Origin of the sequence: Duganella rivi, from assembly GCF_009857435.1 — a bacterium.
Taxonomy (GTDB): Bacteria; Pseudomonadota; Gammaproteobacteria; order Burkholderiales; family Burkholderiaceae_D; genus Rugamonas; species Rugamonas rivi.
On sequence record NZ_WWCK01000005.1, the window covers coordinates 342,253 to 399,923 of the forward strand.

Genomic DNA, 57,671 nt, shown 5'->3' on the forward strand with positions numbered 1-57,671 from the left:
CCGCTGTACCAGCTGCTGATTGATGGCCTGATCGTGTTTGTGATTTTGTGGCTGTACGCGCGCAAGGAGCGTCCACGTTTGGCGGTCGGTGCGTTCTACACCCTGCTGTATGGCTGCGCGCGATTCTTCACTGAATACTTCCGCACGCCGGATTGGGAAACGACGGTGCTGGGTATGCCGATCACCTCCGGCCAGGTGCTGTCGCTGCCGATGGTCATCGCCGCCATCATCATGCTGGTATGGTCGTACAAGGCGCGCCAGCAAGGCCGCGCCCCAATACGGGGTTGACGTTGCCGTTGATCTTGCCTTGCCGCTGACGGCACTAACCCAACCCGCACACCGCTGCGGCCAGGGTCTGACCCCGTACGGGGTCAGACCCTTTCGTTAGGGGGGGCTTTTCACGATAGCTGTTGAACGCCAACGGGTATTCGCTTGGCTAACCCATCACACTAAATTTCATGGAGAGGCATCATGCACACGAATGGCTTACTCAATGATTTTTCCCTCCGCTCGTTCCGAGAAATAGCTGACTGCGACTACATGCAGCCCGCCTCTCTTCACGCGCAGGTCTAGTTCCCCAGTTTCTTTGGCAAAGTCTACAAGCAATCGAAAAGTACCTGAAATGTATCTTAGTGCTAAATCGCATCAAGGCACCAAAAAGCCACGACATATTTCAGCTACTGAAGTCATTCGAAGAGTCCAATAAATTTGAAGTGCGTCTTTCTAAGCAGACTCGCACTTGGTGTAATGCACAGACGGCGCATGGCGAGTGGGAATTCTCCTTTATCACTTCACCCAGAAATGCTCGACGAAGTGCTAAAGTACGTTTACTTACCCAAGCATGTTATCGCAGCATTCAGAATGCCATCAGACTGCAGCAGATCGTTAAGACGATCAACAACGCGGATAACCTCTTACTTCAAAAGCTTGACGATGGCTTTCCATTGCGCCGGCGTGACCGGCGTGATGGACAGGCGGCTGCCTTTTTGCAGCACTACCATATCTTCCAGCGTGGGGATCGTCCGCATCTCCGCCAGCGACAGCAAGCGCGTTTTCTGCGTGCCTTGCACATCAATCGAAATCCAGCGCGGCTGCTCTTGCGTGGCCTTGGGATCGTAGTATTTGCTCTTGGCGTCGAACTGCGAAGCGTCTGGATAAGGAGTGCTCACTATCTCGGCCAGGCCTGCAATGCCGGGCTCCGGGCAGCTGGAGTGATAGAACAAGACGCCATCGCCAACCTGCATCTGGTCGCGCATGAAATTACGCGCTTGATAATTGCGCACGCCGAACCACGCGGTGGTCTGCTTGGGCGACGCCATGACATCGTCAATACTTACCTCATCCGGCTCGGACTTCATCAACCAGTATTGCATAGCAATTCTCCAGACGAAAAAAAGCGGCTGCGCATTCACATGCTAACAACCGCTTCTTTAAATATAAGGCCCCGCCTGTGCCGTCTTGCCGGCATCCCGAACCTAAAAGGCTCAGGTGGTCACGGTTAGTTCAATTTCGGGTTCATCGGACTAGCGACGCTCTCGCCCATCGAACAAATTTCCACGACCGGTGCAAACAAATGGTTCAAGGAATATATGACAAGTCTCGAACACCGCAGGGTGAAACAGAGTTTACTCTTTTGTGCGCTGCAAAGGAAGGCTGATTTACAAATTAAAACAGCGCTTCTTGCGGCGTGAGTGCGGCATCTAACACCTTGTGCATCGCCGCCATCTTGGTCTGTACTTCCAACATTGACATGTCAGACAACGGCCCTTGCGGCGCTTTCACCGAGAGGAATTCGCCGGCCATGCTCAGTGCGGCCATCACCGCGATGCGGTCGGTGCCCTTGATCTTGCCAGCGTCGCGAATCGCGCTCATTTTACGGTCGACAAAAGCGGCCGCTTTACGCAGCGCCGCTTCTTCGTCTTCCTTGCACGCCAGCTTGTACGGCTGGCCCATAATGGTCACATCCACTTGGATCATCGTGCGTCCTCGTTTTCAGGCAGCGTATCTTCGGTTTCGGCGCTATCGAGGCCCGGGATGGAACCCAGCAAAGCCTCGAGGCGGCCGGAGGCTTCGCCCAGCCGGCGCTGATAGCCCATGTTTTCCGCCACAAGAGCGGCATTGGCCTGGCGCAGTTGTGCATTTTCCCGGCGCAGCGCGGCGGTCATCTCGGCCAACTGGTCGATTTTGTCAGAGAGGTCTTGGAATTCGGAAATCATCCCGCCACTATAGGGAGCGCGCGGGATGCCGTCAACCGAATCACGTGATTGCAACTAACAAGCACACGATTTATTTACTGCTTACCAACAATCCGGGCTCGATCGTCACATGGCCCTCGATGCCGCTGCCCTGTCCCGGCTCGGCTTCGATCAGCACATTGATCTCGCGCTTGCCGGCGCCGGCCGGCAGCGTGACGTCCAGCGGCTCGGCCGCATAGCTGTCCTTCTTGCCGATCAGCTGGCCATTGAGCCAGATCTCTGCCTTGCCCTTGATCGAGGCGAAGCGAATCCGTCCCGTGCCGGTCGCCAGATTTTTACGCGGCGTGAAGCTGGCGCGGTACAGGTGGTACTTGCTGCCCGCAGCGGCGCGCATCGGCGGCGAACCCCAGCCCCAGGTATTCATGTCGAAGCTGGCCAGTTTCTGGTTCGGATCTGGACGCGCATCGCCGTCCGGCGCGATGCGCCAGCTGCGCACAAAGGTCAGCGGCGCGTCGGCGCTTGCCACGTACGGAATCGCTGCGACCTGCTGCACCGGTATCGTCACGCTGGCGGCCTGCAGGCCGGCGGCGCTGGCGTTGATGGTGATCGCGTCCTTGCTGTCGTAGTTGGTCTGCACGATCAACTGTGCGAGGCCGTTGAACAGGCGGCGCGTTGCGCCCTTCTCGTCTTCGTGCGAATTAGGATCGCCGTTGCCATGACCGATGGAGCGCCCGCCACCACTGACGGCAAAGGTCACCTCGTTATCAGCCAGCGGCACCGCGCGGCCCTGCGCATCGAGCGCGCGCACGGTGATCGGCATGGCGTCATGGCCGTCGCCCGCCAGCTTCGCGCGATCCGGGATCAGCTCCAGCTTTACTGGCGCGCCGGTGGTTTCCACCGAGGTGCGCACTACTTCCTTGCCGCCCTTGTAGCCGATGGCTTCCAGCTTGCCCGGCTCGAAAGCGACGTTGAAGTTATTCATGCGGTACGGGTCGACCTTCTGCTCGCCCAGCGCGCGGCCATTCAGCAGCAGCTTGATGGTTTCGACGTTCGCCATCACCATCACGCGCACGTTCTCGCCCTGCTTCCAGTTCCAGTGCGGCGCGATGTGGATCAGCGGCTTGTCCTTGATCCACTGTACCTGGTGGATGTAGTACGCGGTCTTGGCAAAGCCGTTCAAGTCCATGATGCCGAATACCGAGCTAACCGAAGGCCACTCGTTCGGCGTAGGCTCGCCGCGATAATCGAAGCCAGTCCAGACGAAACCACCCGCCACGTAAGGACGCGTATCGATGGCTTCCCATGCATCGCGGTGCGTGTTGCCCCATTGCGCGGCATCGTCGTCGTAGCTGGCAATCAGATTTTTCTCTTTCACCGTCTTATACTCGCCGCGCGTCATGAAGGCAGAGGTGTCCTCGGAACTGGTGAACGGCTTGTTCGGATAGGCCTTGTGATACTTGTCGTAGTCCGGCACCTGGTAATTGGCACCTACCACGTCCACCGCGTGGGACACGTTCAACTCAGTGAGGAAGCCGCCGTTCATGGCGGCGGTGACCGGACGCGTATCATCCAGCGCTTTCACCGCAGCCGACATGCGTCGCACCATCTCGTAACCGACTTCGGTCGCCTGCACCGGTTCTTCATTAAAGACAGACCACAGCACCACACCCGGATGATGGCGGTCGCGCTTGACCATCCACTCCAGCTGCTTCATATAATCCGGCGACGGATTGAAATTGCGGTTCTCGTCCATCACCACGAAGCCCAGGCGATCCACCAGATCCAGCACTTCCGCCGCAGGCGCATTGTGCGAGAATCGAATCGCGTTCACGCCCAGCTCCTTCAAGCGACGCAGACGATACTCCCACACCGAATCAGGCACCGCCACGCCAACACCGGCATGATCTTGGTGGATGCACACGCCTTGCAGCTTGACGTGCACGCCGTTCAGGAAGAAGCCTTGCGCGGCGTCGAAGCGGATGGTGCGGAAACCGGTATGCAGCGAGGTTTCATCCACCGCCTTGCCAGCTTGCAGAACGCGCGTGGTCACGCGATACAGATTGGTTTTCTCAATCGACCACAGGGCGGGATTATTGATCGTTACCGGCAGTTGCACAGCGCTGGTGCCCAGCACACTCACGCGCGCAGGCGCGGTACGCTGCGCGACCTGCTTGCCGGCTGGGTCGTAGACGGTCACTTCCACAATCACATCGCCGGCCGTCTTGCCGCTGTTATTCAGCGTGACTTCGACCGGAATGCTCCACTGTTTATCTTTCACAAGGCGCGGCGTGGCGTGCACGCCGTCCGTCACCACGTGCAGCGGGCTGCGTTTCACCAGCCAGCTATGGCGGTAGATGCCTGCGCCCTCGTACCACCAGCCCTCCATCGCTTCAGCATCAACGCGAATGGCGATGGTGTTCAGCGCATCGCCGTAGCGCAAGTACGGCGTGATGTCAATGTAGCTGGCGTTATAGCCCGACCAATTGCGGTTGACCACATTACCGTTCACCCAAACCGTGGCGTGGGTGGCGATGGCGTCGAACTGCAATTCAAAATGCTTGCCGCGATCCGCAGGATCGACTTTCAGGTAGCGGCGATACCAGCCGATGCCGCGCGGACGATAGCCTTGCGAGACATTCGCTTTCGGATCGAACGGGCCTTCCACCGCCCAGTCGTGCGGCAGGTCGAGGCGGCGCCAGTCCGAGTCGTCGTATTCATTACCGGCAGCGCCGCCGGCGCTACCGGCTTTGGCGTTGCCGTAGGATTCTTCGTGCCCAAGGATAGGCGGCTGCACGATATCGCCCTGGTGGAACAGCCAGCCGCGGTCGAGCGACAAGCGCTCGCGCGGTGCGGCGCTTGCTGTCACACAGGCCAGCATCAGCAGAACAGTAGCAATCAGTCTTATTTTCAAAATCGTCTCCCAAATGGAAAAAAAGCGGAGTAGCGCCATCACGCACCACTCCGCAAGACCACGATAAAGGATTACGCGTGCTTACAGCTTGAAGGTCAGACCCAGGTTAAAGCGGCGGCCGAACTCGGTGACTTCCTGCTGTCCCGGAATGTTGGCGCTAGTGTAGACCGCTTTTTGGTTGGTCAGGTTGTCGATGCCGAAGCGCAGTTGCAGGTTAGGCGTCAGCTGCTTCGACAGGTTCAGGGTCAGGTAGGTCTCGGCTTCGTTCATGATCAGCTGACCAGCGCCCCAGGTTGGGTTGCGGGCAAACTTGCTGTGATAGTTGGCCGACAGGCGCGCTTCGTAGCCTGCTTTCTCGTACCACAGGGTTACGCCGCCGTTGTGCTTCATCAGGCCCTCGATCGGGTACGGATCGTTGACCGGCGTCTGCTCCTTGATATTGCTGGTGGTGTAGGAGTAGCTGCTGAAGATACCTAGGCCATCCCATGGCGCCGGCAGCGAAGTGAATGCCTGCTGATAAACCAGCTCCAGACCGCGAATGTCGCCGCCTTCACCGTTCACCGAGCGGGTGATGGTCGCATTGCGGCCATTCACCACAGTGGTGTCGCTCTCGATAGCGATGTAGCGCGATACTTTCTTGTAGAAGCCACCAGCCGACAGCAGCGAACCTTTGCCGAAGTACCACTGGTAGGACAAATCAACCTGATTCGCCATCATCGGCTTCAGTTCAGGATTACCTGCGCTGCCGGTGACTGGCTGGCTGGTGTCGGTGTTCACGCTCAGATTACGCGAGGAACGCATTTCGTCCAGCGGTGCACGCGACATGGCGCGGGCTACGCCGAAGCGAATCTGGCGTTCCTGCGCTTCATCCAGGTTGAAAATCAAGTTCAGGCTAGGCAGAACTTCGGTGTACGAGGTACCACCTTCGGTCGCAGTTGGCTTGGCGCCGTTAATCGACTGCATGCCGTAGCCGGTTTGCTTGGTGTGCACCAGGCGCACGCCGACGTTACCGCGATAGGTTTTGCCAAACGCTTCGCCATCCAGATCGCCTTGCACGAAGGCCGAGGTGCTGCGCTCCTTGACCTTCCAGCCAGCCAGCGCGTCGTTCTGAATCTGCCAGTCTTCCTGCTTCTGGCCATTCGGATTGAAGGCGTTGCCGCCAAATGCGGAAGCGATGGTGCTGTCCCAGTCTTTCAGGCCGATGAAGGCTGGGTAGCCATCAACGTTGATGGTCTCGTAGGCTGATGCCGGAATCGCCGACGTAGGCTGCAAAGTCCACGTGGTCTGGTGGTAGCTCTTCTCGCGATCGGTCGCGCGTACGCCGACCTTGATGCGGCTGACAACACTGCTGTCGATCGAGCGCGATGCGCTCAGGGCTGCAGCATTCAGCTTGTCCTTCACGTGGCCATCATTGTCGATGTACAGCGATGGTGCGCCGAAGTTGGAGACCTTGCCGCTGTCGATGCCGAAGCTGTAGTTCTGCACTTCGTCGCCCGGGAACGACCAGGTGACAGGCACGCTGCTATTGGCATACTGGCGCAGGTCGCGCCATGCGCTGCCGCGGCGGGCGTGCGAGGACGACAGGTCAGCGTCGATCTTCCACTCGCCGGCATTGAACTTACCGTTCAAGCCACTGGCGGCGACACTGGTGTCCTGCACGTAGATGAAATCATTGTTGATCAAGCTGGCGTTGCTGATGGTGCCGCCGACCACGTAGCCGTTGCGCACATCGAGGTTGCTGTAGTTGGCCGAGTTGCCGCCATCCCAGTTGCCAACGCCGTCAACCCAATGCTGCAGGCCGCGTTCCTTGATCTTCGCTTCCGCGTAGTAGGTGTCGGCGGTAATCTGCACGTCGTTGTTCGGCTTCCACTCGACTTTACCCAGCAAGCTGCCGCGCTTGTCCTTGCCTTGACGTGCTTCGTCCTGGAAGCCCCATGGCAACTTGTCTACTTTGCCGTCGCCAGTGACGTCAACCGAGTTGGTTTCATTGAAGCCCCAGTGGCGCTTGTTCTTCTGAATCGCCGGCTGATCTTGATAGCTGAAGGCCAGCGCGGCGCCAATCGTTTTGTTGGCAAACTGGTCGACATACACGCCGCCGACACGCGGCGCGGTCTTGTCGGCGCCTTGAATATCCTTGGCCAGCGGGTAGTACAGCGCATCTGCGCGCAGCACCACTTGGCGGCCATTGGTCTTCAATGGCGACACGGTTTGCAGGTCGATGGTGGTGGCAATGCCGCCTTCCACCACGTCTGCTTGCTGCGTCTTGTAGACGGTGGCGCCGCTCAGCGACTCCGATGGAAACTGCTCGAAACGCACGGCGCGGTTAGGCTCCGACGATGCCAGCTCGCGGCCGTTCAAGGTCGCGCCGATGAAGCGTGGGCCCATGCCACGCGCTACGATCTGCGATGCGTTGCCGCGATCAAGACCCGACGACAAGCCCGGCAAGCGTGCCAGCGATTCAGCAATGGTGGTATCCGGCAGCTTGCCAATGTCTTCCGACGAGATCACTTCCACGATGCTGTTGGACGCTTCCTTGGCCGCCAGCGCATTGCGCACCGACGCGCGAATACCGGTCACGTTCACTTGCTGGATGTCGCCTGCGGCGGCTTCCTGCGCCAGGACGTCTTGTACGATCAGGGGGGAAGTGAAGAGCGTGGCAATGAGCCAGCTCATTTTTTTGTGTTTCATTGTGCATCTCCAGTGTTTGTATTTGTCCCGTCTCTGGTGAAGATGTGGACGGATAACCGGATGCTAACGAAACACGAATTTACTAACCAATAGCTATTTTAGTTTCGGCCATACCAAGTTCGTATATCAGACAACGTTGCAACTCAAGCAGGTGCGCGATAGTGAGGATAAATGCTGGCTGCGGCGTCGCGCAGCGCGGCGAGCATGGCGTCGGCGCCTGGCGAGAGTTGATGTCGCTTGCGCGTCACAATGCCGAACGAATCCATGCTCACGCCAAGATCGAACGGCAAAGCCTTCAGCAGGCCTGCATCAAGATAGGGCTGCACGGCTTCTGCGGGCAGCGCCACGATCATGTCGTTATTCAGCAGGAGGCTAGCAACGACGGGCATGTCCAGCGTTTCGACGGTTTCTGCGGGCTGCTCCAAACCGTGCGACAGGAATAGCGCAGTCAGACGGTCGCGCAGAATCGAGCCCGCTGGCGGCAGGATCCAGCACTGCTCCATCAAGTCTTCCAGCTTTAAATCGCTGCGCCCAATCAGTGGATGACTGGCGCGCGCGATCAGCAGATGCGGCTCGTCGGTGAGCGGCTCAAAATTCAATTCATCGGCCGCCTCGGTATCGAGGATGCGGCCCACCACCAAATCCAGTTCGCCGCTGCGCAGGCGTTCGACCAGCACTTTGCTGGTCGACATGGTGACGGCTACGTGCACGCGCGCGTGGCGCTCTTTCAGCAGATTGATCGCCTTCGGCACCAAGCCGGTGGCCGGGGCCAAGACCGTGCCGATGCCGACGCGGCCGCGCAGGCCAGACAATAACTCCATCACTTCCTGATGCGCCGCGTCCATCTCCGCCAAGGCCGCACCGGCGCGCCGGATCAGCACCTTGCCATACCAGGTCGGCGACACGCCGCGCGACAAGCGCTCGAACAACTGCACGCCCAGCGCGTGTTCCAGCTCGCCCAATAACTTGGACGCGCCGGGTTGCGTCAGGTTGGCTGCTTGCGCTGCGTGAGCGATGGAGCCGTGCCGGCCGAGTTCGACCAGCAAGACGAGGTGACGGGTTTTCAGGTGGGAACGAACAAAGCGATCCGAGCGGGAATCAGTCATATTGGTGATTGGTTTGATTGCCCATCATAAATGCGGGCCGCACCAGCGTCAATCACCGCCCGGCCCGCGCTGAGCCGCTGGAAGCGCTACCGCCATCACGAAACAAGGCATCGGCGACACCGGGCGTCAGCCCTTTGAGCAAATCCGGCGGCAAGCCGTACAAGCCGCCTTGCGCGCCGAGCACCAGTAGTTGATCTAAGTCCGCACCGCCGAAAGCCACGCTGGCCGCCGCCTCGCGTGCCAGCGCAATCTGCTGTAACACTTGGCCGTCGCGGTCGTATTGCACCAGCACGCCGCCCTGCACGCTCCACAGATTGCCTGCGCGGTCAAAAATCGCCGCGCCGGCGCCCTGCTCCAATAGCTCTGAAAACGGTTTCACATTGCTGACCTTGGCTCGCTCCGGGTCGTAATCGCATTGCAGGATGGCGCCGCGCACGGCATCGGCAAACACCATGCGGCGTCCGTCCGGGCTGAAGGCAATGCTGGTGGCGCGCGCCACCGCCGGCAGCGCCAGCCGGCGCAGGCCATAGCGCGACGAGTACTGGTAAAAGCTGCCGATCGGGCGCCGGTCTTGCCCGGTATTGGCGGTGCCGAACACGAAATTGCCGGCGCGGTCGGTACAGCCATCGCTAATATTGGTGCGCGGCTCGGCGGCGTCGATCGTGACCAAAACTTGCGCCTGCAACGGCCGGTTCGGCTGCCCCTGCTGCGGCAATTCCACCATGCCGAGGCGCTTGCCCAGCCCCAGCAGCACGCGTCCGGAACTGGCGCAGGCCATCGCGCAGGCGCTTTCCAGCATGCGCACGCCGCTCGGCATGACCGGTGGCGCCGGCCATGCATACAGCTGGCTGCCGGCCGGATCCGGCCAGCGCCAGCATTGCGCGGCCGCGTCCCAGCGCAGCGCGCAGCCGGCCTGCCCGACCCGGAGTAACATAACGCCGGGAGTGGAAGCGACGGTGGTACTGGCGGAATTCATGCGGGCGGTCCTGGCGGGCGATTTTTGACGGATCTAGTCTAAGCGAGCATGGTGCACCGCAGCTATGAATAAAGCGCTTCCAGCCATGACGATATCAGATAGCTGGGATAGCCATTCAGCTATCCGATATTGATATGGCTCCCTGCGAATTAATCATATTTCCAGTCTAGCGACCGGGCTTAGACTGAGCGCTGTTCCCTGAACCATCCTCACCCTGATCCGATCCTATGAAAATCATCAAACTGACGACCTACCGTGTTCCACCGCGCTGGATGCTGCTCAAAATCGAAACCGATGAAGGCGTCGTCGGCTGGGGTGAACCGGTCATCGAAGGCCGCGCTCGCACCGTAGAGACAGCGGTGCAGGAAATGGAACCCTATTTGATCGGCCAAGACCCATCGCGCATCAACGACTTGTGGCAGACCATGTACCGCGCTGGCTTCTATCGCGGCGGCGCGATCCTGATGAGCGCCATCGCCGGTATCGACCAGGCGCTGTGGGATATCAAGGGCAAGGTGCTGGGCAAGCCGGTGTACGAGCTGCTGGGCGGCTTGGTGCGCGACCGCATGAAGATGTATAGCTGGGTGGGCGGCGACCGTCCTTCCGACATCATCGAACAAATCCGCACGCTGCAAAAAGGCGGCTTCAATACCTTCAAGATGAACGGCACCGAGGAACTGGGCATGCTGGATACCTCGGCCAAGGTCGATGAAGCTGTGCGCCGCGTGGCCGAGATCCGCGAAGCGTTCGGCACCACCATCGAATTCGGCCTGGACTTCCACGGCCGCGTGGCTGCGCCGATGGCGAAAACCCTGCTGCGCGAACTGGAACAATTCCGCCCGCTGTTCGTGGAAGAACCGGTGCTTGCCGAGCAGGCAGAATACTACCCGCGCCTGGCCGAGATGACGTCCATCCCGCTGGCTGCTGGTGAGCGCATGTACTCGCGCTTCGAGTTCAAGAACGTGTTTGCGGCTGGCGGCCTGTCGATTGTGCAGCCGGATTTGTCGCACGCCGGCGGTATCACCGAGTGCCTGAAGATCGCCTCGATGGCCGAAGCCTACGACATCACGCTGGCGCCGCACTGCCCGCTGGGCCCAGTGGCGCTGGCCTCGTGCCTGCAAGTGGACTTCGTGTCGTACAACGCCGTGCTGCAAGAGCAGAGCATGGGCATCCACTACAACAAGGGCGGCGAACTGCTGGACTACGTCGTCAACAAGGAAGACTTCAAGATCGTCGACGGCTACTGCAACCCGCTGCCGAAACCAGGCCTCGGCGTGGTGGTGGACGAAGAGCGCGTGATCGAAGCGAGCAAGAATGCACCTGACTGGCGCAATCCGGTCTGGCGTCACGAAGACGGCAGCGTCGCAGAATGGTGATCGTGCCGCGCCGCCTCCGCACTTGCGCGGCCTTGATTGCAGGTGTGCTGGCGGCTAGCGCCGCCGGTGCAGCCACTTTGTCGATCGACGCCAGCGCCCCTACCCCCGCCCCGCTGAAAGCTGCGCTGCGTCTTGGCAGCGCTGTCGCCCCCAATGGCGACACGCTTGGCGCCAACGCCCGCTACCTCACCCGCAACGGCGCGCCATGGCTGCCGGTGATGGGCGAGTTCCATTACAGCCGCACGCCGGCCTCGCAATGGGAGGCGGAGCTGCGCAAGATGAAGGCGGCCGGCATCGACATCGTTGCCAGCTATGTGATGTGGAATCATCACGAGGAAGTGGAAGGTAAGTTCGACTGGTCTGGCAATCGCGATCTGCGCCGCTTTATTCAGCTGGCGGCCAAGGCCGGTTTGGATGTGGTGGTGCGCGTCGGCCCGTGGGCGCATGCAGAAGTGCGTTATGGCGGCATCCCGGATTGGGTGGTCAACGCCATGCCTAGCCGCTCCAACGATCCGCAGTACATGATGTTGGTCGAGCGCCTGTATGGCCAGATCGGCCAGCAGCTGAAAGGCCAGCTGTGGAAAGACGGCGGCCGCGTGATCGGCATTCAGCTTGAAAATGAATACAACATCGACGGCCCCGGCAAAGGCGCGGCACACATCGCCGCGCTGAAAAAGCTGGCGCAGAAGGCGGGCATGGATGTGCCTTATTACACCGTCACTGGTTGGGACGGTACGATTTATCCGACCGGCGAAGTGACGCCGGTATTCGGCGGTTATCCCGATGAGCCCTGGGGCGTGAGCACCAAGGAGCTACCGCCGAAAGAGACGTACGCCTTCCGCTTCGACACGCGCGTGAGCGGCGACCTTGGCGCGCAGACTGCGGCCCATGCGCCCGGCACTGCGGAAACTGATAAAGAGGTGACGCCGTTCCTTGGCGCCGAATACGGCGCTGGTTTGCCGTTCATGTATCGCCGCCGCACGGTGGTATCGGCCGACGATATCGCGTCCATGCTGCCGGTGCAGCTGGGTTCCGGCGTGAATCTGATGGGTTATTACATGTTCCATGGCGGCCGCAATCCGCTGGGCCTCGGTGGCACCGGTCTCGAGGAAAGCACGCTCAGTGGCGGCTACAACGACACCACCATGATCAGCTACGACTTCCAGGCGCCGCTTGGCCCGGATGGTCAGCAGCGCAAGGTGCTGGAGAAGCTGCGTCCATTCCACTTGTTCCTGCACGATTTCGGTTCGCGTCTCGCGCCGATGACGGTGCGCAAGCCGGATGTGTCGCCAGCCAAGCCGGATGACTTGGCGACTGCGCGCTTTGCCGTGCGCAGCGAGGGAGATCGCGGTTTCCTGTTCGTGAACAACCACGTTCGCCAGTATCCGATGGCGGCGCAAAAGGCGACGCAGTTCGCGGTCAAGCTGCAAGGCCAGAGCATTACGCTGCCAAGCAAGCCTGTTGATATCGCCGATGGCGCATACTTCATCTGGCCGTTGAATCTGGATTTGGACGGCACCAACCTGCACTACGCCACCGCGCAGCCATTGACGCTGCTGGATCAAGGCAAGGCAGGCGTGGTCGCCGTATTCGCCGCCAGCGCCAACGTGCCAGTCGAGCTGTCGTTCGACGCCAACGCGAAGATCACCGCGGCAGGCGCGCAGATCGCAACAGCGGGCGGCAAGACACTGGTCACCGGTGTGCAGCCTGGCGCCGGCGCAGCGGTCACCGTGCAGCGCGACGGCAAGCGTCCACTAACCATCGTCGTGCTGACCGCAGAACAATCGCAGCAACTGAGCGTGGTGCAGTTGGCCGGCCAGCGCCGCCTGCTGCTCAGCGCCGACCAAGCCTACGTAGACGGCAACGCGCTGCAAATGCGCTCCGTCGGCGACAGCAAATTCCGCTTCGCCGTCTACCCAGCGCTGACCACCACGCCGAAAGCGACAACCACCGCCGCCGCTTGGAGCGCGGCCGCACCGCGCAGCGCCGCCGCTGTGCCGAGCAACGCTGGTGCAAATGCCGCTGGCGATGCACCCGCAGCCACCGTCGCCGTCCGCGCAGCTGGTAGCGATGGCATCTTCCAAGCTTTCGAAGCATCGCTTCCTGCAAGTGAAGTAAAAGCCAGCATCACGCAAACGCGCACGGCACAGCAAGCCGCAGCTATCGTCATCGGCGGCACCGCCAAAGCCGCGATCCAGCCGCTGCCGGAAAACTTCAAAGCCGCCGCTGCATGGCAAATCAACGTCCCGCGCGAACAGCTGAAAGGCCTCGACGACGCCCTGTTGCAAATCGATTTTGTCGGCGACATCGGACGCCTGTACTCCGGCACCCGCCTGCTGGACGACTGGTACTACAGCGGCTACCAATGGCAAATCGGCCTGCGCCAGCAAGCCGCCCTGCTCGACCAGCCATTGACCGTCTCCGTGCTACCGTTACGCGCCGACGCACCAATCTACCTGCCCAAAGAGGCACGCCCGAACTTCGGCAACGAACAACAGTTAGCAACCGTGCGCGGCGTAACCGTGATCCCGGTGTATCAATTACGTATCACCCCATAAAAATATGCATACCAAATTGGAGACTCACCATGAAACGTACCTTGCTAGCAGTTGCGGCGCTTTGCGCCGTGACCTTCGCCCACGCTGCTGATCCGGTCAAAATCGGCTTCCTCGTCAAACAGGCGGAGGAGCCGTGGTTTCAAGATGAATGGCGCTATGCCGAAGTAGCGGCCAAAGAAAAAGGCTTCGCGCTGGTGAAGATCGGCATTCCCAACGGCGAAAAAACCATGGCCGCTATCGACAACCTTGCCGCGCAAAAGGCGCAAGGCTTCGTCATCTGCGCGCCCGACGTCAAATTGGGCAAGGCGATTGAGCGCGCCGCCAAACGCAATAACCTGAAGGTCGTCTCGGTTGACGACCGCTTGGTGGACGGCAGCGGCAAGCCGATTGAATCGATCCCCCACATGGGCATCTCCGGTTACGCCATCGGCAAACAAGTCGGCGAAGGCATCGTCGCCGAAATCAAAGCACGCAAATGGAATATGGCCGACGTGGGCGCGATACGCGTCGCCTACGACCAGCTGCCGACCGCCAAAGAACGCACCACCGGCGCCATCGATGCACTAAAAGCCGCCGGCTTCCCGGCCGCGAACATCATCGACGCGCCGCAAGCCAAGACCGACACCGAGAACGCCTTCAACGCCGCCAACATCGCGCTGACCAAGAACGCCAAGTTCAAACACTGGGTGGCAGTGGGCTTGAACGATGAAGCGGTACTCGGCGCGGTACGCGCCGCAGAAGGACGCGGCATCAAGGCTGACAACATGATCGGCATCGGCATCGGCGGCGCCAAGGCAGCTGAGAGTGAATTGAGCAAACCCGCTGCTACCGCTTTCTTTGGCTCGGTGATGATCAGCGCGAAAGAGCATGGCTATCAAACCTCCGTCAATCTGGTCAACTGGATCAACGGCAAAGGCACGCCGCCAGCGGAAATCCTCACGAAAGGTATGCTAATGACCCGCGCCAATCAGGCCGAGGTTCGAAAAGCGATGGGCCAGTGAGATGGCCGCATATTTAGAATTTGAGGAGGTCTGCAAATTCTTCCCCGGCGTGAAAGCGCTGAATGGCGTGAGCTTTTCCGCTCACGCCGGGCAGGTGCACGGACTGCTGGGCGAGAACGGTGCAGGTAAATCGACGCTGTTGAAAATCCTCGGCGGGCAGTACAAGCCGGATGGCGGGCGCCTGCTGGTTGATGGCAAGGAGCGCCACTTCCACAGCGCCAAGGATGCGATAGGCGCCGGCATCGCCATCATTCATCAAGAACTTCAATATGTGCCTGAGCTGACGGTGGCGGAGAATGTGCTGCTGGGGCGCATGCCTACCCGCTTCGGCTTCCTGGATAAGAAGCGCGCGCATCGCATCGTCGCCGAGAAGCTGGCGGCGATTGGCGTTGATCTGTCGCCGTCCGCCAAGCTGGCCGACCTCTCGATTGCGCAGCGGCAGATGGTGGAGATTTGCAAAGCCATCATGCAGGATGCGCAGGTAATCGCTTTCGACGAACCTACTTCCTCTTTGTCGCACCGCGAAACCGAGATCCTGTTCCACCTCGTGAAAGAGCTGCGTGCCGATGGCCGTACGCTGATTTACATCTCGCATCGGCTTGAAGAACTGTATGAGCTGTGCGACGCCTGCACCATCTTCCGCGATGGGCGCAAGATCGTTACGCATGATGTGATGGCGGATGTTCCGCGTGATCGCTTAATCAGCGATATGGTGGGCCGGGAGCTTTCGGATATTTACGACTACCGCGAACGCAAGCACGGCATGGCGCGTTTGCAGGTGCAAGGGCTCAATGGCAAGCACGTAAAAGGCCCACTGAGTTTTGAGGTGCATGGCGGTGAGGTGCTCGGCTTCTTTGGTTTGGTCGGCGCGGGACGCAGTGAATTAATGCGCTTGCTGTACAACGCTGATGCGCGCAGTGCGGGCACAGTGCTGCTGGATGGTGAGCCTGTCGCCACTGGCGGTCCTGCTGATGCGATTGCGGCTGGCATCGTGCTGTGCCCGGAGGATCGCAAGGAGCAAGGCATCCTCGCTACGGCATCGGTAGCCGAGAACATTAACATCAGCGTGCGTCGCAACGATTTGCGCGGTGGGCTGTTCCTGCGGCATAAGCAGGAGGCGGCGCTGGCCGATGAATTCATCGCGCGCTTGAAGATCAAGACGCCGAATCGCCAGCAGGAGATACGCTTGCTTTCGGGCGGCAATCAGCAGAAGGTGATTCTGGCGCGATGGCTGGCGGAGCCGGGATTGAAGGTGCTGATACTCGATGAGCCGACGCGCGGCATTGATGTCGGCGCGAAGAACGATATCTATCGGATCATTCACGAAGTGGCGGAGCGCGGCTGCTGTGTGATCGTGATTTCGAGCGAGCTGCCGGAAGTGCTGGGCATCTCGGATCGCGTGATCGTCATGCGCGAAGGCGCCATCAGCGGCGAACTCCCGCGCTCCCGCGCCAACGAAACCGAAGTCCTGCACCTCGCCCTCCCCGACGTGGCAGCACCACAACCTACACGGAGCATCGCATGAGTGTCTCGGAAATGAATCCCTCTGCTGCGGCCTCGCCGCTGATCTCGCGCCAGTGGCTGTCGGAATACAGCATGCCGCTGGCCTACGTCTTCCTGTTCGCCATCCTGTCGGCCACGGTGGAGAACTTTTTCTCGCTGACGAACGTGATCGGCTTGATGCTGTCAGTCGCACAAATCGGCATGGTCGCCTGCACCATGATGCTGTGCCTTGCCTCGCGCGACTTTGACCTCTCGGTCGGCTCCACCATCGCCTTTGCCGGCGTGCTCGGTGCGATCGTGCTGGAACACAGCGGCAGCGTCGCACTGGCCGTCGCAGCGGGCCTCGGCGCCGGCGCACTAATCGGCGCACTAAACGGCGTATTGATCGCTTACCTGCGCGTGAACGCCCTGATCGCGACGCTGGCCACCATGCTGATGGTACGCGGCCTTGCCTTCATCGTCTCCAAGGGCCAAGCCGTCGGCATCAACGACGACAGCTTCATCGACTTCGGCGACACCCGCATCTTCGGCCTGCCGCTGCCGGTGCTGGTGGCCGGCGCCTGCTTCATCGTGTTCGGCATCCTGCTCAACCAGACCGTCTTTGGCCGCAACACCCTCGCTATCGGCGGCAACCCGGAAGCGGCGCGTCTGGCCGGCGTGCGCGTAGAACGCCTGCGCGTCTGGATCTTCCTGCTGCAAGGGCTCGTGACCGCGATGGCAGGCCTGATCCTGGCCTCGCGCATCACCAGCGGCCAGCCGAATGCAGCGCAAGGCTTTGAACTGGATGTGATTTCCGCCTGCGTGCTGGGCGGCGTCTCGCTGCAAGGCGGCAAAGCGCGCATCTTTGGCGTGCTGATTGGCGTACTAATTATGGGCACCGTGGAAAACGTCATGAACCTGCTCGACGTCGACGCCTTCTACCAATACCTGATGCGCGGCGTGATCCTGCTGCTGGCCGTCTTGCTCGATCAACTGAAAACCCGCGGCGAACGCCGTTAAAACCGTAGGAGTAGTAATGTCTGAACGCCTGAAAGGCAAAGTCGCCATCGTTACCGGATCCACTCAAGGCATCGGCCTCGCCATCGCGCGGCGCTTCGCCGCAGAAGGTGCGATGGTCACCCTCAACAGCCACCGCGACGACGACGCGGCGCGCGAGATCACTAAAGAACTGGGCCCCGAGTGCAGCCTGTTCGTGCATGCCGACGTGGCCGACCGCGACGCCATGGAAGCACTGGCCGCGCGCACCATCGAGCGTTTCGGCAAAGTGGATATCCTCATCAACAACGCCGGCATGAACGTGTTCGACGACCCGCTGGCGCTGAGCGAAGAGGACTGGAAGCGCTGCTTCGCTGTTGACCTGGAAGGCGCATGGAACGGCGCGCGCGCGGTGCTGCCATCGATGCTGGCGCAAGGCGTGGGCAGCATCGTCAACATCGCCTCCGTGCACGGTCACAAAATCATTCCCGGCTGCTTCCCCTACCCGGTGGCCAAGCACGCACTGATCGGCATGACGCGCGCACTGGGCCTGGAATACGCAGCGCGCGGCATCCGCGTCAACTCCATCTCGCCGGGCCTGATCGTCACCGACATGATCGAACGCCACTTCGCCGCCTGTTCCGATCCCGAAGCCGAACGCGCACGCCAAGCCGCGCTGCTGCCGTGCAAACGCCTCGGCAAACCGGAAGAAGTGGCCGCCACCGCCCTATTCCTCGCCAGCGACGAAGCCCCCTTCATCAACGCGACCGACATCCTGATCGACGGCGGCCGCTCACAGCTCTACCACGAGTAATATTTACATTTTTGCACGTCGAACGCGTTTTTTTTGCCCTTCGGCGTACCTTTTTTGTTCCTTCGCAAAGTGTTTGCCTTGAAATGCCCCAAGGTCGTCCCTATAATTGGCACTCGTTAGGGAAGAGTGCTAACAGCACACCCAACTACCAACATTTTGCACCATTGTTAAAAAATTAAGGAGTTTTGTATGAACCTTCGCCCTTTGAACGATCGCGTAATCGTCAAACGCCTCGACCAGGAAACCAAAACTGCGTCCGGCCTGATCATCCCTGATGCGGCTGCTGAAAAACCAGATCAAGGCGAAGTCCTGGCTGTTGGCAATGGCAAGATCCTGGACGACGGCAAAGTACGTCCGCTGGATGTCAAAGTAGGCGACCGCGTTCTGTTCGGCAAATACGCCGGTCAAACCGTCAAGATCGACGGCCAGGAACTGATGGTCATGCGCGAAGAAGACATCATGGCGATCGTCACCAAGTAATGCTTGGCTGAACTGATCCCACCTAACACCTCAAGGAGCAATAAACATGGCAGCTAAAGAAGTAATCTTCGGCGACGCAGCGCGCGCCAAAATGGTTGAAGGCGTTAACGTCCTGGCCAATGCAGTTAAAGTCACCCTGGGCCCGAAAGGCCGCAACGTTGTGCTGGAACGCTCGTTCGGCGCCCCTACCGTCACCAAGGACGGCGTATCCGTTGCTAAAGAAGTCGAACTGAAAGACAAGCTGCAAAACATGGGCGCGCAAATGGTGAAGGAAGTGGCTTCCCGCACCAGCGACAACGCCGGCGACGGCACCACCACCGCGACCGTGCTGGCACAAGCCATCGTGCGCGAAGGTATGAAGTTCGTTGCCGCCGGCATGAACCCGATGGACCTGAAACGCGGCATCGACAAAGCTGTTGCTGCAACCGTTGAGCAGATCGCTGCCATCGCCCGTCCATGCACCACCACCAAAGAAATCGCCCAAGTTGGTTCGATCTCGGCGAACTCGGATTCGTCGATCGGCGAGCGCATCGCTGAAGCGATGGAAAAAGTCGGCAAAGAAGGCGTCATCACCGTGGAAGACGGCAAGTCGCTGAACGACGAGCTGGACATCGTTGAAGGTATGCAGTTCGACCGCGGCTACCTGTCGCCATACTTCATCAACAACCAGGACAAGCAAGTTGCCGCCCTGGACAACCCATTCGTCCTGCTGTGCGACAAGAAAATCTCGAACATCCGTGACCTGCTGCCTATCCTGGAACAGATCGCCAAGTCGGGCCGTCCACTGCTGATCATCGCTGAAGACATCGAAGGCGAAGCACTGGCAACCCTGGTAGTGAACAACATCCGCGGCATCCTGAAAACCGTTGCTGTGAAAGCCCCAGGCTTCGGCGACCGTCGTAAAGCCATGCTGGAAGACATCGCTATCCTGACCGGCGGCCAAGTGGTTGCTGAAGAAGTTGGCCTGACCCTGGAAAAAGTCACCCTGGAAGAACTGGGCCAAGCCAAGCGTATCGAAGTCGGCAAAGAAAACACCATCGTTATCGACGGTGCTGGCCAAGCTGCTGCGATCGAAGCCCGCGTCAAGCAAATCCGCGTGCAAATCGAAGAAGCAACCTCGGACTACGACCGCGAAAAACTGCAAGAGCGCGTTGCCAAGCTGGCAGGCGGCGTTGCAGTGATCAAGGTTGGCGCTGCAACCGAAGTTGAAATGAAAGAGAAGAAAGCACGTGTTGAAGATGCACTGCACGCAACCCGCGCTGCTGTGGAAGAAGGCATCGTGCCAGGCGGCGGCGTTGCCCTGCTGCGCGCCCGCGCTCAAGTACAAGGTCTGAAAGGCGACAACGCCGATCAGGACGCTGGTATCAAGATCGTGCTGCGTGCAATGGAAGAGCCACTGCGCATGATCGTGCAAAACGCTGGCGAAGAATCGTCGGTAGTGGTTGCTGCTGTTCTGGCTGGCTCGGGTAACTACGGTTACAACGCTGCCAACGGCACCTACGGCGACATGGTAGAAATGGGCGTGCTGGACCCAGCTAAAGTAACCCGTTCGGCTCTGCAAAACGCAGCCTCGATCGCTGGCCTGATGCTGACCACCGACTGCATGGTTGCTGAAGTCACCGAAGACAAACCAGCCGGCGGCATGGGCGGTATGGGTGGCATGGGCGGTATGGGCGGCATGGACGGCATGATGTAATTCTGCCGGCCGGCTAACGTAGCCAGCTCTCTCAAAAGCCCGCAAGGCCTCGGCCGCGCGGGCTTTTTTACGTCTGTTACACTGGCGGGATGCCTAACGCCCGCCGCCGCTCCCTCATCGCCGCCAGCACCGCGCACGCCGTGCATGACGGCCTCACTGATCTCATCTACGTTTTACTGCCGATCTGGCAGGCCCAATTCGCCATCAGCTACGCGATGATAGGCTTGCTGCGCGCTGCGTATTCGGGCGTGATGGCGAGCTTCCAATTGCTGGCCAGCCGACTGGCGCGCCGCTTTGGGCGCGAGCGCTTGCTGATTGGCGGCACGGCACTGGCAGGAGTGGCTTATCTGATTGCCGGTCAAGCCGGGGGCTTGGCGACCTTGATGATTGCGCTGATGCTGGGCGGCCTCGGCGCCAGCACGCAGCATCCGCTGGCCTCCTCGCTGGTCACGGATACGCACGAAGCAGGCGGTGGCGTGAAAGAAGCGCTGGCGCAGTACAACTTTGCCGGCGACATCGGCAAGACCTTGATTCCAGGTGCGGTCGGCTTGCTGCTGGTGGTGGTCAGCTGGCAAACCAGCGTCACCATGATCGGTGTGCTTGGCCTCACGGCAGCGGTGCTGTTGTGGTGGTTGATTCCGTCTGCGCCGCCGGCGTCGCATGCCGAGCGCGCGGCCAAGGCGGCCAACGGCAGCGGCGCGCATCGCGGCTCGGCGAGCGGCTTGCGCGCACTGCTGGCAACCGGCACACTGGACAGCACGGTGCGCATGGGCTTTCTCACCTTCCTGCCGTTTCTGCTGAAGAGCAAAGGTGCGGGTACGGCGGGCATTGGCATCGCGCTGTCGCTGCTGTTTGTCGGCGGCGCGTTTGGCAAACTGTTCTGCGGCTACCTCGGCGCGCGCATCGGCATGATGAAGACGGTGTGGGTGACCGAGTCCATGACCTCGGTGCTGGTGGCCTTGGCCGTGTGGCTGCCGCTGGCTGGCGTGATGGCGATGCTGCCGTTAATGGGCCTGGCGCTCAACGGCACTTCGTCGGTACTGTACGGCGTGGTGCCGGAACTGGCCGCACCGGGCAAGCGCGAGCAAGCGTTTGCCTGGTTCTACACCGGCACCATCGGCGCCGGTGCATTGTCGCCGGTGATATTCGGCAAGCTGGGCGACGTGATGGGCGTATCGGTAGCCTTGCTGTCGCTGGCCGTGATCGTGCTGTTCACGCTACCGCTAGCGGGGCGCGTCCAAAAATCGCTCTGAGCTAGAATCGGCTGCACAACTTCTTAGGAGTGCAGCATGGAAACTCAAGAGCTACATCGCGGCCGCCTGATCGACCACATCCAATTGGTGGTGCGCAATCTGCCTGCATCGCAAAAGTTTTATACCGCAGTGTTTGAAGTGCTGGACATTCCGCTCGGCGGCACTGCCGAAGACTATTTCTGGGCCGACGAACTATTCGTATCGACCGCAGACAGCCAGGCAGCGCAAGGCGCGCTGACCGGCCGCCATCACTTGGCCTTTCAAGCGAAAGACCGCGCCACGGTAGACGCTTTCTACCAAGCCGCCCTCGCCAACGGCGGCAAAGACAACGGCGCGCCAGGCGAACGTCCCTACCACCCCGGCTACTACGCCGCCTTCGTCCTCGATCCCGACGGCAATAACATCGAAGCCGTCTTCCACGGCAAAGCCAAGCGCAGCGCGCCGTCGGTGCACATCACGTTCTGACGCGCTACTGACAGAAACTGACAGGGCTGCTGAATAGAATGAGTTTCACTTTTCTTTCAGGAGTTTTTCGATGAAACCAACCACTGTCAGCGCCGTAGCCCACCTCAACTTCCGTGGCCAGGCGCGCGATGCGCTTAACTTTTACCAGTCCGTGTTTGGCGGCGAGCTGATGGCCATGACTTACAAGGATTTCGGCCAGGTGACCAACGAGGCGGAAGCGGATCAGTTGATTTGGGGCCAGGTCGCAGCGGAAAATGGCTTCCGCATCATGGCCTACGACGTGCCCTCGGCAACGCCCTATCACCCCGGCCAGAATGCTTTCCTGGTCGCGCTGGAAACCGCGACGCCTGAGCAAGTCAGCGCTTACTGGGACAAGATCGCCAACGGCGCCACCATCACCGTCCCGCTAGCGCCAGCCCAATGGACGCCGCTGTTCGGCATGCTGACTGACCGCTTTGGCACGGCTTGGGCGCTGAGCGTGGCAAGGCCGCAAAACGGTTAAGCGCTAATACGCTGGCGATGTGCAATCAGCAGGCGAGCTGCAAGTACATCGCCAGCGTCACCAATCTCGACGGCATATTTGTTGAGGGTTTCCTTATCAATCTCGTCGAGCGGCTTCCCCTCCTGCTCTTTAATCCCCGCTAAGATTGCCAATGTGATCACCCGACTTTCTGCCCTTGGAATAGAAGATGGGCCATCAAAGAAAAAGTCCCCCCTCATTTCCTTGGGCCAATCCAACTCATTAAAGGCACGGAAACAATAAAAAAGGCCTTCGTTCGCAATATCAAAGGGAACGGACTCAACATACGAAAGTACATTCATCACTGTCCTCCAGCTTAAAGTTCGCAAGCATCGAAGAAGTCGCGCGGCAGTTTTTCGATGATGTATTCCTCTGACAGCGGATTTGCTCGACGCTTGACGACTACTCGTTGAATCAAACCGGCAACTGGCTGCACGGGAATAACAAACATTAGCGGACTAAATTTGACGAGCTGCGACGTCGTCACGATATCAATAATTTCCAGATACTCGTCATCGCTGATAGTACCGTCTTTACGCTTGAACGCAGCGCCCTTCAAGATGCCGCGCCGGATATCCCTCACTTTTTTCGAGTGTAAGTCACCAGCATCTATCTCTCTTTTCAGATTCCAATAGATATCCCTGGGATTAGAGCTAGGCGGCACCGAGTTGCATGGACTTAAGGATGAGAATGCGTCGAAGAATGGCGAGCACCATGCATAATGGTTGCTACCATAGTAGCGCTCGCAAACATAGTACGAAAGCCAAGTACTACAAGAATAGTAGATGCGCTTGTTATTCATTAGAGATCTCCGCCGGGCATGACTGCTTCCGGTTTAACACAGACAGCAGAGCCGGCAGATGATCGGGGTCAAGCGTCGTGGTAGGCCGCTTCGAGTTCGTCGCGGCGCGGGGTGTCGGCAAGGTGCAGGATCAGGGTGGTGGTGAGATCGTGCGCGGGATGGATGGCGCGGTGCTGGGCGAACCAGAAGGCTTCTTCCAGTTCTTCATCTTCATGCGAGGTGACGAACACGCGCTTTGCTTCCGGCACTTCTTCGTAGTTGACGGCTTCCTGCGCGGCATCGTCGATCGCCTCGCGCCACTGGTCGGACTCCTTGCCCCACGCCAGCGCGTACAAGCAGCCGGATGCAATCAGCCAGCGGCTGATGTCCCACATCATGGTCTCGTGCACATCGGCCTCGACCACGATAACAGCCTTGAACTGGCGCAGGCCTTCCAGCACCGGCAGGTCGCTGGAAGGGGAAAGATGGAGATATTTGATGGTGGAATTCAGCATTCCGGCATTCTCGCCGGATCCGCCGAATCCCGCAAGCAGAGATGCCGGCTCAGCCGAAGCGGGCGGCGGGCACGCCGGCCACGTCCACGCGCACGGCAAACACGGCGCCGGTCAGCGGATGCGCTGCCAGCTGCTCGGGCGTGTTGTCTTCGCTCGCGGTGGTAATGAACAGGGTCTTGAGGTCGCCGCCGCCGAAGGTGCACGAGGCCGGATTACGCACCGGCACGGCGATCGTCTCCAGCAGCTCGCCCTCGGGCGAATAACGGCACACGCGGCTGCCGCCCCATTGTGCGATCCACACGCAGCCTTCGCTGTCGACGGTCATGCCGTCCGGCGAACCTTCGCCTTCGCCGAATTGGCGCCACACGCGCGGCTCGCCCAGCGTGCCGTCGGCGGCCAGCGGATAGGCGTAGGTGCGGCCTTCAAAGCTGTCGGTGTGGTACATGGTGGCGCCGTCCAGGCTAAAGGTCGGGCCGTTGCAGATGTGGTAGTCGTTGTCGAACGCGTGCAGCTTGTGGTCGGCGTCGAGACGGAACAAGGTGCCGATGGCTTGCGCATAGTCGGTGTTGTGCATGGAACCGGCCCAGATGCGGCCGGCGCTATCGACCTTGGCGTCGTTCATGCGCAGGCCGCTATCGGCCGGGAACGGACGGTGCAGGTATTCGATGCGCAGCTCCGGCTCCAGCCACACGCGGGCGATGCCGTCGCGCAGGCCCGCCATGAAGCCATCGCCGTCGCGGCGCGCGATCAGCCAGCAGATGTAGTCAGGCATGGCCCAGCTACGGCGCGCGCCGCTGACCACGTCCTGCGCGTGCAAGGTCTGGTTCTTCAGGTCGACAAAGTACAGGCGGTTTTGCTCCGCCACCCACAGCGGACCTTCGCCCAGTTGGGCTTTCACTTCCCACAGACATTGCACGTCGTATTTGCTCATCGCTTCAATTCCCTTTTATACGGCCAAAGTACGCCAGGTGCTGACAAAGGCGGCCGCACGTTCGGCCAGCTGTTCCAGCGTGACGCCGGGAGTATACAGGTTGCCGCCGATGCCGAAACCGGTCGCGCCGGCTTTCACCCAAGCGGCCATGGTTTCCGGCGACACGCCGCCCACCGGCCATACCGGCGTACCGGCCGGCAGCACGCTCTTCAGCGCCTTGATGCCGCCGTGGCCGACCGACTCGGCCGGGAAAATCTTCAGCGCGTGTGCGCCCGCATCCAGCGCGGCAAAGGCCTCGGTCGGCGTGGCCACGCCCGGTGCACAGTACATGCCCAGATCGGCAGCACGGCGAATTACGGCAGGCACGCAGTTCGGCGAAACCAGCAAGCGGCCGCCAGCCGCATGCACGGCTTCCACATGCTCAACGGTGAGCATGGTGCCGCCGCCAACCAGCGTATCCGGCAAGTCCAGCTTTACGATGGCAGCAATCGCCTCGATCGCGCCCGGACGGTTCAGTGGCACTTCCAGCGCGCGGAAGCCCGCAGCGTGCAGCACCTTGGCGACATCAACCGCCTCTGCAGGATTCAAGCCGCGCAGGATGGCGACTAGCGGCGTGGCTGGATGGGATGGGGTGGTCATGGTTAAGCCTTGAGAAATTTGGAAACCGCGGTGCAGTACACCTGGTGTGGGTCGAGCACTGAGCACTTCACACCGAAGTGCTTGGCAGCGATGTCGTAGCGCGCAGCCAGCGCCGGCGAACCGATCACGGTAATGCCCTGCCCTTCGGCGGCGCGCGCGGCAGCGGCGAATTCGGCGCCGATCAGCAAGCCGCTCACGGTAGCCGCCGCCTGCTGCGGCGCGGCCGAACGCGACACCACACCCGCGCGCACACGGAACAAGGAATTCGACAGCGGCTCGTTGCGCGCCGCTTGATTGAGGCCGGTGGCAAAGCCTTCGGCATCGGAAGTATCGCCGTCCATCATGGCGGACAGGGTGCCGCCCTTGGACAGCATGGCGAACAATTCACCGGTCATATAGGTAGCAAAGGACTGGATCACGCCGTCGCGCAGCAGCACCCACTTGCTGTGGGTGCCGGGCAAGACGATCCAGCCATCGCGGTGGCCGAGCACAACCGCGCCCAGCAATTGGGTTTCTTCGCCGCGCATCACATCAGCGGACGCGCCATTGCGGTAGACGTAGCCGGGAACGATGTAGCTACGGCCGGCCCAGGCCGGATCAGTCACGGCAGCCAGGTGCTGCGGCAACTGTTCCAGCGGCACCGAGACGTCGAGATAGTTGACTTCTTGCCAGCCCGAAGCGCTGCCGACCATGCCGGACATAACCACCGGCACATCCGATGGCAGCTGCATCGCGTCCAGCACGCTGGCCAGCGAGGCGCCGAACTTGTCGCGCCCGCCCACCGCCAGCATGCCTTGGCCGTCTTCGTGCTCTGCCAGGCAGGCGCCGGTTTGATCTATCAGATAGGCGCGCCGGTTGCTGGTGCCCCAATCTATCCCCAAAATATTCTTATTCACTAGGCTGATCCTTTACTGATGCTGCAACGATGGTACGAAAAAGCCCTCCAAACAGCCAATGAATTATCGTGCCGGACTAATACCAAAATAGTATAGGGGAAGCCCAAAAAGTTGCCGCATGGGTGCCTTTGGTTTAGTATGTCCGACAATAAAACGTCTCGTTACTCCTCCGCAATGGAATTAAGCAAGCAGTCCTCCCGCAAACTGATCATCGCTGGCGCGGTGACGACAGTAGTTGCATTGGGTTTGGCCGCCTACTTCGCCGCCTCGCCATCGGCCGAATCGCAGGTGACGGTACAAGTTCCGGCCGCATCGTCAGCCAGCGCCAGCAAAGCAGCCTCGGCCGCGAAAACCGCACCGGCCGCCGCACCGCACCGGCCGGCCGACATCAAGGATCCGCTACCGCCGGGCGAGCCCAAAGCCGTCCGCAACAAGGAACAGGGCGCAGCCGCGCTGATGGCGCTGCCGGAATTGCAAGCGTGGTCGAGTCTGATTGAGAAGAATTCGGGCGGCAAAGCCCATGGCGGCCTGCTCGAATACGACCCGATGCCACGCAAACTGAACGGCAAGAGCTACTGGCAGTTCAGCTACGTGGAAAACAGCGCCGAGTCGGCGCTGCGCTGGGAAAGCTTCCTCGTGTCGTCCAACGATGACGAGATCCTGGTGGAAGACGCCAGCAGCGACGAAGTCATCAGCCTGGCGCGCTGGCGGCGTGAAAAACATCCGGCCAAGCGCACCGCAGTCGACAACTAAGCCGCCTTCTGTTCCGGCGCCGCTTTAATGGCAGCGCCGCGTACCTGCCCTACCCACAGCACCGTCAGCACGGTCAATCCCGCCGCGATCCAGCCATTCAAGCCATAACCGGCGATGCGGCCGGAAACTTCGGTATGCAAAGTCAAGCCGCCCAGCAAAGCGCCGACACCGGTGCCCACTTGCTGGATGGCGGCATTCGCGCTGAGGAAAGCACCGCGCCGGACAGGATCGGGCACGGTCGTCATCAGCGTCTGCATCGGAATACTGCGGCCCGAGGCCAGCACCATGAAGAACGGGAAGAACAGCACCACGCCGATCAACGGGATCACCGGCATATGGGTAATGAACAGCACCGGCAAGATAAACAGCAGCGAGACGATGCGGTACACCTTCTGCGCGCCAACGCGATCCGACCACTTGCCGATCATGCGCGCAGTGAAGAAGGTAGCGATGCCGCCCGCGAGGTAGACATAGGTGATTTCGGCCGGCTGCAAACCGACGTTATTCACCAGCACCGGCGAGATAAACGGAATCACCATCATGCCGGTCATCATATTGATAGCCGAGAGTGCGAAAGCCTTAAGGTGCATGGGCTCCTTGTACAGCGCAATCAAATTCGGCAGCATGGCCGACAACGGCGCGCGGTTGCCGAGGTGACCGTCCAGCGCCGGCAGCACGCGCGCGGCCAGCAGCAAAATCGGCAGCGAACAAATCACGAGAATGTAGAACGGCGAGGCCCAGCCATAGTGCGCGGCCAGCATCACGCCGGTCGGCACGCCGGCCACGGAGGCCATGCTGAACGAGGTCATGACGATGCCGGTAGCAGCGCCGCGGCGGTTGGCCGGGATCAAATCGCCAATGATGGCCATGACGATAGCGCCCAGAATGCCGCCTGTCAGACCGGCAAAAGCGCGCGACAGCACCAGCACATGGAAGTTAGGCGCAGCGGCGCACGCCAGATTGGATAGCGTGAACAGCGCGAACACCGTCAGCAGCAGCTTGCGGCGGTCGAAACGGTCGATATACATGGCGGCGGCAAGGCCGGAGATGCCGGCGCACCACGCGTAGGCCGACACCGCGCCCGAGACGGCGGCCGGTTCGATGTGAAAAGCCTGCATCAGCTGCGGCGCCAGCGGCATCATCACCATGAAGTCCATGATGACGGTGAACTGCGTCAGCGCCAGCAGCCAGAGAACGAGGCGCTCGCGCGCCGGGGTAAGTGGGAAATTCATAGAGCGTTGATATCCTCGGCGGCCTGGCGCAGGATGGCGCGGATTTGCTCGATCCTGGCGGGATTGTGATTGCTGGCGCGCGCCTGCTCGATAGCTGCGTGCTTCAACTCGTGCATCGCAGTGCGCAGGCCTTCTCGGTGCTCGTCGCCCTCAGTCAGGCGAGCGAGGATGGCGTCGACAAACTGGCGGTTCTCGGCAAGGAAAGCCTCGCCTTCCGGCGTAATGGTGTGCAGCTTCTTGTTGCCATCGGCCGAGGCGACCACGTGGCCCATGTCCAGCAGCATGGACAGCAGCGGATAGATCGCGCCGGGGCTAGGCGAATAGCCGCCGCCCGAGCGCTGTTCCAGCTCCTTGATGATTTCGTAACCGTGACGCGGCTTCTCCGCGATCAGTTGCAGCACGACATAGCGCATAGCGCCGGCGTCGAACATTTTAGGGCCACGGCCGCCGCCGCGCGGGCCGTGACCATGGCCGCCGTGAATATGCGGATGGCGCAAAGGATGCAAAAATCGAAACATGACGAACCCCTTAAGATATAACTTATTAAGATATATCTTAACCTATTGCGACAGGAGTTCAAGTATCGATTTGTAACCTATAGCGGGGTTGACGTTGCAGGTCGCCGTAACAGCATGCGGCACTAACCCAACCCGCACACCGCTGCGACCAGGGTCTGACCCCGTACGGGGTCAGACCCTTTCGTTTGGGGGACTAACAACAGCAGTAGACCCAAACCCGTTTTAGCCGTCCAGGTGGGAGATCAGCAGGCGGCGATTCTCGGCAGAGTCGCCGGTCTTGTGTTCGACCACCAGGCGCGAGTTCTGCGCGTCCAGCGAGATACCGACCGACAGGATGTCGATCAGCAGCAGCTGCAAAATCCGCGAGATCATCGACAGGAAGGTGGTGCTGTCTTCTGTATGATCCACGGTCAGGCACACGCTGGCCTTCTTCGCCAGCGGCGAATTGCTGGAGGTGATGGCGATAACATCCGCCCCTGCCGCGCGCGCCGCATCGACCGCCGCCAGCAAATCCGGCAGCTTGCCGGAGTTGGAGATGGCAATCACCACATCGCCCGGTTTCAGCAACTCGGCGGCCAGTGTCAGCAAGTGCGAGTCGCCATACGCCGAAGTCGGAATGCGGAAGCGGAAGAATTTGTGCTGGCCGTCCAGCGCGACCACGCGCGAATTGCCCATGGCGTAGAACTCAACGCGCTTGGCTTTCGCCACCAGCGCAATCGCCTTGTCCAGCGAACGCACATCCAGCTGGTCGCGGAATTTCAGAATCGCCGACACGGTGTTGTCGATGACCTTGGCGCTCAGATCGTGCGTACTGTCGCTAACGCGCACCTGGCTATGACGCACAGGAATCGCACCAGTCAAGCTGCTGGCGAATTTCAGTTTGAAGTCGGCCAGTCCGAGGAAGCCCAGCGAACGGCAGAAGCGGATCACGGTCGGCTGGCTCACTTCCGCCAGACGCGCGATATCGGCAATCGGCTCATTCAATACAAGGCGCGGCTGCTCCAGCACCAGTTGCGCGACGCGCTGCTCGGCTGGCGTCAGCTCGTGCTGCAGGTGCTGCACGCGTTCCATCAGCGTATTGGCGCCGCTGCGGCCGCGCAGGTGTTCGGACAAAATCGTCGCCACGCCGTAGAACGCAGGATTCGGCGTGGTGATGACGTAGGTTGGAATCTCCGCCAGATAGCTGGTGAAACGGCCCTTGGCTTCAAAGCGCGCGCGGAACGGCGAGGTAGTGAACCAGTCCCCCAGGCGCGGCACAATGCCGCCGCCGATGAACATGCCGCCGAACGCGCCCAGCGTCACGGCCAGGTTAGCGGTCGCGCCGCCCAGCATGGCGCAGAAGCATTCCAGCACTTCGAGGCACAGCGGGTCTTTGTCGGTCAGCGCGCCGGAGATGATTTCTTGCGAGGTCAGGTCGCGCACCTGGCGGCCATTGCGCTTGGCGATGGCGCGGTAGATGATCTCCATGCCGGGGCCGGAGATCAGGCGCTCGGTCGAAACGTGCGACCAGGTTTGCCATGCGTATTGCAGGATGGCGTATTCGCGTTCGTCGGCCGGTGCGAAGTTGGTGTGGCCACCCTCGGAACCCAGCGTGACGAAACCGTCGACAGTCGGAATCACGCCCGACACGCCGAGACCAGTGCCCGGCCCCAGCACGCCGATCACAGAATTAGAAGCCGGCTTGCCGCCGCCGACCTGCATCAAGTCCGACGGCTTAAGGCCCGGCAGCGACATCGCCAGCGCGGTAAAGTCATTCACCACCAGCAGCGTGTGCAGGCCGAGCGCGCGGCGCACTTCGTCGGTGGAGAATTCCCACGCGCGGTTAGTCATGCGCACGTAGTCGCCGCTGACCGGATTCGCTACCGCCAGCGCGGCGTGATTGAGGTTGACGCCAGCATGGTCCGCAAGATAGGACCGCAGCATCGCCACGATATCAGGGAAATCGTCGCACTTCAGTACCCGTACTGCGCGGAACTCGCCGGGGGCGGTCTGCAAGGCGAAGCGGGCGTGGGTGGCGCCGATGTCGGCCAGCAGGCGCGGGCCGTCGGCAAAGGCGGTACGATTGAGTTTTTGATCCACTTCTGCTTGTTTCATCGTCGGTTCAGTCAAAACAGTTGGCGGAAGCATACCTGAAATACGTGGTGTTAAGAAGGAAACGACACATATCGCTTCCTTTCCTGCGCTGTTTTTTAGGCAGCGTAGCCGAACCACGCGCCGAAGGCTGGCAAGGTCACCTTGCCATTCGCCGCGCTGCCCGGCAGGCCGTAGCCTTGCAGCTGCTCGGCGCCTGCGCTTTGCGGCAGGTCCACGGTTTGCGCTTCGCCGGTCAGATTGAAGACGGCGAGGATGCTGCGCTCACCTGCCAGGTCGCGGCGCAGCGCCAGCACCTGGTCTTGGGTGTCGAAGAATTCGATATCGCCGCGCAGCAGCTGCGGGTGCTTGCGGCGCCACGCGATGAAGGCGCGGGTGAAGGCCAGCGACGATTCCTTGTCCTGTTCCTGCACCGAGGCCGCCTTGGCCAAGTGATCCGGCGACACCGGCAGCCATGGCTTGCCGGTGGTGAAGCCGCCATTGGCCTCGTTCGACCAGGCGATCGGCGTGCGGCAGCCATCGCGGCCTTTGAACTCCGGCCAGAAGGTGATGCCGTATGGGTCTTGCAGCAGTTCGAACGGCACGTCGGCTTCGGCAAACGCCAGCTCGTCGCCTTGGTACAGGCAAGGAGTGCCTTTTAGCGACAGCTGCATCGCCAGTACCAGCTTGGCAAACGACTGCGGCGCAGTCGGGCCGCCCCAGCGCGACGCCACGCGCTGTACATCGTGATTACCGACCGACCACGAGGCCCAGCCGCCCTTCACGCGCGCCTCGAACGCTTCCACCTGCTTGCGGATGTAATGCGAGGAGCACTGCGGCACCAACAGGTTGAAGCTGTACGCCATTTGCAGCTTGTCGCCGCCGGCGGTGTATTCCGCCATCACGGCCAGCGAATCATCGGCGCCAACTTCGCCGATCGACACGGCCTTGTATTCATCCAGCAGCGCGCGCAGTTTTTGCAGGAACGGCAGATTCTCTGGGCGAGTCTTGTCGTAGATGTGGGCCTGCATGCCGTATGGGTTCACGTCCGACACGGTGGCGGTGTCGCGCACGGTGGCCGGCGGATTGCTGCGCAGTTCCAGATCGTGGAAGTGGAAATTGCAGGCGTCCAGACGGATGCCATCCACGCCGCGCTCCAGCCAGAAACGCAGCGCATCAAGGTGCGCTTGCTGTACTTCTGGATTGTGGAAGTTGAGCTGCGGCTGGCTCACAAGGAAGTTGTGCATGTAGTACTGCCGGCGGCGCGTATCCCACTGCCACGACGAACCACCAAACACCGACATCCAGTTATTCGGCGGATTGCCGTCCGGTGCAGGGTCAGACCAGACGTACCAGTCGGACTTAGGATTGTCGCGGCTGGAACGGCTCTCTTTAAACCATGCGTGATCTTCCGCAGTGTGCGCCATGACCTGGTCGATCATGATCTTCAGGCCGAGGCTATGGGCTTTGGCGATCAACGTGTCGAAGTCGGCCAAAGTGCCGAACAGCGGATCGACGTCGCAGTAGTCGGAAATGTCGTAGCCGAAGTCCTTCATCGGCGATTTGAAGAACGGCGAAATCCAGACGATGTCCACGCCCAGCGATGCGATATAGTCCAGCTTTGCCGTAATCCCCGGCAGATCGCCGACGCCGTCGCCATTGCTATCCATGTAGCTGCGCGGGTAAACCTGGTAGATGATCGCGTCGCGATACCAGTCTGGAGAGTGAGGCGAGACTTGAGTAAGTTGCTTAGTCATAAGAGAATCCGGGGTTGGCTGTCTGGTGGGATTATTTTTGTAGAGAATATACATCACGAAAACAGATTTTTCAATCGGAGACCAGCTTAACGATTATCACAAATAACCGTTAAAAAACATAAACTTAGGCATTTCCACAGGAATACCTCGGATAAAAAATAGTAGTCAAACTACACACTACAGGAGTAAATATAGTGAGCAACGAAGTCAGTACAGCCGGCAACGGGCCTATGCCCCGGCAAATTCCCTACATCATCGCCAACGAAGGCTGCGAGCGTTTCAGCTTCTACGGCATGCGCAACATCCTGACGCCGTTCCTGCTCAGTACCCTGCTGTTATTCATTCCGATCGGCGACCGCACCACGGAAGCCAAGCACGTTTTCCACACTTTTGTGATCGGCGTGTACTTCTTCCCGCTGCTGGGCGGCTGGATTGCCGACCGTTTCTGGGGCAAGTACAAGACGGTTTTCTGGTTTAGCCTGATCTACGTGGCGGGCCATGCCTGCCTTGCGATTTTTGAGCACGACCTGGCCGGCTTCTACACCGGCCTCGCGCTGATCGCGTTTGGTTCGGGCGGCATCAAGCCGCTGGTAGTGGCGTTTGTCGGCGACCAGTTCGACCAGACCAACAAGAACCGCGCCAAGGTGGTGTTTGACGCCTTCTACTGGATCATCAACTTCGGCTCCTTCTTTGCTTCGCTGCTGATGCCGGTGTTCTTGCGCGACTACGGCCCGGCCGTGGCGTTTGGCATTCCGGGCATCTTGATGGCGATTGCGACGGTCGTGTTCTGGGCCGGCCGCAAAAAATATGTGCACGTGCCGCCGGCTGCGCCGAATCCCGATTCATTCAGCAGCGTGGCGCGCACTGCCCTGTTGGCGCGCGCAGAAGGCCAATCGCGTCCGGGCCTGACGGTGGCTGGCGCAGGTGCCGTCGGCGCGGTGATCTCGCTGTGCATGACGCCATCGTGGGGCTTCGTGATTGCCGCTTGCACGGCGCTGGTGCTGGTGCTGGCGTTTGGCGGCATCGGCGTATCGATGCAGCTGGAACGCGCGCGCGGCAAACATACCGATGCGGCGGTCGAAGGCGTGCGCGCCGTGCTGCGCATCCTGATCGTGTTCGCAATGATTACGCCGTTCTGGTCTCTGTTCGACCAGAAGGCGTCGACGTGGATCGTGCAGGCCAACTCGATGGACAGCCCGCTACTGTCGATCTTCGGCTGGGAATTCAAACTGCTGCCGGCGCAAATGCAGGCAGTGAATCCGATCCTGGTGATGCTGCTGATCCCATTTAATAACCTGGCGCTGTTCCCGCTGATGCGCATGATCGGCATCACGCCAACGCCGCTGCGCCGCATGGGCATGGGCATCGCCTTCTCGGCGTCGTCGTGGGTGGTGATCGGCATGATCCAGTTGTGGATGGATGGTGGTGATCACGTCTCGATCCTGTGGCAGCTGCTGCCGTATGCGCTGCTGACCTTGGGCGAAGTGCTGGTCTCCGCGACCGGCCTGGAATTCGCGTACAGCCAAGCGCCAGCCGCGATGAAAGGCATCATCCTGAGCTTCTGGTATCTGGCCGTTACCGTCGGCAACCTGTGGGTGCTGATCGTGAACGCGGGCGTGAAGAATGACGTAGTGAGCGGCTGGATTGCCGGCAGCGGATTGAGTCCGATCGCCTTCCAGATGTTCTTCTTCGCCGCCTTCGCCGCAGTCGTCGCCGCCTTGTTCGCCCTCTACGCCCTGCGTTACAAGATGGTCGACAATTACCGCAAAACTGCATAGCCATAGCTCGATTGAGACGCGCCGCCAACCCAAAAGGCAGGGTCTGACCCCGTACGGGGTCAGACCCTTAGTCGCCGCAGTGCGGGTTTAGCAATTCCCGCGTACTCAGCAGAAAAAGCCGAACCGGAACCCGCTTGGTTTTCGCCTTGCGGGGCAAACATCGTATCAAAACTACAGATTCTGGAGTACCATAACCGCCAAATTCAGGGGTAAATTGCGGATTTTGTAATCGCACTACCTAAACTAGCGGTTTTGGGAGACAGAATATGAGTAGTAAGTGCTTGGCGTTGGTTGGCCTGGGGAGCGCGTTGGCGCTTGGTTGTGTGACGGCTTCGGCGGCGCCGGTCATCGCGGATTGCGATGCGGCGTTTGCTACGACGCTGAACGCTGCGCCGGCCACCGATGCGCGTGCTTACTGGCTCAATCGCCAGCTGATTAAGTGGCCGGGCGCGGACGCTGGCGGCGGTGTGTTCAAGCTTTACTACTCGGCTACCGCGCAACTGCGCGCCGCTCCCGGTGCGCGCGTAAGCGGCGCTGATGGTGCGATCGCGTTGTCGCGCTCTGATGACAGCACGCCGGAACGCTTTAAGTTTGTCGGCAATGGCCCGGTATTGGCCGTGGTGGCAGCCGATACGGCGCGCGTTCCCGCCGCGCTGCGACAGCAAGCACTGATCGTACTGGAAGCCGAAGACGGCACGGTACGCGATGCCACCTCGCTGCAACTCGCCGGCGCGCTGGATGACATCTACGCCAGCGCCGCCAAGTCCGATGATCTCGGCGTCACCGTCGGCCCACGCGACGCAAGTTTCAAGCTGTGGGCGCCGACAGCGCAAAATGTAGCGCTGTGCACCTACGCCAGCGGCAGCAGCAAAGCCACCGCCATCACGCCGATGACACGCGATGACGCCACCGGCATCTGGTCTGCGCGCGCCGGCAAAGATGGGCAGTACTATCAATACCTGGTGGACGTGGTCGCGCCAAACGCGGGCCTCGTGCGCAATCTGGTCACCGATCCTTATTCCGTCAGCCTGACCACGGACTCGAAGCGCAGCTACATTGCAGACCTCAACGCCGCCAAGCTGAAACCGGCCGGCTGGGACAAGACGCCATCGCCTAAAAAGGTCGCCGCGCAAACCGATATGACGGTGTACGAACTGCACGTGCGAGACTTCTCAATCAACGACAGCACGGTCAGCACTGCGCATCGCGGCAAGTACGCCGCGTTCACCGAAACCAAATCGAACGGCATGAAGCACCTGGCTGCGCTGAGCAAGGCCGGCATGACCGACATCCACCTGCTGCCCGTCTACGATATCGGCAGCGTGCCGGAACAAGGCTGCGTCACGCCAAATATCGCAGCAGCTGCGCCGGACAGCGAAGAACAGCAAGCTGCAGTCACCAAGGTCAAGGCCCAAGACTGCTACAACTGGGGCTACGACCCATTCCACTACAACGCCCCTGAAGGCAGCTACAGCACCGATCCGGCCGACGGCGCCAAGCGCATCGTCGAATTCCGCCAGATGGTGCAGGCGCTGCACAAGGCCGGCCTGCGTGTCGGCATGGACGTGGTCTACAACCACACCTTCATCGCCGGCCAGCACGAGAAGTCGGTGCTCGACCGCGTGGTGCCCGGCTACTACCACCGCCTAAATGCCAAAGGCGAGATCGAACGCTCCACCTGCTGCGACAACACCGCCACCGAAAACCTCATGATGGGTAAGCTGATGGTGGATTCTGTCACCCTGTGGACTAAGCAATACAAGATCGACTCCTTCCGCTTTGACTTGATGGGCCACCAGCCGCGCGCGGCGATGGAGCAAATCCAGGCCCGCGTCGGCAAGCACATTAACCTGATCGGCGAAGGCTGGAACTTCGGCGAAGTGGCCGACGGCGCGCGCTTCGTCCAAGCCTCGCAACTGTCGCTGAACGGCAGCGGCATCGGCACCTTTAGCGACCGCGCGCGCGACGCCGTGCGTGGCGGTGGAGCCGGCGACAGCGGCGCGCAACTCATCACGCAGCAAGGCTACATCAATGGCCTGGTCTACGACGCCAACGAACAGGCAGGCCAGCGCCCGCCAGCAGACCTGCTGCGCGCATCGCATATGGTAAAAGTGGGCCTTGCAGGCACCATCCGCAGCTATCCGCTGACCACCGCCGACGGACACACCGTCGCGCTGCAAGACATCGTCTACGGCGGCAACCAGCCGGCCGGCTACGCCAGCGAACCGGGTGAAACCGTCAACTACGTCGAGAACCACGACAACCAAACCCTGTACGACATCAACGCCTTCAAGCTGCCGCAAGGCACCACCGCGCATGAACGCGCGCAAGTGCAAATGCTGGGCGCTGCCATCAACGCCTTCAGCCAAGGCGTGGCTTACTTCCACGCGGGCTTTGACATCCTGCGTTCCAAGTCGCTGGACCGCAACAGCTTTGAATCGGGCGACTGGTTCAATCGTCTCGACTGGAGCTACCAGGACAACTACTACGGCAGCGGCCTGCCGCCGGCGGAAGACAACGGCAAAGACTACGCCCTGATCAAGCCACTGCTGCGCAACGCGAACATCAAGCCTGCACCGGCGGACATCGCGTACGCGCGCGACGCCTTCCGCGACCTGCTGGCCATCCGCTCCAGCAGCACCTTGTTCCGCCTGCGTACCTCGGACGACATCAAGCAGCGCCTGCGTTTCTTCAACACCGGCCCGGCGCAAGTGCCGACCGTGATCGCCGCCCACATCGACGGCAAGGGCTATCAAGGCGCGCGCTTCAAGTCGATCACTTACCTGATCAACGTGGACAAAAAAGCGCAGCAGATCACCGTGGCCGAAGAAAAAAACCGCAACTACCAGCTGCATCCAGTCCACACCCGCATGACCGCAGCGGACAAACGCGTGGCCTCGGAAGCCAAGTACGATAAATCCACCGGAACCTACACCATCCCTGCACGCAGCGCGGTCGTTTTCGTTGAAAATTAATGGATGCGAAAAACATCCATCCTGATCCTGCTTCTACTTAGCGCGTGCGGCGGTAACTACACGCCCCAAGCCAATCGCGCGCCGGTGGCCGATGCCGGCCCGCCCCAAACCGTGGCCGCCGGCAGCGCGATCAAGCTGGCCGGCAGCGGCACGGATGCGGATCAGGACATCGTCCTCTTTTCATGGACGCTGGCCAAACCGGCAGGCAGCAGCGCGACCCTGCTAAACTACCACGTCGCCACACCGACGTTTTTCGCCGACCTGCCGGGAACCTATGTCGCCACCTTGGTTGTCAATGACGGAAAGCTCGATAGCGCGCCTTCTTCCGTCACCATCACAGCCAACTAGGACATGAAACTGCACACCCTCGCACTGCCTACCCTGTTGATAGCACTGACCGCCTCGGCGGCCCCGATCAAAGATCCGGTCGAATGGATCAATCCCTTAATGGGCACTGCGAGCAAGCCCGAACTCTCCAACGGGAATACCTACCCGACCATCGCACTGCCGTGGGGGATGAATTTCTGGACGCCGCAAACCGGCAAAATGGGTAATGGCTGGGCCTACACCTACGACGCCGACAAGATCCGCGGCTTCAAGCAAACGCACCAGCCGTCGCCATGGATGAACGACTACGGCCAGTTCGCCATCATGCCGGTGACGGGAAAATTACGCTTCACGCAGGACGACCGCGCCAGCTGGTTCTCGCACAAGGCGGAAACGGCCAAGCCTTATTACTACAGCGTGTACTTGGCAGATGCTGACGTCACCACCGAGATCACGCCGACCGAGCGCGCCGCGCAGTTCCGCTTCACCTATCCAAAGACCGACGAAGCCTACGTAGTGGTGGACGCCTACGATAAAGGCTCTTACATCAAAGTGCTGCCGGAGCAGCGCAAGATCGTCGGCTATAGCACGCGCTATGCGCGCGGCCCACTGCCGAAAAATTTCAAGAACTACTTCGTTATCTACTTCGACAAACCGCTCACCTCCGCCCGCATCTGGAGCGGCGACAAGCTGGTGGAAGGCGTGACCGAATTAGCCAGTAACCACAGCGGCGCAGTAGTCGGCTTCAAAACCGAAAAAGGCGAGAAGGTCGGCATGCGCGTGGCCTCCTCCTTCATCAGCGAAGAACAAGCGGAGCTGAATCTTAAGCGCGAACTGGCCAACGACAGCTTCGACACCACCGCGCAAAAAGGCAAGGACACATGGAATAAAACGCTAAGCCGCATCAGTGTGGAAGGCGGCAGCGACGAACAAACCCGCACCTTCTATTCCAGCTTGTACCGCATGCTGTTCTTCCCGAATAAGCTGTACGAGATTGATGCGAACAACCAGATCGTTCACTGGAGTCCCTACAACGGCGAAATCCTGCCCGGCTATATGTTTGCCGGCACCGGCTTCTGGGACACCTTCCGCGCGCTGTATCCGTTCTTGAATCTGATGTACCCATCGATCAATCGCGAGATGCAGGCTGGCTTGGTCAACGATTACAAGGAAGGCGGATGGCTGCCAGAATGGTCCAGCCCCGGTCTCGCCAACGTCATGATCGGGAATAACTCGGCTTCGGTGGTGGCGGAGGCTTACATCAAGGGCTTGCGTGGCTATGACATCGAAACGCTATGGCAAGCGCTCAAGCATGGCGCCGATAACGAGGGGCCGATGCAGGCAGTGGGCCGTGCTGGCGTGAAGTACTACAACGAGCTGGGTTACGTGCCGTACGACGTGAAGATCAACGAGAACGCCGCGCGCACGCTGGAATATGCTTACGACGATTTCGCTATCTACCAATTGGGTAAGGCGCTGGGCAAGCCGGAGTCGGAAATCGGCATCTACAAGCAGCGTGCCATGAATTACAAGAAGCTATTCGATCCTGAGTCTGGGCTTATGCGCGGCAAGAACAAGGATGGCAGTTTCCAGTCGCCGTTCAATCCTTTCAAGTGGGGCGATGCTTTCACTGAGGGGAATAGCTGGCATTACACGTGGTCCGTGTTCCAGGACGTGCATGGTTTGATGGATTTGATGGGCGGCCGCGAAAAGTTCGTCGCCAAGCTTGACCAGGTGTTCACGCTGCCGCCGACGTTTGATGAGAGCTATTACGGAGAGGTCATTCACGAGATCCGCGAGATGCAGATTGCGAACATGGGCCAGTATGCGCATGGCAATCAGCCGATCCAGCACATGATTTACTTGTATGGCTATGCAGGTGCACCGTGGAAGACGCAGTACTGGGTGCGCGAGACCATGAATCGCTTGTATAAGCCGACGCCGGATGGTTATTGCGGGGATGAGGATAATGGGCAGACTTCGGCGTGGTATGTGTTTTCTGCGCTGGGCTTTTATCCTGTGACGCCGGCGGTGCCGCAGTATGTCGTCGGTGCGCCGCTGTTCAAGAAGGCGACGCTGACGCTGGAGAATGGGAAGCAGATCGTTATCAATGCGCCGGCCAATGGCGATAAGCAGCGTTATGTTGGCGCGCTGAAGGTGAATGGCAAGCCGTATACGCGTAACTGGCTCGATCACAAGGCGCTGATGCAGGGTGCGGTGTTGGACTTTGATATGCGTGCTACCCCAAACACGGGGCGCGGGGTGGGTGGGGCTGACGCTCCGTACTCGCTGTCGACGGATCGTGCCCCGTAACCCCGATCCGTCAACAGCTACACTTCGATTGAGCCACCGCCGTAACCCGGTGAGGCGGGGTCTGACCCCGTACGGGGTCAGACCCCTGGTGGCCGCAGTGCGGGTCGGTTATTCCTGACCGATCAGCACTATCGCGTTCTTGGTGCCGAAGTTGACGCTGTCTCCGCGCACCACAGCGGTCTTGCCGCTGTAGTAGTCCTTCACCTTCTGGCCATTGGCAAACACGCCGTGCACTTTGATCGTGCTTGGTTTGTTGGTCGGCAGATCGAGCGCCACCACTACTTTGTCGCGCAGGCCATCCTTCTCATACGTGCGCTTGAATACGTACGGCTTGGCCGACAACTGCTGGTGCACTCCAGCCCCCACCGCCACGTGCGCCTTGCGGAATAAGCCCAGCTTCGCCCAGTGCGCGCGCACGTCGGCGATTTTGTAGCCGTCGCGCTCCACGTTCTGCTCCAGTTCATTCCAGTTCATGAAGGAGCGCAGCTTGGCATCACCCTCCGCTTCCGCGATATCAAGCTTGCGCGCCGTTTCGTCGCCGTAGTAAATCTGCGCCGCACCGGGAGCCAGTAGCAGCTTGGTTGCGCTTTCAAACGGCTTCTTGCGCGCAGCATCGAACGGCGCGCCATCATCGTGCGAATCCAGATAATTCAGCACCGAGTAGCCGGTCAGCGGGCCGCCGTGCAGCGCGTTGGAATAGCTGCTGAAGATAGCCTCGTAATCCTTCTTCGCATCCTGCACCAGCCCGAAGTTAATCATGCTGTTGAAGTTGGCCTGGTAGTAGTTGGCGTAGGAACCGCCGCCCAAGTGGTGCGACTGCCCTTCTGCGATGTTGTAGTTATAAACCTCCGCCGTGGCGTAGAACTTATCGTCGCTCAGCTTCTTATCTGGATTGGCCTTCTTCCAATCCTCAAAGGCGATGGCGGATTCTTTCAGCAGCTCTTTCCACACCTTGGCTTCCACGTGCTTGACGGTGTCGGCACGGAAGCCGTCCACGCCGTACTTGCGGATCCAGTCGGTGTGCCACTTGATCAGGTAGTAGCGCGGCGCGCGCGGATAGCCGGTGCGGGCGAAGAATTCATTCAGTTCCTTCACCTCCTGCTCGAAGCGGCCTTCGCGCTGCCATTTCGCCGCCAGGCGCTCCGGCAGTTGTACCGGCACATCACTCTCGGTCAGGAAGTCCGGCAGGTTTTTCACCAGCGTGCATTCGACGGTAGTCTTGGCATCCTTGTAGGTGCACTGCGGTGCGGTGCGTACCCAATCCTTGGGCCACACTGGATCGGCGTCGGTCACTGGGCCTGTATGGTTCATCACCACGTCCAGCAGCACGCGGATGCCGTGCGCGTGCGCCGCTTCCACCAGGTTGCGGAAGTCGTTCTCGGTGCCGAGATTGGCGTCCACCGAAGTAAAGTCGGAAGCCCAGTAGCCATGGAAGCCGTAGGACTTGCCCGTGCCTTCATCCGTGCCTTCGTGGATTTGCTCCACCGGTGGCGTGATCCAGATCGCGTTCACGCCCAGGCTATCGAAATAGCCTTCGTTGATTTTGTTGATGATGCCAGCCAGATCACCGCCCATGTAGCCGCGCAGCGGTGCTGCATCTGCGCGGCGGTCGTAGGCCAGGTCGTTGCCGTTGAAGGCATTACTAAAACGATCCGTCAGCAGGAAATAGACTGTCGCGTTCTCCCATAAAAATGGCTTGGGTTTTTCGGCGGCGATGGCCGCCGTGCTGCTCAATGCCATGGCTAATGCGAGTGTCGTCAATTTCATGCTGTCGTCCTTATCGTTAGTTATGTGGTGACGGTTGGGTGGGCACGGCCGGTCCAGTCGGCGATGCCTGCTACTTGTTCGGCGATAAGTATCAATGCCGATAGGGCCTGCTGGGTAGGCAGGTGGTGGTACTTGGGATCTGCTTCGTAACGCTCCAGGTACACGCGCAGGGTTGCGCCCTCGGTGCCGGTGCCCGACAAGCGGAACACGATGCGAGAACCGTTGGTCATGACGATGCGCACGCCCTGCTGTTTGGATACCGAACCATCAATCGGATCGGTATATTCAAAATCATCGGCAAACGACACCACGTAATGGCCAAGGTCTTGCCCCGCCAACGTCGCCAGCTTGATGCGCAAGGAAGCCATGAGTTCATTGGCGGCCTTGGTTTCCACTGCCTCGTAATCGTGGCGCGAATAGTAGTTGCGGCCGAAGCGCGCCCAATGTTCGCTCACCAGCTGCTCGACCGATTTGCCGCTGGCGGCCAGCAGATTAAGCCAGAACAGCACGGCCCACAAGCCGTCCTTCTCGCGGATGTGATCCGAGCCGGTGCCGTAGCTCTCTTCGCCGCACAGCGTGGCCTTGCCGGCATCCAGCAGGTTGCCGAAGAACTTCCAGCCGGTCGGCGTTTCGAATGCGGGGATGCCGAGCGCCTCGGCCACGCGGTCGGCCGCTTGCGAAGTCGGCATCGAGCGGGCGATGCCTTTCAAGCCTGCGCGATAGCCCGGCGCCACAGTCGCATGCGCGGCCAGCACGGCCAAGCTGTCGGACGGCGTGACGTCGAATTTGCGGCCGAGGATCATGTTGCGGTCACCGTCGCCATCGGAGGCGGCGCCGAAGTCCGGCGCATTATCAGCGGCCATGATCTCGATCAGTTGCGCGGCGTTGACGGGATTCGGATCAGGGTGATGGCCGCCAAAATCTTCCAGCGGCTCGGCGTTGATCACCGTGCCGGCTGGTGCGCCCAACTGGCCTTCGATAATGGCCTTGGCGTACGGGCCGGAGACCGCGTGCATGCCGTCAAAGCACATGCGGAAGCCGCCCGCGAACAGTTTGCGGATGGCGTCGAAGTCGAACAGCTGCTGCATCAGCTGCGCATAGTCGTCCACCGAATCGATGACTTCCACCTCCATGCTCTCGATGCGCGTGGCGCCAAGACGATTCAGGTCGATATCGGCAGCATCGCTGATGCGGTACTGCTTAATCGTTTCGGTATGATGGTAAATCGCCTCGGTCACGCTCTCCGGCGCAGGGCCGCCGTTGGCGATGTTGTACTTGATGCCGAAGTCGCCATCCGGGCCGCCCGGATTATGGCTGGCCGACAGCACGATGCCGCCCAGCGCCGCATGCTTGCGGATCACGCAACTGACCGCAGGCGTGGACAGGATGCCGCCCTGCCCCACCAGCACTTTCGCAAAACCATGCGCGGCCGCCATACGCAAGATGGTCTGCACGGCGACGCGGTTGTGATAGCGGCCATCGCCGCCCACCACCAGCGTCTTGCCGCTGCAATCGCCCAGCGTGTCGAACACGCTCTGCACAAAGTTTTCGAGGTAATGGGCCTGCTGGAACACGCTGACTTTCTTGCGCAGGCCCGAGGTGCCCGGCCGCTGGCCGGGGAAGGAAGTGGTGCTGACGGTGTTAATACTCATGTTCGCTCCGCATAGGTAGGTGACAGGGCCACAATTCCTTGTCTCGCGAACAATATTACATCATGTAGCTTATGCCTCGTCGCGCACAATGAGGGTCAGCACACCGGCCACCACCATGCACACGCCGCCCAGCATCAGGGTCTTGACCGAGTGACCGGCGAACCAGTGCTTAGTCACGAAGCCCAGCACCAAACCGCTGACGATCTGCGGGATGACGATGAAGAAGTTGAACAGGCCCATAAAGTAGCCCATGCGCTTGGCCGGCAGCGAACCGGCCAGGATCGCGTACGGCATGGTCAGGATGCTGGCCCACGCAATACCGACGCCGATCATGGGGATGAACAGGGTATCCAGATCACGGATCGCATAGATGCTGAACAGGCTCACGCCGCCGATGACCAGGCAAGTCATGTGCACGATCTTACGGCTGGTGCGGCGTGCAAAAATCGGCAGGATGAACGAGGCCAGTGCCGACACGCCGCCATACACGGCGAACATCACGCCCGCATGGTTACCGGCTTGCTGGAAGGCGGCCGATTGCGCATCGGTGGTGCCAAACACATTTTCGGCGACGGCGTTGGTGGTGTAGATCCACATCGCGAACAGCGCAATCCAGGTGAAGAACTGCACCACGGCCAGTTGCACCATGGTCTTCGGCATCTTGCTAAAGCCGCTGAAGATTTGCACCAGCGCGTGGCCCAGGCCCTTGCTGCGCTGCTGCTCGGCGCGGAACGCGGCCAGATCGTCCGGCGGCAGTTCTTTCGCCGTCAGCACGGTCCACAGCACGGCGAAGAAGTACACGGCGCCGCCGGCATAGAACGAGTAGCGCACGGTGTCAGGAATGCCGCCATCGACCGGCACATTGCTCACGCCGAAGTGCGTGAAGATAGTCGGCAGCAGCGATGCGATCACGCCGCCCCAGCCGATGAAGAAGGTTTGCATCGCAAAGCCGGCGGTCTGCTGCGAAGGCCCGAGCTTGTCGCCGACGAAGGCGCGGAACGGCTCCATCGACACGTTGATCGCGCCATCCAGCAGCCACAGGACGACTACCGCCATCCACAGCGAAGTGGAATTCGGCATCGCAAACAAGGCGATCGACGCCAGCAACGCGCCGATGAAGAAGAACGGACGGCGGCGGCCCCAGGTCGCGTGCCAGGTGTTGTCGCTCAAGTAGCCGATAATCGGCTGTACCAGCAAACCGGTGACCGGCGCGGCCAGCCAGAATAAGGAGAGATCGTCGGGATTGGCGCCCAGCGTGGAGAAAATCCGGCTGACGTTGGCGTTTTGCAGAGCGAAACCGAATTGGATGCCGAAGAAGCCGAGGCTCATATTCCACAACTGCCAGAACGACAGTATGGGCTTATTGCTGGAAGAGTGCATGCTGCGCGTCCCGAGTTTTAAAAATTTGTAGCAAAATAACACGCGACCCCATGCATGTCAAATGAAAGAACTTCCTAGTAAAATAAAGGAAAGAAGCCCTCACAGGGGCTAAAAATTGGTGTCAAATGTAGCCAAACAACAAAATTCAAGACGATCAGAGAGACCCTTACCTACATGACCATGAATTCCTTTGCAAAATTGGCCGCCCTGCCGGTCGCGCTGCTGGCCAGCCACGCCGCCTTGGCGCAAAACGCCGACCGCAAGTTCGACGGCGTCACCCAGCGCGACGGCCATCTCGAAGTGCGCACCAGCGACGGCAACTACATCATCAAGCCCTACTCCACCGGCATCGTCGAAACCACCTTCGTGCCGAAGGGCGAAGCTGTGGATTCGTCGTCGCACGCCGTTGTGCTGGCGCCGACCGAAGTGAAAACCACCTTGAAGCAAAAAGGCGGCAGCTATGAATATGCCACATCCGGCATCGTCGTTACCATTACTAAAGCGCCGTTCAAAATCGCCTACGCCTACAAGGGCAAGCAATTGGTGGCGGAAAAGCGCGGCTACATCCACGTCAAGGATGATGTAGCCAACGGCAGCAAGGATATCAACAAGGGCGAAGCGCGCGAACTGGAAGCGATTGAATTCGCGCTCGATAAGAACGAAGCCTTGTACGGCGCGGGTTCGCGCGCGGTGGGCTCGATGGATCGCCGCGGCCATCGCTACACCTTGTACAACAAGGCGAACTACGGCTACGGCGACCGCTCGGCGCTGATGGGATACACCATGCCGATCGCGCTGTCGTCCAAGATGTACGCCATCCACTTCGACAATCCACAAACCGGCTATCTCGATTTCGACAGCAAGAAGAACAACAGCCTGACCTACGAGGCAATCGGCGGCCGCAAGACCTACCAAGTGATCGCGGGCGATACATGGGAAGATGTCGTCGGCAACTACACCAGCCTGACCGGCAAACAGCCGCTGCCTCCGCGCTGGGCCTTCGGTAACTTCGCCATGCGCTTCGGCTATCACAACGAGAAGGAAGCGCGCGACACCGTCAACAAATTCCTCGCTGAAGATATCCCGCTCGATGGCATCGTGTTTGACCTGTACTGGTTCGGCAAAGAAGTTAAAGGCACGATGGGCAATCTGGCTTGGGACAAGGACAGCTTCCCTAACCCGGAAGGCATGATCGCCGACTTCAAGTCCAAGGGCGTGCAGACCGTGGTGATTACAGAGCCGTTTGTAGTCGACACCTCCAAGCGCTGGCAGGAAGCCGTCGACAAGAAAGTACTGGCCACCGGCCCTGATGGCAAACCGCTGGCGTATGACTTCTTCTTCGGTCACACCGGCTTGATCGACATCTTCAGCCCACAAGGCAAGAGCTGGTTCTGGGATATCTACAAAGGCCTGCATCAGCAAGGCGTGACCGGCGTGTGGGGCGATCTGGGCGAACCGGAAGTGCATCCGACCGAAGCGCGCCATGCGACCGGCACGGCGGATCAAGTGCACAACATCTACGGCCACCAGTGGGCGCGCCTGGTGGCCGAAGGCTATCAGCAGGACTTCCCTACCGAGCGTCCGTTTATCCTGATGCGCTCTGGTTATTCGGGTACGCAGCGTTACGGCATCATCCCGTGGTCGGGCGACGTGGATCGCGGCTGGGGCGGATTGCAATCGCAGCCGGAGATCTCGCTGCAAATGGGTATGCAGGGCGTGGGCTACATGCACTCGGATCTCGGCGGCTTCGCCAACCCGGTGCTGGATAATGAACTGTACACGCGCTGGTTGCAGTACGGCGTGTTCCAGCCGGTGTTCCGTCCGCACGCGCAGGAAGAAGTGCCGTCGGAGCCGGTCTACCGCGAGGACAAGACCAAGGCACTGGCGCGTGAAGCGATCCGCCTGCGCTATCGCATGCTGCCGTATAACTACACGCTGGGCTTCGAGAATAATCAGCAAGGCTTGCCGCTGATGCGTCCTATGATTTACGAAGAGCCAGGCAACGCCAAAGTGCGCGCGATGTCGTCCACCTACTTGTGGGGCAAGGACTTCCTCGTCACGCCAGTGCTGAAACAAGGCGCGTCGAAAGTGGACGTGTACTTCCCTGCCCGTAGCGCGTGGTTTGATTTCCATACCGGTGAACGCCAGGCCGGTGGTGCAACTCGTTCGATTGAACTGGCTGCGGATCATGTACCAGTCTACGTGCGCGCCGGCGCCTTCATCCCGATGGTGAAAGTGGTGCAGACCACGCGCGACTACAACACCAAGAACCTCGAACTGCACTACTGGCATGATGCATCGGTGCGTTCCGGCGCCGGCAAAATGTACGACGACGACGGCCTCACCGCGCAAGCCTACGAACAAGGCAAGTACGAACTGCTCAACTTCACCAGCAAACTGCAAGGCAAAGCCCTGTCGCTGCGCGTGGATTCGGAAGTCGGCAAACAGTACCAACGCCCGGAACGCAGCATCTCGCTGAAGGTGCACACCGTGACCGCACCGCCATCGTCGGTGCGAGTGGATGGCAAGGTAGCGGTATTCAGCTGGGATGAAAAAACCTTCCAGCTGACCGTTGAACTGCCAGCCAGCGAAGCCGCCTCGCGCAGCATCGACATCGCGCTGTAATCTACTCTGGCTCTCCGCTCATTGCGGCTGAGAGCCAGTCGGCGCATACAGCGCGCTTTGGAACGACGGCACATATTCATACTTCATCATCTTGCCCAGCTTGAGCGACTTGATGTAATTGGAGAAGCTGCCATCGCCCAGTGTTAAACCGACGGCATCCGCGCTGGTGCTGTTTCGCTGTCCATCACCGTGATGGCAATCGATTTATCGGTTTCTTTGAACTCGATCCCGGTCAACCACTTCGGCAGGTTGTAGCCAACCACGCCGCGCACGCGCGCCAGCTCCGTATTTACGGGAAGCTTGAGCACATATCCCCAGAAATCTCCCGACGACGATTGCGGCAGCAGCGTGAACGGCCCAAAGCTGGACTTGCCCGGCTTGCTGGTGACGATGGAGAGCGAGATCTCGTTGTAGCTATCGTTGTCGCAGTACTCGTAAGTGTAAGCGGTGAGCGCGACCACGCCGCGTCCCGGCCACACCTAGAGCGGCTCCACTTCATTGCGCACCGCCTCCGGCATCAACTGGCGTAGCCGGTTGATATCAGCCGTGAACACTGCTGTGATCTTGCGATTCTCGTAGTAGAAATTAGGCGAGTAGGATTAAAAGCCGATATCGACCTTCTCCTTCTTGATCCCCTTGAACCAGCTGAGATCCACCTCCGGCGCCTCCGCCGCAATCACCGAAAGCGGCGGATTGGAACGAAAGCGGTCATACAAACCGCCCTCCACTACCGCTACATCATAACCACCGAGATTAATCATATCCATACGACCTCCAAAGTGAGAATGAGGCCACGATAAGCTTGAAGCGCACTGCAAGGTCAAGCCCTTACTCTCGCTTGACATTGAAGTTAGGTTTAGGCTTAGAGTTATGCATTGGAGGTACACATGAAAATCGGCGAATTAGCCAAGCGCAGCGGCATTCCCGCATCGACCATACGGTTCTACGAAGCCAAGGGCTTGTTGAAAGTCGGCAGCCGCCAGTCCAGTGGCTACCGCGAGTATCGGCAGGATGCGCTGGCGGTACTGTCCATCATCAACGACGCCCAGCAGGCCGGCTTCTCGCTGGAAGAAATCAAGCAGCTGATGCCGGAAGACTTCTCGTCATGGCAGCACGACGAACTGATCGGCGCGCTGAGAAAAAAAGTAGCGGACATCGAAGCGCTGGAGGCAAAGCTCGCCCAAATCAAAGCCCATTTGCAGTCGCTCATCCACCTCATCGACTCCAAGCCCGACGACGTCAACTGCCAAGACAACGCCGCCCGCGTCATGGTCACCATGGGCCTCCCCACCCGCAAGTGAATTTGCCGCGCCACATCAGGCTGTGCTAAATTCATATAACTTATTAACAACACGACCGCCCTATACCGTCCGCAAGATACTGCGTCGGAAAAAACTGCGACATTTAGGGCGTCAAATTCTTGTTATCCACAATTTGAAACTCTCTGAACAATTCGAAAAGGAACTGGAGATCGCCTATGCCCAGCGCATTCCGGCAGCCAGTTACTTTTCACGTTGGGCTACTTGAAAAACGCCTCGATATGATTGAGCAAAGAGCAGACATTGAAGTACTAGCGGAAACGGACGGTAGTTACGAACGGCCAATTCCGACCAAGTGGCGCCCCGTATTTCGTGCCATCGTGGCCTCCTTTCTTGAGCATGATTACCTCCTAAAAAGCGGCGTGCCCGGAGTAGTGGCAGTATCTGAAGATACTGCGAACCACATTCAGCAATACATCGCCGATTACGGTGTTACGTTGGCGCCCTTACCAGATGAGACATGGGCTTCGTCCGTTTGCATCTGGTGCGGAAGTCACTGGGATGTTTTAGTCGACTTATGGACACGCGAAGAGGGACGGAGTGATCTCGTGCTCAGTGCACGTGTTGCAGATCGCAATCCCGATATCGTAGTCGAGATCCATATGGTGTACGTGCCATGATGGAATCGTCACCCAAAAAATCCGTCAACCGGACGCGCTGCCGCGCGCCGGTTGTCCGCAAATTAGAGCCCCATGATTACATTGCATCAGCTCGACGAGTTCTTTGAAAACACCCGCCAGATGTTTGATACGGGCCGTTGTCTTTTCCGCATTGACGACGAGTGCCGTTGGTCTTATTTCTTCGTGGATCCCGATCGTGAAAAATTGCTTCCGATCGCAGATTACATGAAAGGTCTCGGCTACGAATTCATGGGAACGCTCGATCCGAATGAGGATGACGATGACCCGGTTTACTATCTCCGTATCGACAAGGTGCAGCGGCATTCCCCTGCATCATTGAATGAACTCAATCGCCAACTGTACGGAATTGCGGATCAATTTGGAGTCCATTCATATGACGGCATGGATGTCGGTGCTATCGATGGCCCCTAAGCCGGCGTCATGCCACCATGGCTGATTGCCAGAACTGCGGAAGACATCTTCCGAAAAGAACCATGATAGGTTCAAATTTTCACTCTAGGAGTTTCAATGTTTTTGAATCGTGTAGTGCTTCCTATCGTCCTTAGCTCATTACTCATTGCACCTCATGCCAGCGCTGGTACGTACACTGATAAATTGGGATCATGTATCTTGGGTGCCACGACAGCTCAGGATCAACAGCATTTTGTCGAATGGATTTTTTCTGCGATCGCCTCGCATCCCAGCATTACGCCGTATGCGAACATCTCAATTCAAAAGCGCGACGAGATCGACAAAAACGTCGCAAAACTCTTGGAAAGCCTCATTGGAGATAAGTGCAAGTCCGAAGCATCGGATGCACTGAAGTATGAAGGAACCGCATCCTTCGTTACAGCTTTTCAGCTTCTAGGGGCTGCTTCGACTGAACAGCTATTAACCGCGCCCGAAGTTTCCAGTGGCATGCAGGGATTCCTGAAGTACGTGGACCTCGTAAAGCTCGCAAAGAAGATTAAACCTAGCCAGCCCTGATTTAAGCAGGGTGCGTAGGCCTCTGTAGCGTGAAGTTTCACCTGAGCCTCCGATTCAAAAAGGAAGCACAAGACTATGAGCCTATCATTTCATATCGACTTCAACGGCCAGTGTGAAGAGGCTTTCTCATTCTATGCCGAACACCTTGGCGGCACCATTGGCACGATGCAGCACGTAAAAGACTCGCCGATACCAGCATTCTCTGAGGCGCATGGCAAAGCCATTGTTCACGCCAATATCCGCATCGATGGCGTTGAGATAGCAGGTGCCGATATCGATCCAAGCCGGTACGAAAAGCCGAAAGGCTTTTACGTGCTGCTGGGCGTGGACTCCGAAGAGAAAGTCAAAACCTACTTTAACGCGTTGCAGATTGATGGCCATGTTATCCTCGCTCCGCAGAAGACATTCTGGTCACCATGTTATGCCATCGTGATTGATCGTTTTGGCGTGCCATGGAAAATCAACTATGGCACCTGACAAGGTGCTCACCGCGAAGGCACCTATGAAACGCTCTTTAGTCTTTCTTTTGTTCGCCGTATCGCCACTGCTGGCGCAGGCGGCCGATGTCACCGATAACCAGTTAATCGAACGCACGGTGCGCGACTACATTGAGTCGCAGCACAAACCTGATCCAGCCCGCATGGAGCGCGGCCTTGATCCCAAGCTCGCCAAGCGCACGTATTGGCAGGCAGCCGATGGCTCAGAGTTCATCATGAATACGGACTACGACACCATGGTCAACGTCGCCAAGAACTACAACAAGGACGGCACCAAATTCCCAGCGCAGCCACGGGTCGATATCAAGATCCTCGACGTCGACCAGCGCGTGGCCACCGTCAAGCTCACCGCCGACGAGTGGATCGATTACATGCACTTGTATAAGAACCAGCAAAGCGAGTGGAAGATCGTCAACGTGCTGTGGCAGTACCATGACACCACACGCCAAGCCAGCAAAAAATAGTCCGCCCCCGCTGAGAAATGGCCCCATGCCGCGTTTTCAAATAATTCCTTCGTTGCACTACTCGCTTGGCTTACGCTGAATGAAACAATGGCTTTCCACAACCCGAGCCGAACGACGGGCACCGCAAGCTCTGAGGGCGCGCGTGGCCTAGCGCTTGGAGCAGGTGGTCTCGGGCGCCTGGTAACCCCAGGTGACGCGCACCTCGCCTTGGCGTTCCCAAAGACTCTCGTTGCGCCCGATGTAGCGGGCACCGCTGGCGGCGAGAGCGGCGCGCATTAGCGATTGCTCCTGCTTACGGGTGGCGATCAGGCTCGGTGGCTGAGTGTCGAAATACGTGACGTCGATATCGGCGCCGTCAGCGCAGCGGAAATGCACCGGCGCGTGGGATGGCGCCAGCGACCAGCTGGTTTGCAGTTCCACCGTGCGCAGCTCGTAATTGGTGACGATGCATGCGCGCAAGTCATCAGCCTTCCAGCAATCGCGGACACCGTTCCACCAGCCCTTCTGCTCCACCGCCAGGCGTTTCTGCTGCGTCGGCTTGGCCTTGGCACGCGCTGCCGCGTAAATCACAGCGAGCGCTGCATCGCGGGACTGCAATTCAGGATCGGTACAAATCAGCTGCTCAGCCTTCCCCTCGGGCTTGCTACAGAATTGAGGTGCAGCCCAAGCCGGCGAACTAGCGCCCAGCACGAGCAAGAAAAGAGTCAACGATGCGCGCATAAAGGAGCCTGTAGCCAAGGTCGCCTAAGAATATCATCCTGCCCATGAAGAAAAGGCGTACATTATCACTGGTACAGGCATTTCCACTGGAACAGGGCCGAGGGAGACCAGCAATGTCAACTTTCACTAGCACCAAGCGTAGCGCGGGAGTGGTTCTAGGAGACTTTGTCTCGCTGGTCGGCGTGATCGCGTTTATGACCGGAACCCAAACCTTCGGCAGCATTTTACTTGTCACCGGAATCTGCATTTATGGCATTGCCGCAGCAATGACGTGGCTCGTTGCAAAGGTGTCCGACATCGCGCACTAACTAACGTCAACTGTGCCGCGCAAATTGCTAACATTCCCGATCTTTTTGGCGACCGTCTATTGTCTTCGCGCGAGCAAGAGGCATTGCCCGCTGATTAAGCAACGCCTCCCCATCTGCCCTTTTTAATTGCAGAATTACTTTTCCCTTTCTCATCAAACACTTACGGTTTTCCAGCCGACTTTTAAACAGTGTTGTCCACAGAATTTGTGGGTAGTTATGGCGCTATCGCCTGCTTGAGGCTGTATGATTACCGCCCATCGGATCACCCGTTCCGATGCCAACAAGGGAGATGCCTGTGACACCAAAAATTATCAGCACGCTGCTGGCGGCCACCGCCATGACAGCCGCCAGCACCACCGTGCTGGCCGCCCCCGCCTCGAAGCCGACTGCCGCCGAAGCCGAGCGCTTCCTGGCCGACACCGAGGCCAAGCTCAATAAGCTGAACAACGAACAAGCCCGCGCCGCCTGGGTCGGCTCCAATTTCATCACTGACGATACCGAAGCCATCGCCGCCTATTTCTCCGAGCGCTTTCTGGGCGCCTCCGGCGAGGCGGCCATCGGCGCGCGCCGTTTCAACGGCGTCAAGCTGTCGCCCGAAGCGGCCCGCAAGATCAAGCTGCTGCAGCAAACCGTGGTGTTCGCCGATCCGAAGGAACGCGAACAATACGCCACGCTGCAAGCAGCCCTGAATGGCGCCTACGGCAAGGCCAAGTACTGCCCGCAAACCGGCGACTGCATGGCGCTGGGCGAAATGGAAAAAGTGCTCGCCACCAGCCGCGACGAAGCCAAGCTCAAAGAGATGTGGACTGGCTGGCACGCGCAAGCACCTGCCTACAAGCAGAAGTACACCGAATACGTCGCCCTGTCCAACAAGGGCGCCAAGCAGATGGGCTTTGCCGACACCGGCGTGATGTGGCGCTCGCAGTACGACATGCCGCCGGAAGCTTTCTCGGCCGAGATGGAACGCCTGTGGCAGCAAGTGAAGCCGCTGTACGATTCGCTGCACACCTACACCCGCTACAAGCTGCGCGCCACCTACGGCGCTGATGTCGTGCCGGCCACCGGCCCGATTCCGTCCCACCTGTTCGGCAATATGTGGAGCCAGACGTGGACCAATCTGTACCCGATCCTGAAACCAGCCACCGAGACCAAGAGCTACGATCTGACCAAGGTGCTGGAAGAGCGCAAGACCGACGCCAAGCAGATGACCAAGTACGCCGAGGGTTTCTACACCTCGCTGGGCATGCAGAAGTTGCCGGCATCGTTCTGGGAGCGCTCGCTGCTGACCAAGCCGCGCGACCGCGATGTGGTGTGCCACGCCTCCGCCTGGCCGATCGATGAGAAGGACGACGTGCGCATCAAGATGTGCATCACGCCGACCGCCGAAGAGTTCACCGTGATCCACCACGAGCTGGGCCACGTCTACTACTTCCTCGGCTACGGCAAGCAGCCCTTCCTGTTCCGTAATGGCGCCAACGATGGCTTCCACGAAGCCATTGGCGACACCGTGGCGCTGTCGATCACGCCAGCCTACCTGAAGCAGATCGGCCTGATGGATCAGGAACCGGACGTCAACGCCGACATCCCGCAACTGCTGGAGCGCGCGCTGAGCAAGGTCACCATCCTGCCGTTCGCCTACACCGTCGACAAATGGCGCTGGGACGTCTACTCGGGCAAGACCAAGCCGGCCGACTACGACAAGAGCTGGTGGCAGCTGCGCGAGCAGTACATGGGCATGAAGCGTCCGGCACCGGGCAACGACGCCACCGGTTTCGACGCCGGCGCCAAGTACCACGTGGCGGCCGACGTGCCGTACGCGCGCTACTTCCTGGCCGATATGCTGCAATTCCAGTTCCACCGAGCGCTGTGCCGCGAAGCCGGCTACACCGGCCCGCTGAACCGCTGCTCGGTGTACGGCAATGCCAAAGCCGGCGCCAAGCTGCAGCAGATGCTGGAAATGGGCGCCAGCAAGCCATGGCCGGAAGCGTTGAAAGCCATCTCGGGCGAAGACAAGATCGACGGCAACGCCCTGCTCGAATACTTCGCCCCGCTGAAAACGTGGCTGGATCAGCAGAACGCCGCCTTCGCTGCGGCTGAAAAGAAGTAATCAGCGGATAGAGTAATCCGGCCGCTTGGGGTTCATTCCCGCTGCACGGCAGTGGGCGGCGATGAACTCCTCGTGGTTCGGCATCTTCTGCACGCAGTTTTCGACCACGGTTTTAATCGCATGCAGGTGGGCTTCCACCTGCTGCTGCGGCACCAGATCCACCAGCGGATGGTAGGACTGCGGCATGATCCCCTGCCCCAGCATCACTTGCAGCCAGCTCACGCTGGCAAACATCTCATCCTTCTCGCGGTAGAAGCGGCCATGCTGCTTGAACAGATCCATCTTCTGCTTGAGCGTCTCCGGCACTTCCATCGTGCGGCAGTAATTCCAGAACGGCGTGTCGTCGCGCGTGGTCGCGTTGTAATGCAGGATCAGGAAGTCGCGGATGCGATCCACTTCAAAGTGCGCCTGGCGATTGAATTCGTCGATATTGTCCTGATTGAAGTCGCGATCCGGGAAGAAGCTCATCAAGCGGGCAATGCTGGACTGGATCAAGTGGATGCTGGTCGATTCCAGCGGCTCCATGAAGCCGCTCGACAGGCCGATCGCCACCACGTTGCGGTTCCAGATTTTATTGCGCTTGCCGGTGACGAAGCGCAGCGGCTTCGGCTCGGCCAATGGCGCGCCATCCAAATTCGACATCAGCTGCGCGCACGCCTCGTCGTCGCTGATGAAGCGGCTCGAATACACATGGCCGTTGCCGATGCGGTGTTGCAGCGGAATGCGCCACTGCCAGCCCGCAGTGCGCGCCGTAGCCCGCGTGTACGGCGTGATCGCGCCGCGCGATTCGCACGGCACCGCCAGCGCACGGTCGCACGGCAGCCAATGCGTCCAGTCTTCATAGCCGGTTTTCAGCGCGCCTTCAATCAGCAGGCCGCGGAAGCCGGAGCAGTCGATGAACAAGTCGGCCTGATAGCGCTCGCCGTTTTCCATCGTCACCGCGTCGACAAAACCGTCGCCTTCGCGCAGGATCACGTCCGCCACCTTGCCCTCGGTGCGCACCACGCCGCGCGCTTCGGCAAACTTGCGCAGGAAGCGCGCGTACAGGCCGGCGTCGAACTGGAAGGCGTGGGCGATGTGCGAAATCGGCGAATTGCCGGCATCGATGGCGCGCATGAATTTGTTTTGCGGCGCCGCCACGGCCGCCAGCGAGTAAGCGCCAAAGTCCGGCGCCAGTCCCGCCTGATGCAGTTTGAGCCAGTAATGATGGAACTCCACCAGTCCCATATCCAGGCCGATGCTGCCAAAGGTGTGAATGTAATTTTCGCCCAGCCGGCCCCAGTCCACAAACTGGATGCCCAGCTTGAAGGTGCCCTGCGTCTCGCGCAGGAAGTCGTCCTCGTCGATGCCGAGCGCCTGGTTGAACAGCTTGATTTGCGGGATGGTCGCCTCGCCCACGCCGACGGTGGAAATTTCATCCGACTCGATCAGGCGCACGTGGTACTGGCCGCCCAGCAGTTTGGACATCGCCGCCGCCGTCATCCAGCCGGCCGTGCCGCCGCCGACGATCACGATGTCGCGAATCCGGCGCTCATTGGTGTTTTGCTGCATGTTGTCTCCTCCAAAAAAAACATCCCCTGCCGCTCGCGCTGACAGGGGATGTTTTATACCAGACTAAACTTACATCTTGTAGTTCAGGCCCAGCAGCATGGTGGCGCCATAACGGGTGTACTCGTTAGGCTGCTTGGAACCATTGGCCAGCGTGGTGGTGGTACGGTAGGCGGTGTTGTCGGCGTTGATAACTTGCGCCAGGAACGACAGGCCTTTGTACGCGCCTTCCTTGAACTCGTAGCCGATCTGGAAGTCGATCTGCGCTGCACCTTTGATATCGGTGAAGGCACGGTCGGCGCCAAAGCCGGTCACTTCGCCGCGGAAGTCCGAACGCGCGCTGCGGGTCACACGTGCCGACCAGCCCGATTTCTCGTAGAACAGCTGCAGGTTCGACACATTGCGCGACAGGCCAGGCAGCGCGCCAGTGGTGCCAGGACCATCCGGCTGGATCTCGCTGCTGGTACGCGACACCGACGCGGTAGCGCCAAAGCCGTCCAGTTCCGCTGCCAGGATTTTGCCATCCACCGAGCCGGACAGTTCGATACCTTTGATGGTGCCGCCGGTGCCGTTGGCTGGGCGGGTCAAGGTACCGATGTTCGATTTCGGCGTCACGCCATCGTTAGGATAGCTGGTGAAGTCGTATGGCAGAACCTGATCGTAGATGTAGGTTTTCAGCTTTTTGTAGAAGCCGGCTGCGCTGAAGTAGGTGCCTTTGTCGAAGTACTTCTCGTACGACAAGTCAAAGGCGTTAGCGCGCCATGGTTTCAGGTTAGGGTTACCGCCCGAACCGCTCCACAGCAGCTTGGTGGTGTCCACCGAAGCCGACGACGATGCGCGCAGCTGATCCAGACGCGCGCGGGCCATGGTCTTGCCGGCGCCAACGCGGATGTGCTGATCGTTGCCTGCGTCGAAGTTCAAGTTCAGGCTAGGCAGGAAGTCGTTGTACGAGGTGCCTTCTTCCGCAGTCTTCGGTACGTTCAGGTTGTTGGTGTCAACGTTGAAGGCGCTCGAGCTCTGCTGGGTGTGGATCGCTTGCACGCCCACGTTGCCTTTAACCGGCAGGCCCCACACGGTGTCGATGCCCAGCTTGGCGTAGGCGGTCGATACTTTCTCGCTAACCAGCCAATCCTTGTTGTAGATGTCCTGGTGGACTTTCGGCACCTGGTTGTACAACGAATTGACCACGCCCATGATGTCGTAGGACATGATGCCTGGAATACCGGCAAAGCCCAGCGAGGTTGGCGACTGGATGAACTGCGATGGAATCGCCACCGGTGCGCGGTTGTTTTTCAGGTTGACCAGCAGCTCGGCCGATTCACGGGTCTTGTCACGCTTGGTGAAGTTGAAGCCGACGTCGAGGTTGCTGAACATGCCGTCCAGATCGCGCTTGGCCGAGAAGCGGGCCGATTTCAGCTTGTCCGACACTTGCGGGTACTTGACGTAGCCGTCCTGGCCCCAGCCGCCCGGGTCGCTCAGCTTGACGACGTTGGCATTGGCGTAGTTCAGGCCGGTACCGATTTGCGGCACGCCGGTAGCCAGGTTGCGGCTGATGGTGGCGGTGTCGGTCACGGCAGCGCCGGAGTAGGTCTCCAGCAGCATGTCGTTGCGGTCAGCTTTCGAGTAGCTGAAGTCGGCAATGCCGGTCCACTCGTCGGTCATACGCAGCTTGTTG

At 59.8% G+C, this 57,671-nt stretch carries 51 protein-coding genes, 1 other RNA gene and 1 pseudogene (2 of these 53 only partly in view); 27 read left to right on the forward strand and 26 right to left on the reverse strand.

Annotated features, from left to right (window positions below; all coding sequences use genetic code 11):
• Positions 1–288: the 3' portion of a prolipoprotein diacylglyceryl transferase gene (gene lgt / locus GTP45_RS17695; protein ID WP_161015200.1), read on the forward strand. 564 nt of this gene lie to the left of the window's left edge; only the last 288 of its 852 coding nucleotides appear in the window; the start codon falls outside the window, past its left edge; it ends in the stop codon at positions 286–288.
• A 242-nt stretch (positions 289–530) separates the two neighbouring features.
• Positions 531–695 (forward strand): annotated as a pseudogene (locus GTP45_RS29325) (HEPN domain-containing protein); the annotation flags it as partial.
• Positions 696–914: 219 nt separating this feature from the next.
• On the opposite strand, the gene GTP45_RS17705 reads toward GTP45_RS29325, so the two are convergent.
• From GTP45_RS17705 to GTP45_RS17740, 8 genes are all read right to left on the reverse strand, one after another.
• Positions 915–1,373 (reverse strand): EVE domain-containing protein, encoded by a 459-nt coding sequence (locus GTP45_RS17705; protein WP_161015201.1) that lies wholly within the window; start codon positions 1,371–1,373, stop codon positions 915–917.
• 64 nt (positions 1,374–1,437) lie between these two features.
• Positions 1,438–1,618, reverse strand: a non-coding RNA gene (gene ssrS, locus GTP45_RS17710) — 6S RNA.
• A gap of 47 nt (positions 1,619–1,665) precedes the next feature.
• The gene (locus GTP45_RS17715; RefSeq protein WP_161015202.1) at positions 1,666–1,977 is read right to left on the reverse strand and encodes a cell division protein ZapA; all 312 of its coding nucleotides are present in this window, start codon (positions 1,975–1,977) and stop codon (positions 1,666–1,668) included.
• Positions 1,974–2,216, reverse strand: a complete 243-nt coding sequence (locus GTP45_RS17720) for a hypothetical protein (RefSeq protein WP_161015203.1) — start codon at positions 2,214–2,216, stop codon at positions 1,974–1,976. Before GTP45_RS17720 ends, GTP45_RS17715 begins: the two co-directional genes overlap by 4 nt.
• A 70-nt stretch (positions 2,217–2,286) precedes the next feature.
• The gene (gene galA, locus GTP45_RS17725; RefSeq protein ID WP_229258516.1) at positions 2,287–5,106 is read right to left on the reverse strand and encodes a beta-galactosidase GalA; all 2,820 of its coding nucleotides are present in this window, start codon (positions 5,104–5,106) and stop codon (positions 2,287–2,289) included.
• A gap of 81 nt (positions 5,107–5,187) precedes the next feature.
• Positions 5,188–7,794, reverse strand: a complete 2,607-nt coding sequence (locus GTP45_RS17730) for a TonB-dependent receptor (RefSeq protein ID WP_161015204.1) — start codon at positions 7,792–7,794, stop codon at positions 5,188–5,190.
• A gap of 143 nt (positions 7,795–7,937) precedes the next feature.
• The gene (locus tag GTP45_RS17735; RefSeq protein ID WP_161015205.1) at positions 7,938–8,900 is read right to left on the reverse strand and encodes a LysR substrate-binding domain-containing protein; all 963 of its coding nucleotides are present in this window, start codon (positions 8,898–8,900) and stop codon (positions 7,938–7,940) included.
• A 52-nt stretch (positions 8,901–8,952) separates the two neighbouring features.
• Positions 8,953–9,876: an SMP-30/gluconolactonase/LRE family protein gene (locus tag GTP45_RS17740; protein WP_229258517.1), complete on the reverse strand. Its 924-nt coding sequence runs from the start codon at positions 9,874–9,876 to the stop codon at positions 8,953–8,955.
• Between the two features lie 227 nt (positions 9,877–10,103).
• Here GTP45_RS17740 and dgoD point away from each other — a divergent pair, with 227 nt between their 5' ends.
• The 11 genes from dgoD to GTP45_RS17795 all read left to right on the forward strand — a co-directional run bounded on the left by dgoD (position 10,104) and on the right by GTP45_RS17795 (position 22,499).
• On the forward strand, positions 10,104–11,252 hold the full coding sequence (gene dgoD, locus GTP45_RS17745) for a galactonate dehydratase (protein WP_161015206.1): 1,149 nt from the start codon (positions 10,104–10,106) through the stop codon (positions 11,250–11,252).
• A gap of 2 nt (positions 11,253–11,254) precedes the next feature.
• Positions 11,255–13,810, forward strand: a complete 2,556-nt coding sequence (locus GTP45_RS17750; protein WP_371874469.1) for a beta-galactosidase — start codon at positions 11,255–11,257, stop codon at positions 13,808–13,810.
• 29 nt (positions 13,811–13,839) lie between these two features.
• Complete coding sequence (locus GTP45_RS17755) at positions 13,840–14,811, forward strand: arabinose ABC transporter substrate-binding protein (protein WP_161015208.1); 972 nt, start codon at positions 13,840–13,842, stop codon at positions 14,809–14,811.
• Between the two features lies 1 nt (position 14,812).
• Positions 14,813–16,336, forward strand: coding sequence for an L-arabinose ABC transporter ATP-binding protein AraG (gene araG, locus GTP45_RS17760; RefSeq protein ID WP_161015209.1), 1,524 nt, complete (start codon positions 14,813–14,815; stop codon positions 16,334–16,336).
• Positions 16,333–17,313 (forward strand): L-arabinose ABC transporter permease AraH, encoded by a 981-nt coding sequence (gene araH, locus GTP45_RS17765; protein ID WP_161015210.1) that lies wholly within the window; start codon positions 16,333–16,335, stop codon positions 17,311–17,313. Before araG ends, araH begins: the two co-directional genes overlap by 4 nt.
• A gap of 16 nt (positions 17,314–17,329) precedes the next feature.
• Positions 17,330–18,103 (forward strand): SDR family oxidoreductase, encoded by a 774-nt coding sequence (locus tag GTP45_RS17770; protein WP_161015211.1) that lies wholly within the window; start codon positions 17,330–17,332, stop codon positions 18,101–18,103.
• A 189-nt stretch (positions 18,104–18,292) separates the two neighbouring features.
• A complete protein-coding gene (groES, locus tag GTP45_RS17775) occupies positions 18,293–18,583 on the forward strand; it encodes a co-chaperone GroES (protein ID WP_161015212.1) in 291 nt (96 codons plus the stop codon).
• Between the two features lie 46 nt (positions 18,584–18,629).
• Positions 18,630–20,279, forward strand: a complete 1,650-nt coding sequence (gene groL / locus GTP45_RS17780) for a chaperonin GroEL (protein WP_161015213.1) — start codon at positions 18,630–18,632, stop codon at positions 20,277–20,279.
• Positions 20,280–20,368: 89 nt separating this feature from the next.
• Positions 20,369–21,532: an MFS transporter gene (locus GTP45_RS17785; protein WP_161015214.1), complete on the forward strand. Its 1,164-nt coding sequence runs from the start codon at positions 20,369–20,371 to the stop codon at positions 21,530–21,532.
• Between the two features lie 36 nt (positions 21,533–21,568).
• A complete protein-coding gene (locus GTP45_RS17790; protein WP_161015215.1) occupies positions 21,569–21,997 on the forward strand; it encodes a VOC family protein in 429 nt (142 codons plus the stop codon).
• A 70-nt stretch (positions 21,998–22,067) separates the two neighbouring features.
• Positions 22,068–22,499 (forward strand): VOC family protein, encoded by a 432-nt coding sequence (locus GTP45_RS17795; protein ID WP_161015216.1) that lies wholly within the window; start codon positions 22,068–22,070, stop codon positions 22,497–22,499.
• Here the strand turns inward: GTP45_RS17795 and GTP45_RS17800 are convergent.
• The 6 genes from GTP45_RS17800 to GTP45_RS17825 form a co-directional block, all read right to left on the reverse strand.
• Positions 22,496–22,819: a hypothetical protein gene (locus GTP45_RS17800; protein ID WP_161015217.1), complete on the reverse strand. Its 324-nt coding sequence runs from the start codon at positions 22,817–22,819 to the stop codon at positions 22,496–22,498. The genes GTP45_RS17795 and GTP45_RS17800 overlap by 4 nt on opposite strands.
• A gap of 14 nt (positions 22,820–22,833) precedes the next feature.
• Complete coding sequence (locus GTP45_RS17805; RefSeq protein ID WP_161015218.1) at positions 22,834–23,319, reverse strand: hypothetical protein; 486 nt, start codon at positions 23,317–23,319, stop codon at positions 22,834–22,836.
• A gap of 68 nt (positions 23,320–23,387) precedes the next feature.
• Positions 23,388–23,813, reverse strand: a complete 426-nt coding sequence (locus GTP45_RS17810; protein ID WP_161015219.1) for a DUF7684 family protein — start codon at positions 23,811–23,813, stop codon at positions 23,388–23,390.
• Positions 23,814–23,862: 49 nt separating this feature from the next.
• A complete protein-coding gene (locus tag GTP45_RS17815; RefSeq protein ID WP_161015220.1) occupies positions 23,863–24,744 on the reverse strand; it encodes an SMP-30/gluconolactonase/LRE family protein in 882 nt (293 codons plus the stop codon).
• Positions 24,745–24,759: 15 nt separating this feature from the next.
• Entirely contained in the window at positions 24,760–25,383 is a 624-nt protein-coding gene (locus GTP45_RS17820) for a 2-dehydro-3-deoxy-6-phosphogalactonate aldolase (protein WP_161015221.1), read from the reverse strand.
• A 2-nt stretch (positions 25,384–25,385) separates the two neighbouring features.
• The gene (locus tag GTP45_RS17825; RefSeq protein ID WP_161015222.1) at positions 25,386–26,279 is read right to left on the reverse strand and encodes a 2-dehydro-3-deoxygalactonokinase; all 894 of its coding nucleotides are present in this window, start codon (positions 26,277–26,279) and stop codon (positions 25,386–25,388) included.
• 222 nt (positions 26,280–26,501) lie between these two features.
• On the opposite strand from GTP45_RS17825, the gene GTP45_RS17830 reads away from it, so the two are divergent.
• Positions 26,502–27,032, forward strand: coding sequence for a hypothetical protein (locus GTP45_RS17830; protein ID WP_371874470.1), 531 nt, complete (start codon positions 26,502–26,504; stop codon positions 27,030–27,032).
• Here GTP45_RS17830 and GTP45_RS17835 read toward each other — a convergent pair.
• The 4 genes from GTP45_RS17835 to GTP45_RS17850 form a co-directional block, all read right to left on the reverse strand.
• On the reverse strand, positions 27,029–28,264 hold the full coding sequence (locus GTP45_RS17835) for an MFS transporter (RefSeq protein ID WP_161015223.1): 1,236 nt from the start codon (positions 28,262–28,264) through the stop codon (positions 27,029–27,031). The two genes, GTP45_RS17830 and GTP45_RS17835, sit on opposite strands and share 4 nt — an antisense overlap.
• Positions 28,261–28,782, reverse strand: a complete 522-nt coding sequence (locus tag GTP45_RS17840) for a PadR family transcriptional regulator (protein ID WP_161015224.1) — start codon at positions 28,780–28,782, stop codon at positions 28,261–28,263. Before GTP45_RS17840 ends, GTP45_RS17835 begins: the two co-directional genes overlap by 4 nt.
• A 222-nt stretch (positions 28,783–29,004) precedes the next feature.
• The gene (locus tag GTP45_RS17845; RefSeq protein ID WP_161015225.1) at positions 29,005–30,876 is read right to left on the reverse strand and encodes a glucokinase; all 1,872 of its coding nucleotides are present in this window, start codon (positions 30,874–30,876) and stop codon (positions 29,005–29,007) included.
• Between the two features lie 95 nt (positions 30,877–30,971).
• Positions 30,972–32,609 carry an alpha-glucosidase gene (locus tag GTP45_RS17850; protein ID WP_161015226.1) on the reverse strand — a complete coding sequence of 546 codons (1,638 nt, stop codon included), beginning with the start codon at positions 32,607–32,609 and terminating at the stop codon, positions 30,972–30,974.
• Between the two features lie 230 nt (positions 32,610–32,839).
• Here GTP45_RS17850 and GTP45_RS17855 point away from each other — a divergent pair, with 230 nt between their 5' ends.
• The 4 genes from GTP45_RS17855 to GTP45_RS17870 all read left to right on the forward strand — a co-directional run bounded on the left by GTP45_RS17855 (position 32,840) and on the right by GTP45_RS17870 (position 40,002).
• Complete coding sequence (locus GTP45_RS17855) at positions 32,840–34,387, forward strand: POT-type proton-dependent oligopeptide transporter (RefSeq protein WP_161015227.1); 1,548 nt, start codon at positions 32,840–32,842, stop codon at positions 34,385–34,387.
• Positions 34,388–34,653: 266 nt separating this feature from the next.
• Entirely contained in the window at positions 34,654–37,362 is a 2,709-nt protein-coding gene (locus GTP45_RS17860; protein ID WP_161015228.1) for an alpha-1,6-glucosidase domain-containing protein, read from the forward strand.
• A 3-nt stretch (positions 37,363–37,365) separates the two neighbouring features.
• A complete protein-coding gene (locus tag GTP45_RS17865) occupies positions 37,366–37,710 on the forward strand; it encodes a PKD domain-containing protein (RefSeq protein ID WP_161015229.1) in 345 nt (114 codons plus the stop codon).
• Between the two features lie 3 nt (positions 37,711–37,713).
• Positions 37,714–40,002 carry a GH92 family glycosyl hydrolase gene (locus GTP45_RS17870; RefSeq protein WP_161015230.1) on the forward strand — a complete coding sequence of 763 codons (2,289 nt, stop codon included), beginning with the start codon at positions 37,714–37,716 and terminating at the stop codon, positions 40,000–40,002.
• Positions 40,003–40,110: 108 nt separating this feature from the next.
• Here the strand turns inward: GTP45_RS17870 and GTP45_RS17875 are convergent, their stop codons facing one another.
• The 3 genes from GTP45_RS17875 to GTP45_RS17885 form a co-directional block, all read right to left on the reverse strand.
• Positions 40,111–41,769 (reverse strand): alpha-amylase family glycosyl hydrolase, encoded by a 1,659-nt coding sequence (locus tag GTP45_RS17875; RefSeq protein WP_161015231.1) that lies wholly within the window; start codon positions 41,767–41,769, stop codon positions 40,111–40,113.
• 20 nt (positions 41,770–41,789) lie between these two features.
• The gene (locus GTP45_RS17880) at positions 41,790–43,421 is read right to left on the reverse strand and encodes an alpha-D-glucose phosphate-specific phosphoglucomutase (RefSeq protein WP_161015232.1); all 1,632 of its coding nucleotides are present in this window, start codon (positions 43,419–43,421) and stop codon (positions 41,790–41,792) included.
• A 69-nt stretch (positions 43,422–43,490) separates the two neighbouring features.
• A complete protein-coding gene (locus GTP45_RS17885) occupies positions 43,491–44,801 on the reverse strand; it encodes an MFS transporter (RefSeq protein ID WP_161015233.1) in 1,311 nt (436 codons plus the stop codon).
• A 174-nt stretch (positions 44,802–44,975) separates the two neighbouring features.
• Between GTP45_RS17885 and GTP45_RS17890 the strand changes: the two genes are divergently transcribed.
• Positions 44,976–47,426, forward strand: a complete 2,451-nt coding sequence (locus GTP45_RS17890) for a TIM-barrel domain-containing protein (protein WP_161015234.1) — start codon at positions 44,976–44,978, stop codon at positions 47,424–47,426.
• A 143-nt stretch (positions 47,427–47,569) separates the two neighbouring features.
• On the opposite strand, the gene GTP45_RS28410 is transcribed toward GTP45_RS17890, so the two are convergent.
• Positions 47,570–47,905 (reverse strand): hypothetical protein, encoded by a 336-nt coding sequence (locus tag GTP45_RS28410; protein WP_217363370.1) that lies wholly within the window; start codon positions 47,903–47,905, stop codon positions 47,570–47,572.
• A 120-nt stretch (positions 47,906–48,025) separates the two neighbouring features.
• Complete coding sequence (locus GTP45_RS28415; protein WP_217363371.1) at positions 48,026–48,193, reverse strand: hypothetical protein; 168 nt, start codon at positions 48,191–48,193, stop codon at positions 48,026–48,028.
• Between the two features lie 120 nt (positions 48,194–48,313).
• On the opposite strand from GTP45_RS28415, the gene GTP45_RS17900 reads away from it, so the two are divergent.
• From GTP45_RS17900 to GTP45_RS17925, 6 genes are all read left to right on the forward strand, one after another.
• Positions 48,314–48,727 carry a MerR family transcriptional regulator gene (locus GTP45_RS17900; protein ID WP_161015235.1) on the forward strand — a complete coding sequence of 138 codons (414 nt, stop codon included), beginning with the start codon at positions 48,314–48,316 and terminating at the stop codon, positions 48,725–48,727.
• A gap of 176 nt (positions 48,728–48,903) precedes the next feature.
• Positions 48,904–49,365 carry a DUF7668 domain-containing protein gene (locus tag GTP45_RS17905; RefSeq protein WP_217363372.1) on the forward strand — a complete coding sequence of 154 codons (462 nt, stop codon included), beginning with the start codon at positions 48,904–48,906 and terminating at the stop codon, positions 49,363–49,365.
• Positions 49,366–49,437: 72 nt separating this feature from the next.
• The gene (locus tag GTP45_RS17910) at positions 49,438–49,797 is read left to right on the forward strand and encodes a ribonuclease E inhibitor RraB (protein ID WP_161015236.1); all 360 of its coding nucleotides are present in this window, start codon (positions 49,438–49,440) and stop codon (positions 49,795–49,797) included.
• 96 nt (positions 49,798–49,893) lie between these two features.
• Entirely contained in the window at positions 49,894–50,352 is a 459-nt protein-coding gene (locus GTP45_RS17915; protein WP_161015237.1) for a hypothetical protein, read from the forward strand.
• A 75-nt stretch (positions 50,353–50,427) separates the two neighbouring features.
• Positions 50,428–50,829: a VOC family protein gene (locus GTP45_RS17920; RefSeq protein ID WP_161015238.1), complete on the forward strand. Its 402-nt coding sequence runs from the start codon at positions 50,428–50,430 to the stop codon at positions 50,827–50,829.
• A gap of 25 nt (positions 50,830–50,854) precedes the next feature.
• Entirely contained in the window at positions 50,855–51,313 is a 459-nt protein-coding gene (locus tag GTP45_RS17925) for a nuclear transport factor 2 family protein (RefSeq protein ID WP_161015239.1), read from the forward strand.
• Positions 51,314–51,460: 147 nt separating this feature from the next.
• Here GTP45_RS17925 and GTP45_RS17930 read toward each other — a convergent pair whose 3' ends face one another.
• On the reverse strand, positions 51,461–52,021 hold the full coding sequence (locus GTP45_RS17930; RefSeq protein WP_161015240.1) for an MliC family protein: 561 nt from the start codon (positions 52,019–52,021) through the stop codon (positions 51,461–51,463).
• 125 nt (positions 52,022–52,146) lie between these two features.
• Between GTP45_RS17930 and GTP45_RS17935 the strand changes: the two genes are divergently transcribed.
• Entirely contained in the window at positions 52,147–52,341 is a 195-nt protein-coding gene (locus GTP45_RS17935) for a hypothetical protein (protein WP_161015241.1), read from the forward strand.
• 289 nt (positions 52,342–52,630) lie between these two features.
• Complete coding sequence (locus tag GTP45_RS17940) at positions 52,631–54,448, forward strand: M2 family metallopeptidase (RefSeq protein ID WP_161015242.1); 1,818 nt, start codon at positions 52,631–52,633, stop codon at positions 54,446–54,448.
• On the opposite strand, the gene GTP45_RS17945 is transcribed toward GTP45_RS17940, so the two are convergent.
• Both GTP45_RS17945 and GTP45_RS17950 read right to left on the reverse strand, forming a co-directional pair.
• Positions 54,449–55,999 (reverse strand): tryptophan halogenase family protein, encoded by a 1,551-nt coding sequence (locus GTP45_RS17945; RefSeq protein WP_161015243.1) that lies wholly within the window; start codon positions 55,997–55,999, stop codon positions 54,449–54,451.
• A gap of 69 nt (positions 56,000–56,068) precedes the next feature.
• Positions 56,069–57,671 carry the 3' portion of a TonB-dependent receptor gene (locus tag GTP45_RS17950; protein ID WP_229258518.1) on the reverse strand. It continues 1,121 nt past the right edge of the window, so the window shows 1,603 of its 2,724 coding nt (coding positions 1,122–2,724); its start codon lies off the right edge, out of view; its stop codon occupies positions 56,069–56,071.

Bases quoted from the DNA above. Each gene is read 5' to 3' on its own strand.
- GTP45_RS17790 (WP_161015215.1), top strand. From the start codon at position 21,569: ATGGAAACTCAAGAGCTACATCGCGGCCGCCTGATCGACCACATCCAA.
- GTP45_RS17800 (WP_161015217.1), bottom strand. From the start codon at position 22,819: ATGAATGTACTTTCGTATGTTGAGTCCGTTCCCTTTGATATTGCGAAC.
- GTP45_RS17835 (WP_161015223.1), bottom strand. From the start codon at position 28,264: ATGAATTTCCCACTTACCCCGGCGCGCGAGCGCCTCGTTCTCTGGCTG.
- GTP45_RS17860 (WP_161015228.1), top strand. From the start codon at position 34,654: ATGAGTAGTAAGTGCTTGGCGTTGGTTGGCCTGGGGAGCGCGTTGGCG.
- GTP45_RS17865 (WP_161015229.1), top strand. From the start codon at position 37,366: ATGCGAAAAACATCCATCCTGATCCTGCTTCTACTTAGCGCGTGCGGC.
- GTP45_RS17900 (WP_161015235.1), top strand. From the start codon at position 48,314: ATGAAAATCGGCGAATTAGCCAAGCGCAGCGGCATTCCCGCATCGACC.
- GTP45_RS17905 (WP_217363372.1), top strand. From the start codon at position 48,904: ATGCCCAGCGCATTCCGGCAGCCAGTTACTTTTCACGTTGGGCTACTT.
- GTP45_RS17925 (WP_161015239.1), top strand. From the start codon at position 50,855: ATGAAACGCTCTTTAGTCTTTCTTTTGTTCGCCGTATCGCCACTGCTG.
- GTP45_RS17845 (WP_161015225.1), bottom strand. From the start codon at position 30,876: ATGAAACAAGCAGAAGTGGATCAAAAACTCAATCGTACCGCCTTTGCC.
- GTP45_RS17770 (WP_161015211.1), top strand. From the start codon at position 17,330: ATGTCTGAACGCCTGAAAGGCAAAGTCGCCATCGTTACCGGATCCACT.
- GTP45_RS17795 (WP_161015216.1), top strand. From the start codon at position 22,068: ATGAAACCAACCACTGTCAGCGCCGTAGCCCACCTCAACTTCCGTGGC.
- GTP45_RS17940 (WP_161015242.1), top strand. From the start codon at position 52,631: ATGCCTGTGACACCAAAAATTATCAGCACGCTGCTGGCGGCCACCGCC.
- GTP45_RS17715 (WP_161015202.1), bottom strand. From the start codon at position 1,977: ATGATCCAAGTGGATGTGACCATTATGGGCCAGCCGTACAAGCTGGCG.
- GTP45_RS17740 (WP_229258517.1), bottom strand. From the start codon at position 9,876: ATGAATTCCGCCAGTACCACCGTCGCTTCCACTCCCGGCGTTATGTTA.
- groES (WP_161015212.1), top strand. From the start codon at position 18,293: ATGAACCTTCGCCCTTTGAACGATCGCGTAATCGTCAAACGCCTCGAC.
- GTP45_RS17890 (WP_161015234.1), top strand. From the start codon at position 44,976: ATGACCATGAATTCCTTTGCAAAATTGGCCGCCCTGCCGGTCGCGCTG.
- GTP45_RS17945 (WP_161015243.1), bottom strand. From the start codon at position 55,999: ATGCAGCAAAACACCAATGAGCGCCGGATTCGCGACATCGTGATCGTC.
- GTP45_RS28415 (WP_217363371.1), bottom strand. From the start codon at position 48,193: ATGGATATGATTAATCTCGGTGGTTATGATGTAGCGGTAGTGGAGGGC.
- GTP45_RS17735 (WP_161015205.1), bottom strand. From the start codon at position 8,900: ATGACTGATTCCCGCTCGGATCGCTTTGTTCGTTCCCACCTGAAAACC.
- GTP45_RS17705 (WP_161015201.1), bottom strand. From the start codon at position 1,373: ATGCAATACTGGTTGATGAAGTCCGAGCCGGATGAGGTAAGTATTGAC.
- GTP45_RS17815 (WP_161015220.1), bottom strand. From the start codon at position 24,744: ATGAGCAAATACGACGTGCAATGTCTGTGGGAAGTGAAAGCCCAACTG.
- GTP45_RS17875 (WP_161015231.1), bottom strand. From the start codon at position 41,769: ATGAAATTGACGACACTCGCATTAGCCATGGCATTGAGCAGCACGGCG.
- GTP45_RS17805 (WP_161015218.1), bottom strand. From the start codon at position 23,319: ATGAATAACAAGCGCATCTACTATTCTTGTAGTACTTGGCTTTCGTAC.
- GTP45_RS17820 (WP_161015221.1), bottom strand. From the start codon at position 25,383: ATGACCACCCCATCCCATCCAGCCACGCCGCTAGTCGCCATCCTGCGC.
- GTP45_RS17910 (WP_161015236.1), top strand. From the start codon at position 49,438: ATGATTACATTGCATCAGCTCGACGAGTTCTTTGAAAACACCCGCCAG.
- araG (WP_161015209.1), top strand. From the start codon at position 14,813: ATGGCCGCATATTTAGAATTTGAGGAGGTCTGCAAATTCTTCCCCGGC.
- GTP45_RS17755 (WP_161015208.1), top strand. From the start codon at position 13,840: ATGAAACGTACCTTGCTAGCAGTTGCGGCGCTTTGCGCCGTGACCTTC.
- groL (WP_161015213.1), top strand. From the start codon at position 18,630: ATGGCAGCTAAAGAAGTAATCTTCGGCGACGCAGCGCGCGCCAAAATG.
- GTP45_RS17785 (WP_161015214.1), top strand. From the start codon at position 20,369: ATGCCTAACGCCCGCCGCCGCTCCCTCATCGCCGCCAGCACCGCGCAC.
- GTP45_RS17885 (WP_161015233.1), bottom strand. From the start codon at position 44,801: ATGCACTCTTCCAGCAATAAGCCCATACTGTCGTTCTGGCAGTTGTGG.
- GTP45_RS17730 (WP_161015204.1), bottom strand. From the start codon at position 7,794: ATGAAACACAAAAAAATGAGCTGGCTCATTGCCACGCTCTTCACTTCC.
- GTP45_RS17920 (WP_161015238.1), top strand. From the start codon at position 50,428: ATGAGCCTATCATTTCATATCGACTTCAACGGCCAGTGTGAAGAGGCT.
- GTP45_RS17720 (WP_161015203.1), bottom strand. From the start codon at position 2,216: ATGATTTCCGAATTCCAAGACCTCTCTGACAAAATCGACCAGTTGGCC.
- GTP45_RS17810 (WP_161015219.1), bottom strand. From the start codon at position 23,813: ATGCTGAATTCCACCATCAAATATCTCCATCTTTCCCCTTCCAGCGAC.
- GTP45_RS17855 (WP_161015227.1), top strand. From the start codon at position 32,840: ATGCCCCGGCAAATTCCCTACATCATCGCCAACGAAGGCTGCGAGCGT.
- araH (WP_161015210.1), top strand. From the start codon at position 16,333: ATGAGTGTCTCGGAAATGAATCCCTCTGCTGCGGCCTCGCCGCTGATC.
- dgoD (WP_161015206.1), top strand. From the start codon at position 10,104: ATGAAAATCATCAAACTGACGACCTACCGTGTTCCACCGCGCTGGATG.
- GTP45_RS17915 (WP_161015237.1), top strand. From the start codon at position 49,894: ATGTTTTTGAATCGTGTAGTGCTTCCTATCGTCCTTAGCTCATTACTC.
- GTP45_RS17840 (WP_161015224.1), bottom strand. From the start codon at position 28,782: ATGTTTCGATTTTTGCATCCTTTGCGCCATCCGCATATTCACGGCGGC.
- GTP45_RS17870 (WP_161015230.1), top strand. From the start codon at position 37,714: ATGAAACTGCACACCCTCGCACTGCCTACCCTGTTGATAGCACTGACC.
- GTP45_RS17935 (WP_161015241.1), top strand. From the start codon at position 52,147: ATGTCAACTTTCACTAGCACCAAGCGTAGCGCGGGAGTGGTTCTAGGA.
- GTP45_RS17880 (WP_161015232.1), bottom strand. From the start codon at position 43,421: ATGAGTATTAACACCGTCAGCACCACTTCCTTCCCCGGCCAGCGGCCG.
- GTP45_RS17850 (WP_161015226.1), bottom strand. From the start codon at position 32,609: ATGACTAAGCAACTTACTCAAGTCTCGCCTCACTCTCCAGACTGGTAT.